A 57,671-nucleotide genomic window follows, 5' to 3' on the forward strand; every position below is an offset into this window, starting at 1 on the left:
TCTGAACCTTATATCATTTCATATCTTACAAGTAATTACACAATATATCAACCAGCTAACCTTACAGGAACTATTACAAGACAATCAACTGTACCAAGTGGTACTAGATATGCTTATTTCATTTCAAGTCAAGGATTTGCTTGTTACACTCCACCAGTTGGAACTGCTAATGATCATTTTTGGCAAGGTGCTTTACAGGTTGGAACACCAGTTAAAAATGCAAATGGTACCAATGCTGTTGCAGATACTTATATTGCAGCTAATGGAAGTTTTATTTATAGCATTAATTCAAGTGGTACAGTAAGTGCATTTTCTTTTTGTCAGCAAGTATAATATTTCAATTATATTAAAAATAAAAAAGGACTCTTATTTGAGTCCTTTTTCTTTTAATAATTCAAAAAGTTTTTTCTTCTTTTTTTCAGTGCATATATACTGAAGTTTTCCATTTTCCATTTCATCAATAAAAGATTCAATTAACTTTATATTTCTGCTTTGTGCAGTTTTTTGAGAATGACAATTTGTTCCACCTTCAAAATCTTCGCATAGTATTTGAATATTATCTACTTCATATTCAAGATCTTCACATATACTTCTTGGTATAATATGATCTGCAATTTTACCTGCATTAACAAAACCATATTGACTACATAGTTCGCAAAGTGGTGTTTCTTCAATTATTTTCTTTCTAAAATTCTTCCATTTTGTAGTTTGGTAGAAAGCACTACTTTCACCAGTCCAACTTTTTTTACTCCATTTACCTGTCATATTATTTAGTTTTATAAGTAGTTAATAGATATATTAATGAAGAAAATACAATAAAGAATGGAATAGCATATTGTGCCATATCAAATAAAGTATTCATTGGATTTTCAAAACCTGCAAGAAATAAGGTTAACATAATTGAACTTGCAATAGTTATAAATAATGTAAGTATTAATATTGATAATAAGATTGTGAATAAAGTTTTCATATTTTTTTGTAGTTAAAGGCAATGTTGTTAGTTTTCATTAATTGACTGTAGTTATAAATAATATAGTCCTTGGTCTGGTATTGATTCAAGAATAAATATTTTACAAATTTTAATTTTGAATTATAATTATATGTACTTGATTGGGTGTATATTTTATCATAATAATATTGATTATTCCAGCCACCATATATATCTTCCAATTCTAAATTTTTTCTTGAATTAAGATCAAATAATAATAAAGTATCACTTGATTCAATATAATTAATATAATATCCTTTCATATTTTGTTCAACAATTCTTGGAATCATATATTGAAGTTTTGATTTTTCAATCATATATCCATTCTGTTGGTGATCTTTTCTACATTTTATCTCCATAATGTATTGTTGGTCTTTATGGACATACTCAATGTCAATAGGTGCAAAAGGTGTTAATGTTGGATGAATGATTGGATTCTTTATTTTGAAATAAGTACAAAATGATTTTGCTAATTCATATTCATTTTTTTCATATTGTGGATTCATAGTATGTTTTCTTATAAATACTAGGTTTTTATGAAAAATCTGATATACAACCAATAAATTATATAAGTAGTTGATAATGAGGGAAATTGTTTTTTGATAGGTATATTATATAGATATGATGATTAGGTGTGATTAAATATCATGATATGAATAACAGTATATATTAATCAAAAATATTAAATAAGTTAAATTAATTAGAAAAAATGGAATGCATACAACAGCCTATTTCAAGAGATCTTTTGTTTTAGGTGTAATTATATCAAAAATAATTGGAAGGCTTAAAACGGCTTAAAAGGAGTTATATAAAATATTATATGTCAAAACCTACGGGTACATTGAAATAGAGTTACACAAAGTAGGGTATATTCTTAATACCTATGGTTAATAGGTGTACTAAGATAAAGCCTTGTATTTTTTTTTTAATAATTAATACATATTGAATAATCAACTGTACTAAGATATAAGGAATAATCAACTGTACTAAGATATAAGGAATAATCAACTGTACTAAGATATAAGGAATAGGTGTACTAAGATAAAGCATTATATATTTTTTTTTTTTAATAATTAATACATATTGAATAATCAACTGTACTAAGATAAAGCCTTGTATTATTTTTTTTTAATATTTAATCAACTGTACTAAGATATAAGGAATAGGTGTACTAAGATAAAGCCTTGTATTTTTTTTTTTTGATTAATACATATTGAATAATCAACTGTACTAAGATAAAGCTTTATGTTTTTTTTTTTACTTATATTAATATTATATCTATTATATAGATATAGAATAATACCTATATATGATCCACATGATATTGACATATACCTATCTCTTATACCTATTTTAAATAATCTATATAGTTTAGATAAATAGTTTAGTTGATAATCAACTACTTACATTTATTTTCAATTATATTTGTATAAATATTGAATTTTCTTAATTATATTTGTATTTATATATGAATCACAAGGATTCATTAAAATTAGATTTGATTAATTAACAGTGGATGTTAGACAGGTAATAGGATTTGCAACCTATTACCCTGTTTTTTAAAAATATATCCATATTTTAATAATCAAATCACAGAGTAAAATATCCACTTTAAATAATGAAAAATAATAATTATGAATTTCTTAGTCCAATCAGCGAGAAAGAATTAACTCAAAGACTTCTTGAAATAGGAGTAAAACAAGAATATATAAATAATCATATTGATAAATATTTTTATTTGATCCACACTATTTTTTGCAATGAAATATATAACAAACAAGATGTTAACATTTGTTTTTTATCTTCAAAAAAATTATCAGAAACATTAGGCAATAGGTATTATTCAATTATAATAGATAATCTTATCCAGATTGGATTAATCACCAAAATATGTAATTATGCAAATTTTGATGATTTAAAAAGATGTAATGGTTATATATTAAATGAAACAGATAATCTTGAAATCTATGAATCAAATACTAATTCAGATTTAATCAATAAATTGAAATTTAAACCATATAATATTGAAAAAAATTCAGTCATAAAAGAAAGATTATTTAGATCAATGAACAGATTAACCATTGATGATAGTGATTTAAATAATTTAACTGTAAAGGAAAAAATATTTCTTTTTTGTTTAAAGAATAGACAATTTCAAAAACAAGGTGAAAAAGGTGGAAGAATTTACAACAATTTTACCAATATTATTTCTTCATTAAGAAAAAAAATAAAGTTAAATAATGAAAAATTATTTTTTGTTGACATTGTAAATTCCCAAATGGTATTTTTCGCTAATACCATTATTAAATATCTTAATGAAAATAATATTCCTGTTGAACAGTCAACCAAGGAATTTGCTACTATTGCTTCAACAGGTACCGTATATGAAATGATAATGAATATTATAGATGTTGATAGAGATAAAGCCAAAAAAAGTATGTTTACTTTAGTATTTGGAAGCAATAAAAGATCATCTAAATTGCTAAATATATTAACAGAAAAATATCCTCAATTAATTGAAACAATGGTATACATTAAAAAAGATGATTATACTCAATTCAGTCATTTAATGCAACAACTTGAAGCAGAGGTTATTTTTGATGCTGTTGGTTATATTCCATTTGCTAAAGATATACTAACTATTCACGATTCTTTGTATTCTTCAATTATAGATAAAGATCTAATTAAAAATGTTTTAATTAGATCATTTAATACTAGAGGAATTCAAGCAACAATAAATATTAATGATGAATACAAAATATTTACTGGTAATCCAGATATAACGCCAAACGAAGCAATACCAGAAGCAACAGCAAACGATATGAAAGAAAACGAACCAATACAGGTTGAAAAAATAGAACCTGTTAAACAAGCTAATATTACACCAGTTGAATTATCATGTGAATTAATCGATATGGAAGAAAAGAATATGATTAATTATTACGAAAAAACAAATGATAAAATATTTGTTGATTTTCTTAAAAATAAATTATTGTTCAAATATATTTTCTTTTTAAAAAATCCGAATACTCCAATAAAAGAAATAAGTGAAAATAATGTTGAAACAGTTAGGAATAGTTTATTTCAACATTTGATAATTCCAGAAAAATCAAGTAAAAAATTTATTAATATCTTCAATAATGTAGAATCAAAAAATGTATTAAATAAGCTATTGGCCTACAAAATGGACAGCAGAAACAGACCAAATTAAAGACATCTCAATTAAAAGGTATAAATGCATCCAAAAGTCTTAAAACTGCTTAGAATGCTTTAAAATGACTTAAATCAAATTAAGATTTTAATTATTATATTTGAAGAAAAAAGTAAAACAGGAATGAAAAATCAATATGTTAAAAGATTTGAATACAAGGATTTGACTAAATCTTTGAAGTGGATCTCAAAAAACAAAGAAATATTGAATATTAGCCAAATTGAAAGAAATTTGGAATTAAGTGATGGAGTAATTAAAAGGGCAATAAATGGAATTCAATTAGTACCAAAAAAATACCATAAAAAGATAGATGAATATATTTCTGAAATCAGATCAATAAAAAAAATAAAATAATTTCAATATTTTCTGATTTTCCTAAAAAAAAAAGTATTTATATTCAAATAGAAAGAAAATGGAAAATACACCTGAAATAGAAATAAAGAAATTGATCCTGCAAGTGCTTTTTGAGCTGCTGGATACTGAAGAATTTGACTAGAAAAATCCTAAAAAGCCTGTTATCATTGGTAGCAGGTTTTTTTCTCTTTAAAGCAAATGAATTTATAATTCTCCAAAGTGTTACACTGAAATTCATAAAACATTGATTTTGAAATTATTAATAAGTTAAAAATAATACCGGAGGAATTTTCGGGGAAAAAATCGTCACCAAAGATGGTTTTGAACTGACCTTTTTGGCCAATCATCTGGGACATTTTCTCCTTACCGAACTACTTTTGCCCATTTTGCTGAAAAGTGGACATTCAAGGATTATCAATGTGAGTTCAGAAGCCCATCGCACAGCCAAAGTCAATTTTGAAGATCTGCAATATCAACAAAAATCCTACAATTCATTTATCGCTTACTCCAATGCCAAGTTGTTCAATATCCTTTTCACAAAATCCCTTGTGGAAAAATATGAAGAAAAGGGATTGAAAAGTTTTTCCCTACACCCAGGCGTTGTCAAGACCAATTTTGCCAAGGAGAATGCCGGAATATTTGGTTTTTTCTGGATTTTGGGATCTCCATTTATGATTACGCCAGCACAGGGTGCGCAAACGTCCATCTTTTTGGCGAAAATAAATTCCAAGGAAATTCCCAATGGTGGCTATTTCAAAAAATCCAAGGCAGTGAAACCTTCTACGGCTGGCAATTCCAAAAGAATGAGAGATATTTTGTGGCAAAAAAGTGAGGAGTTGCTGAAACCTTGGCTGAAAATCTGATCTTGAATCCAGGTCAACTACTTTGCGGTTTCAAGAAAGATAAAAATGCGCCGGAGATCTTGAGGTTCCTCCGGCTTCAATTTCTCCAGCTTTATATATTCCTTTAATTCTTCAAAACGATTCCCCGCAATGGATTTTAATCCAGCATTATTCAGCTTGAGCTCCTCTGATCGAACAGCTTCCATCTTGTAAAATTGAACGTTGTGCCGATAGGTATCGTATTGCGGTCCTGAATAACCATCCCTGACAATTTCATTTTTGACAAGGGTTTTGCTGTGTATGGCGACGATTTTGACCTTGTCCTTTTCATAGATCAGTTCCACTACCCTGGCTTGCCCGCCTACTGTTTCCGTTTTGAAGGTTCTTGGATTATCTTCCAGCGTTTCTATCCAATCCCATTTTTTAACCACCATTGGAGGGTTGTCCTCCCCTCCCATTTGGATGTAAACTTCATTTTTTTCCAACAGGATATTGAAGGGAATCTCTTCATACACTTTTCCTCCCGGCAATGAAATCTTTCCCAATCGGGTGACCTCAAAAAGAAAAGGAGTGCCTTTAACCCCATCGCTTTTTGCATTGAGCCGGAAGGAACCCGGTAAAGAGTATATTTTATTCTGATTTTGAAGATCCTGAGCCATTGACCAATAAAAACTGCCAAAGACAATGGCAAAACAAAGGAGCATTTTATGGATTTTGGATGGCATTTGGGTTTTTATGGGATTCGAAGAGATAATTTACCCAAAAAATACTGATTTATGAAACCTTCCCCTTCAGGATTTATCGGTCCTAAAATTATATGTTTACTTTTGCATCATGAATGAAACGATTTTGTCATTATCCCCACAGCATTGGGAAGATTATGAATTGATTGACACCGGTGGTTTTGAGAAATTGGAACGCTTTGGTGCATTTATTTTGAGCCGACCTGAGCCACAGGCAATCTGGGACAAAAGCATGAGCGACCAGGAATGGAAAGATTTGGCTTCAGCGCATTTCTCCAAAGAAAAAAACAATCCTGAAAAAGGCCAATGGAATGAGTACAAAAAAATCCCACACAATTGGCAGATCAAGTATCAGAATCCAGATGGATTGAAGATGACGCTTAATCTCGCCATGACCTCTTTCAAACACATCGGGCTGTTTCCCGAACAGGCAGTAAATTGGGATTACATCACGGATACGCTGAAAAAGCTTCCGGTCAAAAACCCAAAAGTCTTGAACCTTTTTGCCTATACGGGAGCATCCAGTGTTGCGGCAAAAGCCGCCGGAGCGGAGGTTTCCCATCTTGACTCGGTTAAGCAGGTAGTCACTTGGTCCAAGCACAACATGGAATCTTCGGGCCAGGATGGCATCAGATGGATCGTGGACGATGCCATGAAATTCATCAAGAGAGAAGTAAGAAGAGGCAATAAATACCATGGAATCATCTTGGATCCACCTGCTTACGGAAGAGGTCCTGAAGGCGAAAAATGGATATTGGAAGAACAAATCAATGAAATGTTGAAACTTTGTGCGGAACTATTGGAGCCGGAACATCATTTTCTTATTCTCAATATGTATTCTTTGAGCTTCAGCTCTCTGATTGCTGCCAATCTGATCAATTCCAGTTTCAAGGAAGTAAACAATGCAGAGCATGGTGAGCTTTATCTAATCGATCGGTTCAAGAAGAAATTGCCCTTGGGAATATTCTTTCGATTCAGAAAATTATAAAATTCACCCAAATGTTTTTTCGAAATCAAAAATGAACAACAGACAGATTTTTCTTACCCATCAAGCCCAAACTACCGACTTCCCTTTGATGATTGAAATCGAGCGGGCAGAAGGGGTTTATATGTATGGACCTGAAGGGAAATCTTACATCGATTTGATCTCCGGCATCGGCGTGAGCAATGTGGGCCACAGACATCCCAAAGTAATAGCGGCCATCCAAAATCAGTTGGACAAGTATCTTCATCTGATGGTGTATGGAGAATATATCCAAAGTCCCCAAACCCAATTGGCCAAGGCAATCGTGGAAACCCTCCCTCCCTCTTTGGACAATGTGTATTTCGTCAATAGTGGAAGTGAGGCTGTGGAAGGCGCTTTGAAATTGGCAAAAAGATACACGAACAGAGCCCAAATTATTTCATGTGTCAATGCCTATCATGGCTCTTCCCAAGGAGCACTTTCAGTGGGTGGAAATGAGATTTTCAAAAGAGCCTACCGTCCTCTTCTTCCTGGGATCACCAATGTTGTATATGGAAGTTTCACCCAGCTTTCGCTAATAACTGAAAATACCGCAGCGGTGATCATGGAAACCATTCAGGGCGAAGCGGGCATCATGGTGGCTTGTAAAGAATATTTTAAGGCACTCCGAAACCGCTGTGATGAAACCGGAACCTTGCTCATTTTGGACGAAATTCAAGCGGGTTTTGGTAGGACTGGAAAATTCTGGGCCTTTGAGCATTTTGGAATCGTACCTGATATCCTCGTTTGTGCAAAGGGAATGGGTGGTGGCATGCCAATAGGTGCTTTTATCGCAAACAAAGAAGTGATGAGCGTTTTCAAAGACAATCCACTTTTGGGACATATCACCACTTTTGGTGGACACCCGGTGAGTGCTGTGGCTTCGTTGGCCACCATTCGGGTGATTCAGGAAGAAAATCTCCTTGAAAAAGTGGAACAAAAAGCAGATTTGATCAAAAAACTTTTGGTCCATCCCAAGATCAAGGGTATCCGAAACAAAGGCTTGATGATGGCCGTCCAGTTTGAGTCTTTTGAGGTTCTGAAACCAATCATCGACAAAGCCATTGAATTGGGCGTGATTACCGATTGGTTTTTGTTTTGCGACGATTCCATGCGCATAGCCCCTCCATTGGTTATTTCGGAAGCTGAGATTGAAAAAGCCTGCGAAATTATAATGGAAGCAATCAACTGTTGATTTAACCCGTTTTACGCATTACCATTTCTAGACCATCCTGTAATTGCTTCATTATCAGTCTTTGTTCATTACTTTTGACTTCCCCATATCGAAACGATCTCTTGCCCTTCAAATAGTCTGATTTTCTCACAGTTTCAATCCCAAATAGGTAGCCGAATGCACAATTCGGGTTTAAGGATTGATTTAGGTATATTTTGGATTATTACTTATTTTTCAAGATTCTTTTAATAGAAATTCATTCCAAAATAACCCGAAAAAATCATGAAAAAACTGGTATTGGTTTTACTTTTTATGCTTATCCTTGGAACGGTAGGCTATCAAATCGCCAAATTTAATTTTGGTCCCAAATACAACGGCGAAATCACTTTGGAAGGATTGAATGCTGAGACGGAGGTCTTTTTCGATGATTTTGGTGTACCCCACATCTATGCCTCCTCAGCCGAAGATGCCTACCAAACTTTGGGCTATGTCCACGCCCAAGATCGACTTTTCCAGATGGAAATGATGAGACGGGTGGGGACCGGCACTTTGGCCGAACTCCTCGGAGAAGATCTATTGGACGTGGACAAATTCTTCCGGACTTTGGGAATCCCCCAACATGCGCAAATGAGTACTGCCGCTTGGCATTCCGAAGGCGATTCCGAATGGAAATCAGCTACTGAAGCTTATATAAAAGGCGTCAATCAATTTATCCTTGAGGGCAAAATACCGATTGAATATACCCTACTGGGAAGTAAACCGAGGGATTTCACCATCAATGACGTCCATGCAGTCGTCGGATATATGTCCTTTACTTTTGCCATGGCTGTCAAGACTGATCCCTTGATCACGAAAATGTCCAGACAACTTGGGCCGGACTATATGAAGGCATTGTCTGTCCACACGCTGCCCGAGCACCATATCATCCCAAACAATTACCCAAAAAGAGATTCCGTTTCACTTCAAATTAAAACCAATACCAGTTTGGCTTGCTTGTTGGAAAAACTTCCCGTCCCCCTTTTTATGGGCAGTAATGCCTGGGTAATCGCACCCAGTAGGACTGCATCCGGTGAGGTGATTTTCTGCAACGACACCCATATTGGCTTTTCCCAACCCTCTGTTTGGTACGAAGCCCATTTAGAATATCCCGGATTCAGTTATTATGGCAATCACTTGGCAGGAGTTCCTTTCGGTTTGGTCGGTCACACACGTACGCACAGCATTGGATTGACCATGTTCGAAAATGATGATCAGGATTTTTTTGAAGAAAAACTCAATCCCAACAATCCCAATGAAACCATTTATGGAACCGGTTTCTCTCCGATCAAATCTCGGATGGATACCATAAAAATAAAGGATAAAGATCATGTTCTATTTGAAATCCGGGAAACCAACCATGGACCGATCCTGAATGCTGTTGTCCCGGAAATCGCAGGTATGACCGATAATCCAGTCGCTTCCTGGTGGGTTTATGTACTGGAACCCACGCGTGCAATTGAGGCCACTTGGAAGATGGGGCATGCCAAAAACATACAGGAAGTTGAAGATGGTGCACGACTAATCCATGCGCCTGGCCTGAATATTATGTACGGTGACAAAACCGGCAATATTGCCTGGTGGGCCAGCGCCAAGCTTCCGATCAGGCCTGCACATGTCAATAGCAAGATTTTCCTCGATGGTACCAATCCACTGGATGAGCATACTGGTTGGATTCCCTTTGAGGAAAACCCCATGAGCATCAACCCCGAATCCGGATTTGTGGCAACGTCCAATAACCAACCCGATACCTTGAGCAATGGCATGTACTATCCTGGATATTATTATCCGGGAGACAGATGGGATAGGATCTCCAAAACCATCATGTCCAGAAATGATTGGACACAGGAAAGCATCAAAACTCTTCAGTTGGAATCCATAAACGAAACCCAACCCAAAAATGCAAAACTCCTTTTGAGTGAAATCTCAAAAACCGATTTTCCTGAGGATGAGGCCATTCTAAATGCTTTGGGAGATTGGTCGGGGGAACATGGCTTGGAGGAAATAGCACCAACACTTTACTACAAATGGATTTACCATATCCTTTCTGAAATGATGGTGGATGAGTTGGGTGAAGAGGATTTTCAAAATTACCTTGGAACGTTCATGGCTGTCAGGAGCACACCCCTACTCCTTCAGTCAGAAAATTCCCCTTGGTGGGACAACAAAAACACGCCTAAAATCGAAAACCGGAAAGATATCATCAACAAAGCATTGTCAAAATCCCTCACAGAACTCCATGCCCAACATGGTTCCAACTCCCGCAAATGGCAATGGAGAAAATCGATCCTTTCAGAACATCCCCATCCTTTGGGTGCAAAAAAACCATTGGACAGAATTTTCAACGTATCCACCAATCCTATGGCAGCCAATGAGGAATCCGTCAATAAACTTGCCTTTACGCTCAACGGAGAAGGGATTTACAAAGTGAACAGTGGCCCAGCCATGCGCATCATCTTGGATTTTGCCAATGTGGATGCCTCAGAGAGCATTTTACCAACCGGTCAGAGTGGAAACCTATTCAGCCCTTGGTACAAAGACCAAGCAGCCATGTTTGTGGAAGGACACTATAGGCCGCAATTGATGAAAGAAGAAGTCATCAAAGGAACTTATAGGAAGAAATTGGTTTTCAAGTAAAAAGATTGAATCCGGCTCTTCATTGGGGCAGAAAGAAAAAAACAGAATTGGGAAAAGACAGTTTACTAATCGAGGATATTTTATGAAAATATCTTTCTTTGTTCAACCCCAATTGCAACTTGAATGATTGATTAAAAATTGAAATTATGAAATCCAAAGACGAAAAGGCATACGAAGTACAGAAGAACGAGGAAGAGTGGAAGGAAAAACTCGACGCGGATTCCTACCATGTATTGAGAAAAAAGGGAACTGAGAGACCCTTTACGGGAAAATACAATCTCAATAAAGAAACCGGAATATACGAATGCAAGGCTTGCGGAAATGAAATCTTCCATTCTTCGGCGAAATATGATAGCGGTTGTGGATGGCCGTCCTTCACCGAACCCGTACGACCTGAAGCCATTGACGTCCATATGGACTATTCGGCATTTATGGTCCGAGAAGAAATCCTTTGTGGCAAATGCGGAGGACATCTTGGCCATCGCTTTCCCGATGGTCCAAAAGCAAAGGGCGGCATCCGTTATTGCATCAATTCTGTAAGTATGGATTTTAAAGAGGGATGATATTGAGTTGCTTGGGATAATCTCACGATTTTCTCCCCTAAAATATCCCCAATGAAAAAAGGAAGGTATGACCAAAGCGAACTTGCTTTTCTGTCATTGCCTTCCTTTATTTTTGATAATCCTTTTAGGTTATCCCGTCAGTAATTTTGTTTCATCAATTCCAGATTTTGATACTGCCGCTACTCGCTTTTCCAGTGATCGTATGGGCTGAATTGTTGTCGATATTCAAACTTTTGCTGGAGGAATTCTCCCCTACTTTGACGGAACCGCTGTTCGCGCTGAGGTCGTAGTTGAATGCACTTAAGTCCGAGTTGGTTTGAATATTGATGCTGCCGGAATTGGCCTTAAGCGTTGTCTTGGCACTCAAACCTGAATTTTCTGCCTTGATGCTTCCTGAACTTGCACTCAATTCTCCCAGCTGGGAAACGTTTATGAATTTGAGGGATCCAGAATTCACTTGGGCGTTGACCAAGCCTTCTATGTTTTCAAATTTCAGGCTGCCCGAAGATGCTTTGGCGTTAATATTCCCTTCCACTTCCAGAAAGCTGGCTGAACCTGAGTTTACCTGAGCATTTACCATCCCTGTCAATCCCTCGCCCTTGATGCTTCCCGAAGAAGCTGTCAAATTGATATGATCTGCAATTATTCCCAATGACTTGATACTTCCCGAATTGACTTTTAAGTCTATCACGTCGTGAACAACATGCATCACATCGATGGAACCTGAGCCATTGATCAAATTCAATTTGATGTTTTCTGGCCCTGTCAGGCTAATATAGCCGGTAACCTGATTTCCAAAATTCCAGCCACCAACCAAATCCCCTACTACCTCAATCCGGAGAGTTGAGCCTGATTTGCGGTAAGTGATTTCCATACCTGAACTTTCGGGAGCTTCCAAGAAACCATTGAGGAATACTTCGGTATCCTTTTCATTTCCTTCATAGGAAACCTCCAGGAACTTCCCTTCCAAAACGATCTCCTTGATCCCGGTAAACGTTTCCTCATAGTCCTTGGTGATGGTTTTCTCGGGTGCAAAACAAGAGGCAAAGACAAAACCGCTCCCCAAAAGCAAGGTCATAAGCAAACTGATTTTACGCATTGTCATTGGTGTTGATGGTGGGGAAGAAATTCGAATTGTTGGACATCATGGACAAAGTTTCATGTGCTACCTTGATGTTGTACTCATAGGCCAAGCTTTTGTAATTGACCAGATCCACAATGGTTCCGATAAAACAAAGTCCAAGGGTGAGAACATAAAGGATTCCGAGCCCAATCTGTCCCAGAATAAAACGATGCAGGCCTGCAAATCCGAAGAATCCCAACAGGCAAAGGATCAATACCATTTGATTGTCTTTTCTTCGGGCACGGTACACCTGTGCAAAAAGATTTGCTTGTTCATCATCCATGTTTTTCAAGATTCCCTGAATGTAACCCAATTCCATTCCTTCCAATTCCGGAAGATGTCTCAATACATTAGCCATAGTTTTTGATAGTTTTTATGTTTCGAATCAATTCAACAATACGATAAGCAATCACGGCAAAAGCGAACATGGCCAAAGGATGCATGGACCAAGAAGCCTGAATATCACCTTTGGTCAGAAGGCTCATGGCCCTTCCCAATCCACATCCAGGGCACCAGGTAAACCCAAGATTGTCCAAGGGACAAAGGGTAAAGTGCTGTTGTCCGTAGGGATCGATCAGAAGGATGCCAATCATGGCTCCTATCCAAAATACCAGTTCCAAAGGAATACGTCTGATTTGTGAGATTATCTTATTCATTTGAACGGTAAAGTACGAAAACAATGCCATACACAAAATAGGCTCTAAAACGAGCATAACGGCTATTTTCGGTTTTATACTGACCGCTGACGAAACAAAAAGTGTACGTTTATGGACGTTTTATTGCCGGAATATTTAGGGCTACAGGTGAACCGAATTGGACTTTGTTTTGCTCCAAGAAGATTTGACGGATTTTGGCATAGCTGCTGTTGATTCCGTTTTGTTTCAAAAAATTCAATTTGAGGATCAGTCCAACTGCATTATCTGGCAAAGCTACCGTTTCTTTAATACCCAAAACAACCGCAATTTCTTTCCCCACAAAAAAGGCGACCAATGTTTCCGTAAGCTTGGACATGGAAGGATCCGGAATGACCGATATATAATAATTCAACAAGGACTGTATCAATATTCGTCCAGCCTCTGATGATCTTGCGTGCCGCTTTCTGATCAATTTTTCCAATTCGAATGCTTCTTTTGAAGTATCCGGTAATACATCGGCCTCAATACCCAGGTAATGCCCAACGATTTTCCAATAATGAAGCACTGATTCGTGGATCTCTTTCCCTGGAAATTGATTCATTTTTTCCATGCCTCTCATCACCATAAGACTGAAGGCCAAATTCGTGCCGATCAAATCTTCCTGATTGACTGGGATTCCCCAATCATCATTCCAGTCTTTCGCATATTTCCGCACGAAAAACCTACTGAAAGCATGGATCAACCTCACTTTGGCGATACTGAGCAAGGCCCGATCGTCGGTCAAAAACGTTCCTGGACGATAGGTATCCAAGAGAAAGAGTGCTGTTTCGGAAAGCCTTTTGCCAGCTTCTTCCGTAATCCTTTTGGATCGGACCAGTACCTGGGCACCATCTGCAAATGCATAACTATATGGCAAGGAGTAAAACCCAAGCATGGCCATGTATAGATTCCCTTCCTTCTCGAAATAATCTTGGGAAATCTTGACCCTCTTGTTGTTGATAAAAGAAGGTCTCTGGTGGAAAAAAGAAAAAAATTGTACAAGCGAATCAGGAAAGGATTCTGGCAGTTCCAATGGTATTTCGGACCAAGAATTGATTTGTGTTGTTAGCCCTGGATTTTCAATAAGATCAGCAATCACCCTATCGGCCAAAGGATCACCTTTTTGCCTTAAGGCTTGAAATTGTTCACCGGTATATAAATTTAATTTTCCCACCTATTGCTAACTTGCATTATGTAATTTAGTTTTTGGCTTTCAAATAATAAACATGATCCTTAAGAAAATCATCCTGTTCATTTCCATTTCGATTGTTTCGCATGCGGTAGAATCCCAAACATCTTATGATCTGATTGCTGTCGATATCAAGAAATCCGGCTCCAAGATAGCGATTATCGAAGGCACCGAATTGAAAATCACGGATAGAAAAGAATATGACAACCAACCTGATTTTATCAATGAAAAACAATTGGCATTCTCTGCAGCGGATGAAAATGGAAACCATGACATCATCATTTATAATTTTGAATCGGGAAAATTCACCAACCTGACCAAAACTCCCAACCAAAGCGAATATTCCCCTTCCATTACAGATTGTGGTTTGTTTGTCTCGGCGATCACTGTGGAGCAGGATGGAAAACAACGGCTCTGGCTCTATCCGACCAATTTCGGCGAACCGGAATTGTTGTATGACGATATTTTACCGGTTGGCTATTATGATTGGTATGACAACAAAGCCGCCATGTTTGTCCTAGGCCAACCCAATCAATTTGTCTATCCGTATAGCAAATCAGAGATATTGACTATCAGTCAAAACATTGGCAGATCTATTCAAAAAAGGCCAAAAAGCAGTATTGTGGCCTTCGTGGATAAAAACGACACCAAGGAGATCGCTGGAGAAAAAGCATTTGCAATCAAGGGTTTTGACCTCGAAAAAAGAACCTTCGAAAATTACGGGTATACTTTACCCGGAGCCGAGGACTTTATTTGGTTGGACAAAAATCTGCTGCTTATGGGAAAAGGAAATGCGCTGTTTGTCAGAAAAGCGAACCAAGAGGATTGGGAATCCAGCGGTTTTCTCCAAATCAAGGATTACCAAAATATCAGTCGTATGGCATTTTCCGCAAAACTGAAAAAACTGGTGGTCGTGATGGAAAGGAAATGATAAAACTTAAGGTTTTATCCAATCTTGGTAAACAAGAAATTAAACCCTTTAAATTTTAAAAGATCTGCATTTTCAGAAATGTGGTCTTTTCCCAAAGAAACAATATCTTTGGTCAACTTAGCCCATTGAAAATCATTGAAATTCCATGGTGAATATGGAAATATCATCTTAAATAATCAAAACCCATGAAGAAATCAGTATTCATTGCTTTCATTTTAATCTTTAATTCCACCCTTATGAGCCAGGCACAAATCGTTGATAAAAGAGGGATTGTCGCAAAAAAAGCTACTTTGGAAAAAGTTGCAGACGGTTTTTCCTTCACTGAGGGACCGGCTGTGAACAGGGCCGGGGATGTTTATTTCACGGATCAGCCCAATGATCGTATTATCAAATGGTCTTTTTTCACAGGAGAAACCAGCGTGTTTATGGAGAATGCAGGAAGATCCAATGGAATGTTTTTTGACCGAATGGGAAATCTCATTACCTGTGCAGATATGGAAAATGAGCTTTGGGAAATCGATGCCAAAGGAAACAAAAAAGTTCTGATTGAGAATTATCAAGGAAAAAAACTGAACGGACCTAATGATCTTTGGGTAGCCCCAAACGGCGGGATTTACATCACTGATCCTTTGTACAAAAGAGATTATTGGACAAGAAACCCGGAAATGCTACAGGATGGAGAACATCTATATTACCTCAGCCCGGACAGAGTACAGTTCTTCAGGGTAGATGAAAAACTTGTCAAACCCAATGGGATCATTGGCACACCCGATGGCAAAAAATTATATGTCGCAGACATTGGAGACAATAAAACCTATGTGTATGACATTGAAGAAGACGGATATCTTCGCAACAGGAAACTGTTTGTGGAAATGGGATCAGACGGAATGACACTTGATCACCGCGGAAATCTCTACCTCACCGGAAAAGGAGTGACTGTTTTCAATCAAAAAGGGGAACAAATAGCCCATATCCCAATAGATGCGAATTGGACTGCAAATGTCACTTTTGGAGGTCCCCAACGCAAAACCCTTTTCATCACTGCAATGGATGCTTTTTATTCTCTTGAAATGAATGTAAGGGGAACACATTGATCCTCTTCAATTAAAACAGAAAGACGCTCGCCAAAATCATTGAATTCTTTTGGGAAATTTTATCCAAACAGAAATCTTGATTTCGGCGAGCGTTTATTTTTTGTGTGGTTAAGGAAATTTCAAATTTGATCAATCACAATTTCCATCCACATCGCAAGCGGTACCCTCTTGATTTTTTGCCACCTGAAGAATCGGGTTTTCCATTACAAAACCCTCCCAAGCCTTTTGAATGTTTTGGTCAAACATTGATTTGGGTTGCGCGCCTGAAATCCCGAATTTTCTATCGAGCACAAAAAAGGGCACTCCCCTCACGCCCAGCTGTCTGGATTCTTCTATATCCCGATTAACTTTGTCCATAAATTCGTTGGATTCAAGAGTAGCCAAAACCCGATCTTTCTCAAGACCAACCTCCAATGCCAATTTCAACAATGCAGATGTATCGTCGATGTTGGCGCCTTCCGTGAAGTAGGCTTTCAGCAAACGTTCCTTCATTAGATCTCCCTTGCCCAAGGTTTTTGACAATTGAAGCAATCTGTGGGCATTCTTTGCATTGGCAACCACTGTTTTGTCCATGTGGTAAGTCAATCCTTCTTCTTTTGCCATTTCTTCAACCTGGGAAATCATCTGTTGGGTTTGTTCCATGCTCCAACCCTTGGTTTCGGAAAGGTATTCCACTGTACTCTTGGATGTATCCGTAACCATGTCTGGATTCAGAAGGAAACTCTTCCATTCAATTTGGACACGATCCGAATATTCAAAATCGGCCAAAGCGGATTCTAACCTTCTCTTGCCGATATAACAAAATGGACACATGATGTCCGACCAGATTTCTATTTTCATGATTTTAAATTTAACTTACCACAACAATCAATTTTGACCCTTTTGAGTTCTAAAAAAGCCGTGAAATTAAAAGAATGTCCCTCCTGCGCCATGAATGTGGATGAAAAAGCCGTAAAATGTCCCATTTGTGCCTTTGATTTTCCAAAACGAAACCCAATTTATCAATGGGTCGCCCTCTTGCTGGCAATTGTATTTATTCTGTCTTTCATTCTGTAATTGAAAATCCAAGCCCATGAATAAAAGGAGTTTTCTGAAAAATCTGGCAGTTACGGGAATCGCTGCATCAACCCCCTTTCGCTCAATTTCCGAAATTTTGGCACCTTACCAGCATTTGGCTCCCGAAGAGTTGGCCAGTGAAGATGCATTCTGGAACCAAATTAGAGAAGGGTATCGGCTAAAGCCGGATTACATCAATCTTGAAAATGGGTATTACTGTTTTTTACCCCAGGATACCTTGGAGCAATATATCCAACACATCCGCGAAATCAATTATCAAGGATCCTATTATATGCGCACGGTTCAATGGGAAAACAGAGCCAAAAATGCATCTCGGTTGGCTGATTTTTTTGGAGCAAGGCCCGAAGAATTGGCCATCACCCGAAATACCACTGAATCTTTGGATCTTATCATCGCAGGTTTTCCATGGCAAAAAGGGGACGAAGCCATTATGGCTAAACAGGATTATGGAAGCATGCTCAACATGTTCACATTGGTTGCCAGACGGCATGGCATCGTCAATAAAATTATTTCTGTCCCAAACCATCCCACTTCGGATGAGGAAATCATCAAATTGTATGAGGCTGCGATCACGCCAAAAACCAAACTGATAATGGTCAGCCACATGATAAATATCACAGGCCAAATTCTTCCCATTAAAAAAATATGCCAAATGGCACACCGCCACGGTGTAGAGGTAATGGTAGACGGAGCCCATGCAATCGCCCACTTCAAATTCCGAATTGACGAACTGGAATGTGATTATTATGGATCAAGTTTGCACAAATGGCTCAGCGTCCCTTTGGGAGCAGGTTTGCTTTATGTGAACAAAGATAAAATCAACAAAATCGAACCCCTATTGGCTCCCTATGAATTGGATCTGGGCACGATTGGAAACCTCAGTCATTCAGGAACACATCCTGTTGCAACTGATTTGGCGATTTCAAATGCTTTGGATTTTTATGAAAAAATAGGTGTGGAAAGAAAGGAAGCAAGGTTGCGGTATTTGCAGCGGTATTGGAGCGATGCTGTAAGGAATGTTCCAGGAATACAGATGAATACACCAGAAGCACCCAAGCGCTCCTGTGCCATTGCGAATGTCGGAATCAAAGGGATGGACCCCTCGGTAATGGCAAAGACATTGATGGAAAAATATAAAATCTTTACTGTCGCCATCGATGGTGCAAATGTTCGTGGCTGTCGCATCACTCCGAATGTGTATACCACTACAAATGAATTGAATGTATTTATTGAAGCACTGAAACAAATGGCGAAAGTTTAATTGTTATTATTTCAAAATTCCATATAATTTATTGAATTTAAAATAATTTACCCTTGACTTCTTTTCCATTTGATCTCTAATGTGTTTTTTTATTGCATTTAATGAAACGATTGCTTGGATTTTATTTCAATACTTGTAACCTTTGTGTATAAATTAAAAAATGACAAAGATTATCGACATATCCATGCTTACAACCGAAGCCAAACCAATGGTTTTGGGAGGATTGGCTATGTTTTATTTTTCTTCCTTGAGGAGTTTTAGGAACAGTTTTAGGGCAAAGTCCCTCTACTAATTTTTAGTTTCCTACGTGGACAACTGCCAACAGCCATTCAAAACTCTTGTTCAATCCCCCAAAGCGCTTAATTTCAATTTGTTAAGTGCTTCCAATTTATTTCCCCAATTTGATAATAATGGATAATATTTCATTTATCATTCAGCCAGCCACCGAGCAGCACAGTAAGTTTGCCGAAACCATCACTGATGAAATGGAGCAATCTGCCAAGGCGCGTGGGACCGGTATCGCTAAAAGATCTCCCGAATACATCAAAATGAAAATGATGGAAGGAAAGGCAGTAATCGCCTTGACCAAGGAGGGAGAATGGGCAGGGTTTTGCTATATAGAGGCTTGGGGTCACGGTAAATTTGTCGCAAACTCGGGGCTGATCGTAGCGCCAAAATTCAGAAAATTTGGACTTGCCCGACTGATCAAAAAAGAAATTTTCAAATTGAGCAGAGCCAAATACCCGGATTCCAAAATCTTCGGACTCACCACCGGTGCTGCAGTCATGAAAATCAATTCCGAACTGGGCTATATTCCCGTTTCTTATGGCGACCTCACCGATGATGAGCAATTTTGGAAGGGATGTCAAAGCTGTATCAATTACGAAATCCTGAAAAGCAAAGAAAAACAGAATTGCTTATGTACAGCGATGTTGTATGAACCAAAAGCGATAAAGGACACTCACGAGGATTTGGCTTTGAGAACGGATTTCAAGAAAAATATCAAGCTGTTTGAGCGATGGACGAGACTGAAAAAATTCGTCATGCTCAATCTCAAAAAGACAAAGAACAAAACGTTTGGCTTATTTTAAACTTAAGAACCTAACTGTTAATTAAAACCCATAAAAATGAAAAAAGTAGTATTGGCATATAGCGGAGGATTGGACACCACTTTTTGCGCATTGCATTTATCCAAAGATTTGGGATATGAAGTGCATGCTGTTTTGATCAATACCGGTGGATTTTCCCAAGCCGAACTTGAAGAAACCGAAGAAAGAGCAAATAGCCTTGGAATCGCTTCCTTTACGGTCTTGGAAGTGACAAAAGCGTATTACGAGGAAGTTATCAAATTTTTGGTTTTTGGGAACGTGTTGAAAAATCAGACCTATCCCCTATCCGTGAGTGCTGAGAGGATTCTCCAGGCAAAAACCTTAGCGGAATACGCAAAAAAAATAGGTGCAAAAAGTGTCGCCCATGGCAGTACCGGAGCTGGGAATGACCAGGTTCGATTTGATATGATTTTTCAAACGATTGTTCCGGACATTGAAATCATCACGCCCATCCGTGACCTCAAACTCAGCAGACAGGACGAGATTCTGTACTTACAAAAACATGGGGTATCGATGAATTTCGAAAAAGCCGCCTATTCCATCAACAAAGGAATATGGGGAACATCGGTAGGAGGAAAAGAAACCTTGACTTCAAGTCAAACCCTACCGGAAGAAGCTTGGCCTACTCAGATTAGCAAAGTTGGTTCAGAAGAAATAAGCATCACCTTCGAAAAGGGGGAAATTAAGGCCGTCAACGAAATTGAATATGATAACCCAGTGGACGCCATCCTGAAAATTCAAGAAATTGCTGCCCCTTACGGAATTGGCAGGGATATCCACGTCGGAGATACCATTATAGGAATCAAGGGTAGAGTCGGCTTTGAAGCTGCCGCACCTTTGGTTATCATCAAAAGCCATCAGCTTTTGGAAAAACATACCTTGACCAAATGGCAAACCTTCTGGAAAAACCAATTGTCCGAATTTTATGGCACCCATTTGCATGAAGGTCATTATTTGGATCCCGTGATGCGGAATTTGGAAGCCTTCTTGGCTGACACGCAGGATTTCGTTTCCGGCACGGTAAAAGTAGCTTTGTTTCCGTACCGATTCCAGTTGATAGGCATTGAATCCGAACATGATTTGATGGCTTCCAAATTTGGGAGTTATGGGGAAATAAACAAGGGCTACACGGCAGAAGATGTCAAAGGATTCACCCGAATCCTCGGGAATCAAACTGCCATCTTCCACCAAGTAAACCACGCTGATGAAGAAAATTAAAACCGCCATTATCGGGGCCGCTGGCTATACTGGAGGAGAATTGATCAGGATTTTGGTCAATCATCCCAACTGTGAATTGGTCTATGTGCACAGCAATAGCCAAAAAGGAAAAAAAGTCAGCCAGGTTCACCCCGATTTGATTGGAGATACCGATTTGGTATTTACCGACGTCGTGAGTGGAGAAGGTATTGAAGCAATATTCCTTGGATTGCCACATGGAGAAACGAAAGGCTTCTTGGAAAAACATGATTTTGATACCGATACCGTAATCATTGATTTGAGCACCGATTTTCGGGACGAAAGCAATGGATTCGTGTATGGTTTGCCTGAAGTGAACAGAGAGAGAATACAGCATGCCAAAAAAATTGCAAACCCTGGTTGTTTCGCAACCACCATCCAATTGGCACTTGCCCCGGCCGTCGCAAAAGGTTGGGTCAAAGATGCTGTCCATATTTCTGGGATCACAGGAAGCACAGGTGCAGGTAAAAAGCTAAGTGATACTTCCCATTTCAGTTACAGGACAAATAATCTTTCTGTTTATAAATTATTCACACACCAGCATCTTCAGGAGATCAAAAAGACTTTTGCTGAACTCCAACCAGGATTTGATGAAGCTCTCCATTTTGTACCCTATAGAGGGAATTTTTCAAGGGGTATTTGGGTGACCGCTTATTTCCCATTTGAGGGAAGCATCGAAGAGGCTGTCAAATCCTATCAAGAATTCTATAAAAATGCAGCCTTCACCCATGTTTCGGAAGCAGATATCGACCTGAAGCAAGTTGTCAACACCAATAAATGCATCCTACATCTCCAGAAGGAAATGGGTCAGTTGGTCATTTATTCTGCGATAGACAATCTGGTCAAAGGAGCTTCCGGACAAGCCGTTCAGAACTTTAATCTGGCCTTTGGCTTGGAAGAGACTACAGGATTGAAACTCAAAAGTATTGCCTTTTAACTTCATGAAAATGAACATATTTGATGTATATCCTTTGATCAACGTGACGCCGGTAAAGGCTTTGGGATCAAATCTTTGGGATGATCAAGGTATCGAATACCTAGATCTTTACGGTGGTCATGCAGTGATCTCTGTGGGACACAGTCATCCGCATTTCAACGAAAGGCTAAAAACACAACTGGATCAAATCACCTTTTACTCCAATTCGGTTCAGATTCCGATCCAAAAAGAATTGGCGGAAAAACTGGGAGAAATGTCTGGTTATCCTAATTTCCAATTATTCCTTTGCAACTCCGGCGCAGAAGCGAATGAAAATGCTTTGAAATTGGCCTCTTTTGTCACTGGAAAATCAGGTTTCATTTCCTTTTCAGGTGCTTTTCACGGAAGAACTTCAGGAGCAGTAGTCCTTACCGACAATCCCAAAATCATTGCTCCCTTCAATCAAAGGAATGATGTACATATTCTTCCTTGGGGAAATATCCAAGCTGTGGAGGACAAATTGAAAGAGGGAAACATTGCAGGAATCATTATTGAAGGAATCCAGGGTGTTGGCGGGATTCACGTTCCCGATCCCGAATTTCTAAAAGAGATTTCAAATTTGACAATAAAACACGGATCAAAACTAATCCTTGACGAAGTACAATCGGGCTATGGAAGAACCGGCAGATTCTTTGCCCATCAATGGGTGGAAGGGTTAGTACCCGATCTGATCACCATGGCCAAAGGAATGGGAAATGGATTTCCCATTGGTGGTGTTTTGATTCATCCAGACATCAAAGCCTCCCATGGTTTGTTGGGAACCACTTTTGGAGGAAATCATCTGGCCTGCGCAGCTGGTTTGGCCGTATTGGAAATCCTGGAATTCGAAAACCTCATGAAGCATGCCGAAAAAATGGGCAGGTTTCTTTTGGAGGAATTGCCAAAGATCCAAGGAGTTAAAGAGGTTCGTGGAAAAGGCTTGATGATTGGGTTGGATTTGGATCGTGAAGCAGGTCCCGTTCGTTCTGAATTGGTTGCGAAATACAAAATATTCACAGGCAGTTCAGCAGGAAAACATACCATTCGTTTGCTTCCTCCTTTAAATATTAAAATAAATCAGCTAACTTCGTTTTTGGATAGTTTAAAGAAAATTTTGATTTAAGCCTTACAAAAGAGGATAAATAAGGCTTAAGACCAGATATGCCTTGCTCATAGAAAAAGAATGTGGAGAGAAAAGTCTCCTTATTCATTTTCACAATGGATTCGATACAACTACGAATAAAATTACAGAGAGATCTTAAGATCCACTTTGGAGAAAAACAACATGATGCATTTTACAAATTTCGAAAATAAGGAAATTGCTGACCAGCTTATTCAAAAGGCTTTGTTCTATAAAGCTGACCCAAGGAAAGATCTTTCCAAAGGTTTGGGAAAAAGAGTGGGTTGTATTTTCCTGAATCCGTCCCTAAGAACAAGGGCCAGCACGCAAATTGCGGCCCAGAATCTGGGAATGGAATCCATCGTACTCAACATGGACAAGGAAGGTTGGGCTTTGGAAATGCAAGACGGTGCGGTAATGAACAAAGGCACAGTAGAACACATCAAAGATGCAGCTGCAGTTTTGGGAACGTACTTTGATGTTTTGGCCATTCGGGCATTCCCCTCCCTTTCAAACAAACAAGAAGATACAGAGGATTTTGTTTTCAATCAGTTTGTGAAGTATTCAGGAAAACCAGTTATCAGTCTAGAGAGTGCCATTCGGCATCCCTTGCAAAGTCTAGCCGACATGATTACCATTCAGGAAAATCAAATTGCCGGAAAAAGCCCAAAAATTGTCCTTACTTGGGCGCCACACATCAAAGCCATTCCTCATGCCGTAGCCAATTCTTTTGCAGAATGGGCAATTGGTTGTGGACATGACTTGACGATTGCACACCCGGAAGGATACGAACTGGATGTTGAATTCACCAAAGGGGCAAAAATAGAATATGACCAGAAAACAGCCCTTGAAGGCGCAGATTTTGTTTATGTCAAAAACTGGTCTGGATTCAACGAGTATGGAAAAATCCTGAGTACGGACGATTCATGGATGTTGACAGAAAAGCATTTTGAATTTGCCAATAACGCTAAAGTCATGCATTGCCTCCCTGTCAGAAGAAACGTGGAACTTTCGGATGAAATCCTGGATGGGCCCAGAAGCTTGATTCAACAGCAAGCTGCCAACAGGATATATGCTGCTCAGGCGGTTTTGAGTAAGATTATTGAATAAAGAAATTCAGCCAAATCCATATCACCCATGAATATCAGCATCATTAAAATCGGAGGAAATGTCATTGATTATCCCGAAAAATTGAATGAATTTCTTTATCTTTTTTCAAGGTTTCCTGGGAATAAGATATTGATCCACGGAGGAGGCATCATGGCTTCCAAATTTGGCGAAAGCTTGGGTGTTATGCCCGAAATGGTAGATGGAAGAAGGATCACCGACAAAGATACCCTGGACGTTGTCACCATGGTGTATGCGGGATTGATCAACAAACAGATTGTGGCCAAACTTCAACATCTCAAGCAAAACGCCTTGGGAATGACTGGTGCCGACGGCAATTTGATAAGGTCCATCAAAAGACCCGTGAAGACCATAGACTATGGATTTGTTGGGGATATCAAGGAGATCAACATTGATTTGTTGGAAACTATGTTATCGGGAAACTTGCTCCCCGTTGTGTGTGCGATCACCCATGATAAAAAGGGCCAATTGCTGAATACCAATGCGGATACCATCGCCTCAGTCATGGCTACGTCTTTGGCCACAAAACACAATGTCAACCTTTATTTTTGTTTTGACAAAGCAGGCGTTTTGATCGATGAAAAAAACGACAATTCCATTATTCCTTTGATCAATGAAGAGATTTATTCCGAACTCAAAAAGGAAAATGTAATCCATTCAGGAATGATCCCCAAACTGGACAATGCTTTTTCGGCTCTCAATAAGGGGGTAAACCATGTTTGGATAGGAAAAGCGGAAAACCTATTGCTCGCTGCCAAAGGAAAACTCTCTGGCACGACGATTGAAAAACATAAATACGATCTTTATTAGAAGCAATTCATTGGAAGTATCGCTTCCAATGAATTGTGTGAAATCCGTACGTTTTCATCCGTTCGGAAAAAAAATACAGGTATCCAAAAAATGAATTCATCAAACAATTTAACATTTTCAAATTTGGGTGAAGAAGCCATAGCCTTACTGAAATCATTGATTGAGACTGTTTCTTTCAGTAAGGAAGAAGAAAAATCCGCAGACTTGATACAGGATTTTTTTGAGCAGAGAGGAATCATTACCAAGCGAGAAAACAACAATGTGATCGTTTTCAATAAGTTTTTTGATCCGTTAAAACCCTCCATCCTACTCAATTCCCACCACGACACCGTGAAGCCAAATGCCGGCTATACAAAAGATCCTTTCAAAGCGATTGTTGAAGATGGTAAATTATTCGGTTTGGGTAGCAATGATGCTGGCGGTTGTCTTGTCAGTTTGATAGCCGCATTTTTGGTTTATTATGACCAAGATTTGCCTTACAACTTGGTGATGGCCGCAACAGCGGAGGAAGAAATTTCAGGACAAAATGGAATCGAATCCATCTTGTCCCAACTGCCTGAATTTGAACTTGCCATCGTAGGGGAACCTACTTTGCTACAAATGGCTGTGGCCGAAAAGGGACTTATGGTGATTGATGCCGAAGTAAAGGGCATGGCGGGCCATGCCGCAAGAAATGAAGGTGACAATGCCATATACAAGGCCTTGGATGATTTGAATTTGATCAGATCCTACAAATTCCAAAAGATTTCCCCGTATTTGGGAGAAACCAAAGTCACTGCCACCATCCTTCAGGCAGGTAGCCAACACAATGTTGTTCCGGATATTTGCCGGTATACATTGGATGTTAGGATTACGGACAGCTACACGCTTGAAGAAATATTGGCCGAATTGAAACAAAATCTAAGCGCCACATTGACACCCAGGTCCATGCGGTTAAAATCCTCTCACATTCCTGAGAATCACCCCATTTTAGCCGTTGGGAAATCCATGAACATGGACCAGTATGGAAGCCCTACCCTTTCCGATCAAGCGCTGATCCCTTACCCATCAGTCAAAATTGGACCAGGTGATTCCGCCCGGTCGCATAGTCCGGACGAATTTATTTTTTTGGAGGAAATCCAAAATGGGATCAAAGTCTATGTGGAATTATTGGATAGGTACATGCATACCGAAAAATCATAAATCAAATCACCATTTAGGGTACAGGTTACCTTATTAATATCAAAAAAATGAAACTCTGGCAAAAAGATACCAACAGCAAAAAAGAAGTTGAAGCATTCACCATCGGGCGCGATCCTGAATTTGACATTATTTTGGCACCCTTCGATGTTTTGGGATCGGTTGCCCACGCGGTCATGTTGGAAGAAATCGGCCTGTTGACTTCAGATGAATTGGCCACACTTAAAAAAGGGCTGAAGGAAATTTACCTCGAAATCGAAAAAGGCCAATTCCGAATCGAAGAGGGTGTGGAAGACGTCCATTCACAAGTGGAATTTTTGCTTACTCAGCGCTTCGGAGATGTGGGCAAAAAACTGCACAGTGGCCGATCCAGAAACGATCAGGTTTTGGTGGATCTCAAACTGTATTATAGGGCTGCACTGCGGGAACTGGTAGAAGCGACGGCAGAACTTTTCAGCTTGCTTCAAGACCTTTCGGAAAAACACAATAAGGACTTGATGCCAGGTTACACGCATACACAATTGGCCATGCCCTCCTCCTTCGGGCTTTGGTTTGGCTCATTTGCGGAAAGCTTGACGGAAGACATGGATCTATTGCTAGCCGCTTACCAGTTGTCAAACAAAAATCCTTTGGGATCTGCGGCGGGATACGGCTCTTCCTTTCCTCTGAATCGAAGTTTGACTACCCAATTATTGGGATTTGCTGACCTTCATCACAATGTCATCAATGCCCAGAACAGCCGTGGAAAAACAGAGAAATACATTTCATTTGCCTTGTCTGGTTTGTCTGGTACGCTGAATAAATTGGCAGCAGATATTTGCCTTTTCATGAACCAACATTTTGGATTCATCACTTTTCCCGATGAACTTACCACGGGAAGCAGCATCATGCCGCACAAGAAAAACCCCGATGTATTTGAGCTTATCCGGGCCAAGACCAATCAGATTCAGGCACTTCCACAAACCATTGCCTTGCTGCTGACAAATATGACCACAGGTTACCATCGTGATTTACAGTTGCTGAAAGAATCGATCTTCCCTGGGATGGAATCCACTTTGGATTGCATCAAGATGACCATTTTCATGTTGAAGGAAATCAAGGTGAAAGAAAACATCCTGAAGGATCCATTCTACAAGCACGTATTTAGTGTTGAGGAAGTCAATCATTTGGTCCTGCAGGGAGTTCCTTTTCGGGATGCCTATAAAAAGGTGGGATATGCAATTGAGGCAGATGATTTTAAGCCCGATCAGGAAAAATTAAAACATAGCCATGAGGGAAGCATTGGTAATCTTTGCACAAAAGAAATCAAGACCAAAATGGATCGAAAGCTTGCTGCTTTTGAGTTTGAGAAAATGAATAAGGCCTTAGAGCAATTGATCCTGAATTGACATCAATTGATTTGTTCACAGCATCAGTGAACAAATTAAATTGAAAGCTTATCATCCAAGAGAGGTGCCTTGGTCCTCGGATTTTGGGTATTGAAAAGAGGCCTGAATTTTCAGGCCTCTTTTTGATTAGAATGCAATTTGAAGGATTGCGATGATGGGGATAAACAAGGCACCTTTGAGACAGATGCTTTCTTCTGTCACCGCCCAGATTGTTGTTTCCACCATTGTGGGATTACCCAATTCGTTTACAAAGATAATCTTCACTTTGGTGTGGTCTACATTGCCCAAAACCCGAGCATGATTGAGGTCGGTCAATCGGAGCTTTTGTTGTGCTGCTCCCTGTATAACATCCACCTTGGAAAAATGAAAATCAGAAAGCTGCTCTTTGTTGATGATTTTGACGGTTTCCATATTTTTTGATTTAAACTGCGCTAACCAATTCTTTTATTTTCAAGTTGGACTGAAGAAGGGATTGCCAGTTTCTGATCAATGGCAATTCTCCGTTCATATCCGAGAATTTTTCAGCATCATAAAACTCCAATGTGACCTGCCTCCTTTGGGGATTTCTTGTGTGAAAAGTCAAATCCAGGTTATCAGTGACCTTTCTTTTTTCCTTTTCACCACCAATTTCATGGGTTTTTTCATGAATTTCGATCGATTGAATTTGATCAAGGTCAATTTCTATTACCACGGGAACTTCCTCAAAATGTACATACACCAGCTTTTTAAGCTGGGTATCCAAACCCAACATATAGCGATTCCTCCAGATTTCTTTGTGGGAGAAATGAAGTCCTTTTTCTTTGGCCAGATCGGCAAGAAATTGATTTTCAGTTTCCTCTATTTTTTTGTTTTTTCTGTGATTCAAGTACAGAGGGGTCATAAATGCCACGGATAAAACCACGGCAAAGCCAATTGTGATATAATCTATTTCGAACATTTTGTTTCAGATTGATAAGCAGGCCGCTAATGGAATGAATGGTGACATTCGCATTTTTCAACCCGCGGATTTATATATTGATTTGGTAATGAGGTATATAGCCTCCTTGCATTCTAAAAAATATACGTATTACCAAAAATAGGCAAAGGGAAAAATAAGGGTAGAAATGGTTAAATTGACTGACACCAGTCTGGACAAAGCAAGTATTTTTGATACTTCTCCGTCGTGTTTCCATTGGATTGTAAAGGAACTGAAATAATAAAACAGGGTGTTTTTTACATCAATTCTTATGGTATTGAAATCATTTTTGTCTGCATCCAACAAATAAGCCAATCCATCTGCAAGATCTAAACTCGAATTTTGAAAAGTTGATTTAATCTCCGAATCTGCCTGCTTGTCAATTTTACTCGATTCAAAAAAAGGCAAACCCGTACTGATAAAAGCCATGATGGCTATCAGTAGTATAGAGATTGCTTTTTTAGGACTTTTATTCACAATACAAATCTAGATAGAATACCAGTTCGATTTACAAATTTAACCATCAATATTTTTCCCTTTTCAATGATTTTTTCTGAAATCTATAAAGCCAAAATAAACTTCCATTTGGATCTCAACGTGACCAAATGGATTCGGGTTTTTGGGGAGGCAGTTTAGAGATTTTCATATCTGTCCGGAAACAGATAATTTAATTTATCTGCTCATAGACAGATAATACAATATATCTGGTTATAGCCGGATATTTTTGCATATCTGCTAAAAAACAGATATTTTTGATCAAACATGTTTATTTATGGTCAGCATCATTACAGGTGATATCATCAATTCCAGAAAAATCGAGCCAACCCTTTGGATGGTTCCTCTTAAGGAGATTTTAAATGGACAAGGCAACGAACCCAAAGCCTGGGAGATTTTCAGGGGAGATCATTTCCAATTGGAAGTAAAGCCACCCGAGGAAAGTCTTTTGATTGCCATCAAGATCAAAGCAAATATCAGATCCATCAAAGGAGTCGATGTCCGGATGGCCATTGGAATAGGCGAGAAAACGCATGACGCCCCAAAAATCAGTGAATCCAATGGTAGTGCCTTCATCCACTCTGGAGAATCCTTTGAAAAACTCAAGGACCAAACCCTGTCGCTCAAAACACCATGGTCAGAGATCGATGAGGAAATGAATCTTGCCATCAGCTTGGCATTGATGACCATGGATGGTTGGACCCCTGCAGGTGCCGAAATCGTAAAAATGAGGTTGGAGCATCCAAAAGCCAATCAAAATGAGTTGGCTGAAATCTTGAATATTAGCCAAGGGAGAGTAAGCGAGCGGCTAAAAAGAGCGGGTTGGGAGCAAATTCAAAAATTGGAGACACGTTTCAGACAATTAATCAACAATCAAATAAAGCTTAAATGATACTGTTTTTTAAATTTTTACTGGCGCATTTACTTGGGGATTTTGTATTTCAACCTTATTCTTGGGTTAAAGACAAAGAGAAAAAAGGCTACAAATCCCGAAAGCTATATTTTCATTTGGGGGTTCACGCTTTATTACTTGCCACGGTCTTGTTTTTCGACATTTCTTTTTGGTTGGGATTTTTATTGATCTTGATCAGTCATTATGGAATTGACTTGATCAAAATCTATTGGACCAACAAGAAAAATGAACGTTTGCTGTTTTTTTTGGACCAAATGCTCCATTTGGTTTCATTGGCTTTGATCAGCCAAATGTATGAACCCATGAAGATCGACTGGCAATTTCTAGGTTCGGCAGAACTGGGCTATTTTTTATTGGCATTGGTGATGGTGACCTTTGTCGGAGCCATTTTGATCAAGGTAATCATCTCTCCCTGGAGTCCGAAAACCGAAGAGAAGGATGGGGATTCCTTGGCAAAGGCGGGAAGATACATCGGGATGTTGGAACGTTTGTTCATCTTTGGATTTGTTCTGGTCGACTTTTTGGGTGGAATAGGATTTTTGCTTGCTGCAAAATCAATTTTCAGATTTGGGGACCTGAGGTTGGCAAGGGATAGAAAATTGACAGAATATATATTGATAGGAACTTTGCTGAGCTTTGGGCTCGCGATTCTGATTGGTTTCCTGTTTAAAAAATTGGTACTGGGGCAAGTTTGAAATTGGAGAGATTCTAATATCCCAGTTTGATTTCAAGGGCAAGTGACTCATCAACTTTAATGAGTCCACCCATTTTTTTTGGAGCTTCCAATTCAAGTTGGTCAAAGCTCAAAATTAAATCAGCCTTGAGTTCTCTGTTTTTGTTTTGGAGCGCGAGTGCTTTGAATTCCAATTTTTTTCCTGCTAAGTCAACCGACAAGTCGCAGGTATAATGCATTCCTCTGGATTTTAAGTTACTGACCCTTATTCTTGCATAGGGATAATGCTCTGCTTTGATGGTTTTTCTGAAATCTTTATTCAATATAAAATTGCCACAGGAAAACTCTTTCACCAAAATATCAAAAATCAAATCTCCATTTTTTTGGACACCATTAATGACAAGCGTGTCCCCTATACTTTTGTCGCAATAATCACAAGTGAAGCCACCCAGTGAAGTATTTCCTGTCACAGAGATTGTTTTCTCGTTGACGATCAAATCCTTTTCTTTGGGACCCAAATGGATCATAAGAACGATAAAAGCAAGTAGGACACGCATGTTTTTATGATTTAGAAACCGATTACACCTTCAATCATCAAGCCATTGAATTTACCACCATTTCTGATGTCAGATGCGGCAAAGTCGTTGTAATTTTGACTTACATATTCAATTTTAGCAAGGATGTTTTTGGTTACAAACCATCCCCCACCAATCTGAACCCTATCAATACTTACATCTACTGTATTGGCACCAGCAAGCGGACCTTTTACAGTGTTGTATCTAGCAGCCAGGTAGAATTTTTCCTGTAACCCAAATCTGTAAACTCCATCCAATCCTATTTGATTCCAAGTTCTATCGTCCGTTTCATTTGCGGCTTTACCCTTGGATCTTTCCAGATTACCAAAGAACTCAAATCCATGTATTTTAACGAATGGATTGAGGACCATGGCTGTAATATTATCTGTTTGTCCAGGATTGATTCTTCCTGAAGTGAAAGCGGAAGCAGCTGCAATATTTTCCATAACTGTGTAATATCTTGAACCTGCTCTGTCACCACCATAAAGCGTATTTCTTGAGGAGCCTTCGGTAGTATACACAGACCCGGTTAATCTAACACGGACATCTTCGTTCAGATTTCTATCAAATCCCAATTTACCAATAAAACTTGGTTTTCTTTTAGATGGATTCGTGATACCACCTTGGATTTCACCGCCTGTGACAGAACCCATTGCCAAGAAGCCATTGCTTTGGAAATAAAGCTCACCACCTACTTCGGTTGTAAAAGCATCCATGATGTAATTTCCTATGAAAGGATTGTACATGGCATTTCCATTGTCGGATCTTCTATAGTGTGCGTCACCGTAGTTGATCTCCATGTGTCCGACTCTTAAAGTCACTTTTTCAAATATTTTATCCATAATTGGACTATTTAGGAAAGCGACTCTATCCACTTGAATATATCCACCTTTTACCCAAGACTCGGAGTGGTGTCTGGAAGAAAGATAAGTAACAAGGTTCAATCGAATACCATCCGCCAAAGCGACGTCAATGTTCAGGTTGGCTGTGGCAAGGTTAGTCCCAGCTCCGATTTCAATCAATTGATTCGCATTAGCACCATTTACCAATCTTTCGGTTGCGGTATTGCTGTGGCTGAGGTTTTGCCACTGTTGAGTGAAATGCCCTCCAATTCTGACTTTCATCCCTTCGAACCCGACGGAATCTATTTTCCCGGTTTCGAAAACATTCAAGCCTCTTTGATCATAGGATCTCCAATATTGCATATCGCGTTGGAGACCTTGGGCCATTAGGGACATAGATATGCCTCCCAAGGCAACCATAGTTAAGATGTACTTTTTCATAATGTTAATTTATTTTGTAGGTTGGAATGTTACATTGAAATGGATACTTACTTCATTTCCGGTTTTGACTGTACCAAACAGGGCTGTTGGAGGATCAATATTGAAATCAGTAAGTTTAAAGGGATGTGAGCCTTTGAAATTGATTTTATCTCCGGTTTTGGAAAAGGTAACAGGTAAACTCACTGTTTTTGTCACGCCAGATATCGTGAAATCACCAACAGCTTCGTATCCGTTGCCTTTTTGGACAAAGCTTTTTAACGCAAATTTGACTTGCTTGTGATCCTTGGTTTTCAAAGCAGCATAGGCATTTTTATCCATCGCGCTCTTTCCGCTTTTTATACTTTCTGCGGGCATCTCAATGGTCGCCATTTTAACATCTGATAGTTTTCCGCCTTCAAGAACAAACTCGGCTTTTCCCGAAGCGGTATTCGAGACCATATCCCAATCATGAAGACTCGACGTCCCTGATATTTTCAGTTCTGCTCCAGGAGCCATGGTATAATTTACTTGAGCGAAAGCTGGGAGACTAAGCGCTATCAATCCGATCAGGATTATTTGTAACCTGCAAAATTTTAGAATATTCATAACAATCTGTGATTTGATTATGAATCAAAGGTAGATCGCTAATAATGGGGAAAACATGAGGAAAATCATACAATCGCATGATAGTATTCACTCTTGGGATTGTTGAAAAAAAACCAATCCCCATAAAAAAATGAATCTCTGCATGTTACGTGCAGAGATTCTGATGATCAAATAAATGGCTCTTTTTTCAAGAAAAGATTCTTTCAAGGATTCTATGCGTAATCAGGTAAGTGGGTCTAACGCCATCCATCCCCAGAGCACCTGATGCAAGTGTACCCCCTGTTTCCAAAGGATTGTCTGATGCATAATAAGCATAAAACACCTTGACATTTTTACGGATACTGTGGCGAATTTTACTTGCTGCCTGAATGGCTTTTTGGTAATGGGCACCTTCCATTTCCAATCCTATGGCTTTCCAAGAAGAATCCATGAAGTAGGCCAAAACATCCTTGTTTTGAAGTGAGGTTCCCAAGACCGTGATCATTGGACCTTCATACACTCCCAATCCAAATCCTTCAAAGTCTTCTTTTTTAAATTCATTCTTGAAGGGATAATTGTCCGCAGTTCCTTCAAAAACATGGCTTGTTGGAATCATCAAATCACCTTTGGTTCCTTTGAGGATTCCTGCTTTGCCCATAATAGAAGCAGTGACAATATCCAAAGGGGTGGAAATGGATCCTTTTTCATAAGGCTTGAGCAGCTCATCAAAACATTCATAGGCCTGCTCTCCAAAGGCATAATCCATCACCAATATGACTGGCTTCTTTTTATCTTCTTTAGGAAGCACTATGCCCGGCAAAATCGAATCCTTTGACATCTTGGCAGTGTCAAAAATCTGCACCCCGATGTTCGTTCCCGAAAGATCAGGCAGATCTATAAACCCATTTTTTGAAGCATAGTTATGGATGTCCTTCGCCTTGTTGCTTTTTGAACCCACACTGATATCCAAAGCGATTTGTTCTATTTCCTCAAATGAATTCAAACCAAAAGCTTGGAATCCATAAATGGTATTGAGTACACTATGGAGATTCGCAGAGATCACATGGATCGGCCTTTCCAAAAGCCCTTCTTCATCCAAAACTGCCTTTATCCTATTGGCCCAAAGTTCACCGTAAACGTGATGTCCTACCCTTTCTCTTAAAGTGGCAGAAAATGATATTTCCCTGTCTTTTTCCTCATAAAACTCATCCATTGCCAATTTTCCAAGGTGATAGACGATGGAGAAAAGGCTATTTGAATTGGATGACGCTTTGAATTTATCGACCGACTGTTGTGTCTCATCAAATGTCCTTCCGGTAATGTGGCTGAGATAAGAACAGGCTGCTTGTTGGTCAAACTCCTCACCCAAGGATTCCTTTTTAACTATTTTTGCCAGCATTTCCCAATTCAAGTTGATTTTCCCTTTGTGGTCAGTGCTGTTTAACCTTATTTTCTCAGCTTCCATGTAGAGGAAAGTAAGGTGGGTAAGAATATCATAGATATCAGATTTGCCACGGGTCATTTCCACAAACATTTGGTCTTGGTCCACACGGTAACAATTTCTTTTTCTTCTGTTGGGTACCAAAGTCGGGAAATTGGCACTTTCATACCCTTCCCTACTGATCAATTGGACATATCTGCATTCTTCTATCCCTCTTGGAAGTCTCTCCATTACATAAAGCAAACCCTCCAGTTCAATTTTTTCAGTGTCTGTCACCAAGCCATATATTTCCGGACTCAATACCAAGAGTGAACTCACCAAGGACTCACCAGAAACTCCCATGGGTTTATATGAACCTCTCATAAAGAGGTGACGCATGGTAATATAAAGCCTCTCAATGGCCGCGCGTGATTCCTGTGCTCTTGTTCTTTTCATTTTTATACTATTTTTCTAATGGATAAATTCAACAAATTTACTATTTTTTTCTTAATTTCAATCTAATTTTTTAGTACAATTGGTTTTTTATTTCTTTTTCCATTATAAATTTTTCTGATTCCAAAGGTGGCTTACCCTCTCGACAAAAAACACCCATTTAAAATCAATTCCAAAAGCAGGCTCTTAATTTGATTTTTTTTTAATCTCAATCGGTGAAAAAAAACCATGGTGCTATCCACGTGCATAAAGCGTCTTCAAAATATGCAAATGGTGCTCGGCATGTCCTGGGATAATATTGAACAAAGCGCGAACGCTTACATCGAATCCATTGGCGTTTCCAATGTTGAGCATTGCGTCATTCGGAATGGTTTTCATCAACGCAACCAGAGCATGCCTCGATTTCTCGAAATCATCCAAGAGCTCTACCAAAGGAACGGCATTGAATTTTGCCCGAACCACATATTCATCTTGATCAAAACCTGGCATCAAAGCTTTTTCACCCCTTGCAAAACACAATGCCCTAAAGGTCATGACCCTATCAGTATCTGTGATGTGTCCCAAAACCTCCTTTTGAGACCATTTACCGGATGCGTAAGCAAGCTTGGAATTCTCCTCTCCGACTTTTTCGAAATGTTCTTTTATTGCATTGATTTGTCCAAGCAAAATTTTCGGAAGGTCTTGGCCAATGACCAAAGAAATATATCCGGCATAAAAAGGTGCATATTCACCTTCTTTGGGTCTCATAAGATCGTTCATGTAATTATTATTTGGAAGTAAACTATAGATGGGTAAATTTAATTGTTTAACATTCATCCTATTGCAAAATGAAAAAAATATTAATACTGATCACTTATTTCACCATCCATTTGACCATTGGCCAAACACAAATCATCCATAGGAACGCTGAAATCCAACAGATGGTCTCGGAAATTTCCGCCGAAAGCCTAGAGGGATATGTCAGAGACCTGGCTGCTTTTCGGACAAGGCATACCTTGAGCAAAAATGATCCTAAGGAAGGAATTCTTGCTTCCCAAAAATATGTGTTGGATCATTTTAAATCCTTTGAGGCGGCTTCAGGTGGAAGGTTGACTTCTGAATTAGACATCTTTACCATTCCTGCTGATGGAAGAAGGATTCCTTCGGACAGCCAATTGGGAAATGTAATGGCCACATTAAAAGGTACAGATCCGAACGATGATCGGATTTTTATTATTTCTGCTCATATCGACAGTCGAGCATTGGACATCATGAATACTGAAATAGATGCTCCGGGCGCCAATGATGACGGCTCAGGAGTCGCTGCCATCATAGAATTGACGAAAATCATGTCCAAAAAAGCATTCCAGGCTACAATTGTATTTGTAGTAGTCAGTGGAGAAGAACAAGGACTTAAGGGTGCCGAATACCTCGCCAAAAAAGCAAAAAGTGAGAATTGGAACTTGGTTGCCATGCTCAACAATGACATGATCGGCAACAGCAATTCCTCCCAAACCAATATCAATGACAATACCCGTGTCAGGATTTTTTCTGAAGGTGTGCCAGCTGTGGAAACAGAGCAAATGACCGCCATTCGCCGATATACCAATGCCGAAAACGACAGCAAATCCAGGCAATTGGCCCGTTTTATCAAAGAAACCGGTGAGCGCTATGTAGACCAATTGGAAGTGAAATTGGTGTATAGAAATGACCGATTCCTCCGTGGTGGCGACCATACACCCTTCGCCAAAGAAGGGTTTACTGCCATCCGGGTATGCGAGATGAACGAAAATTATTACCACCAACATGAAAATGTGCGTGTGGAAGACGGTATCCAATACGGGGATCTCCCGGAATTTGTGGATTTTGAATACATGCGAAAAATCACGGGAATCAACCTGGCTTCCTTGGCTGTATTGGCCACTGCACCATCGGAGCCACAAAGCGTGGGAATAGATGTCCGTAAGCTAAGCAATACCTCGACACTCAGATGGGATGCTCCCAAAACCGGTAAGGCAAAGGGCTATTATGTCCTGATGCGTGAAACGGATTCTTCCATGTGGGAAAAGAAGTTTTATACGGAGGAGAATACGTTGACCATCCCCTATTCAAAGGATAATTTTTTCTTTGGCGTTCAGGCCGTTGGTCAAAATGGGCATGAAAGCATGGCTGTCTTTCCCCAGCCGATTACCCGATAATCACGCGATTTTCTAAACGATACATCCAACTTCTGATATAAATTAAAATAAAGGGCAATACGTACAAAATTTGTGCGTATTGCCCTTTATTGTTTTTAAAACTACCTTGTTAAACCCGAATTCCAAGACATTGAGAAAGCAAAGTAAAGCAGCTAACTTGAGGTAAGGTAGATGGAATATTCATCAGGCTTCCTGAAGTAGTTGAAACCATGCGAAAATCATATTACTTTGAGAACAAGGCATATTACAGATAGGGTTAAGTCAAAAATCACATGCAAAGACTGATTATTTTTTGATTTCAGACTGAAATAGAATTCGCAATGTAACATTAGGGACAGTATTCACAGGATCCGTAAGAATCGAGATTCAGTGTTTTGGATGATCGTGAAATATTAATGGCTATAAGAAGTCCGAATATTGATTTTTGGAAAATCAATCAAATCCAATTTACAAATCAGATTTTTCTCCAAAATGAATCGCTATAACGGTTATTTAACTTCCTTCAACTTTTTACCGAAAATTCCCTGAATGACCATGGCAAAAAACATCACCAACAAACATCCAATGGCATTGTACCAGAGAAATCCGATGTTGATGTCTATTTCAAATACAGTCTCCCCATTTTTCCAATGAATCAATAGAATAACGGCCTCTGCCATTAAAGCAGCCAGAAAGACCGCATTTCCCCTGATCCATTTCATGTAAAATCCCACCAGGAAAATCCCCAATATGGTGCCGTAAAAAAGAGATCCCAAAAGATTTACAGCTTGGATCAAATTTTCAAATAGGGTCGCATAAGTGGCAAAGAGAATGGCAAAGACTCCCCAAATGGCCGTAAACCACTTCGAAGAGTACATATAGTGGACTTTACTCGCTTTGGTATTCACTGACCTCTTGTAGAGATCTATCGTTGTCGTGGATCCCAAAGCGTTCAATTCCGAAGCGGTAGAAGACATTGCCGCACTGAAAATTACCGCAAACAACAAGCCTATGATTCCTTGGGGGAGATAGTCCATCACAAATCTCATGAATACATAATCTGTGTCACGGGTTTCTGCATTCGCATTGTTTTTCACAATCAACCCTTTCACTTCTTCACGAATGGATTCTTGTTTGGCATCCTGTTCCTGGATTTTTCCTTTGGCCACAGCAATGCCGTTTTCGTCATCTTTTTCTACTGCGGCCAAAAGTGCGGTGATCTCCACAGATTTTTGTGCAAAGGCAGTAGAAAATTTTTCCTGAAGCAAACCATATTCTTCCTTATAGGCACTGTTTTCCAATTGCTCGGTCTGCACTTTATTGAAGACCACGGGAGGTTGGAAAAACTGATAGAATACAAATACCATTACGCCAATAAAAAGAATGACAAATTGCATCGGTACTTTCAAAAGCCCATTCATAATCAAACCCTTCCTGCTTTGTGCCAATGATTTGCCATTAAGGTAGCGCTGTACTTGTGATTGATCCGTTCCAAAATAAGAAAGAAACAAAAAGACCGCAGCGGTCATTCCTGACCAAAAATTATAACGATCTGCAAAGTCAAATTCAAAGTTGACAATATTCAATTTCTCCATTTTACCGGCAACATGGAGGGCTTCCGTAAACTTTACCGGCAACATATAAATCACCAAGATTCCAGCCAGAATCATCCCCCCCATCATTACGCCCATCTGTTGTTTTTGGGTAATTGACACTGCTTTTGTGCCTCCGGACACGGTGTAAATGATGACCAAAATCCCAATGAAAATACAGGTCCAATTAAGATTCCAACCCAAGAGTGTCGAAAGAATAATTGCCGGGGCGTAAATGGTAATCCCGGCTGCCAATCCCCTTTGGACCAAAAAAAGCAGTGCTGCCAAGGTCCGCGTTTTCATGTCAAAGCGATTTTCCAAATACTCATATGCCGTAAAAACCTTGAGTTTGTAGAAAATTGGAATGAAAGTGACGGAAAGAATAATCATGGCCACGGGTAAACCAAAATAAAACTGGATAAACCGCATTCCATCTTCATAGGCTTGGCCAGGCGTACTCAAAAAGGTAATGGCCGAAGCTTGCGTGGCCATTATGGACAAGCCAATCGTCCACCAATTCATATCGCTGTCTCCCCTTAGATAGCTGTCCATGTCCTTTGGCCCATAGGTTTTATAAACCCCATAGGCCACTATCAAAAACAAGGTACCAAACAGGACAACCCAATCCAGAATACTCATGAGAAATGATTAGAGAGCCAGTAGAACAAGAGAATCAGGATACCCAATACGGCTATCAGTGCAAAATACCATCTATTCCAGTTGATTTTATCTTCCACTTCCCTGTTCGATTAGGTTTACAAATATCTTTACTGCTCCAGGCACCCCTGCCGGCAATTGTCTAAACCAAGAAATTCCCGAATACGTATAGGTTCCTTTTCCATATTGGGTAAAAAGCAAACTTCCTTGGGATGGATCTTCGCCCGGATCCTGTAGGGTAAGTGGTGAACTGTAATTCTTATCCCAATCTGTCAAAAAATAGAGCCCTCTTTCCTGTACCCAACCTTTAAAATCAGAAATTTTGATTTGGTTTGGAGAACTGAATATTGGATGGGTAAAATCTGCTTTTACGGGAGAATCTTCCACGGCGACTCGATCTCGAGAGATGGAAAATGGATAGGGTCCCAAGTCTTTGGTCAACAATGGCGAGTTTGTATTGTATTGAACAATCAAATTCCCACCCTGTTTCACATATTCCATCAAAAGTGAATGATTGTCCGCAAGGGCTTGATTGACATTAAATGCCCTGATCCCAACGATTATCGTTGCAAATTCAGATAACTTACTCTGATTGAAATCACCATTTTCTATTAAGGAAACCTGGTAACCAAGATTTTTCAAAACCCCCGGCACATCATCCCCAGCGCCATTGATATAACCAATTTTCTGACCGGAAATTTTTAAATCCATTTTAACCAAGCCTACTGTAGATGTAGTGAAATAGGTCAAGTTTGGAATGTGCTTATACAGAATGCGTTTCATGTTTTGATTAAAGGTCCTGCCATCTTCCGTGATGTAAGAAATCAAAACAGTTTTCTTTTCCATGTCAGATTTTTCAAAAACCAGATCATAGACTATCCTTTTCCTTAAATCATCTTTTTGCTCCCCAATAATTTTATAATCCCCTGCATTCAAACCTTTTAAACTTAGGTTTCCGGCTAAAATTTGGTTTCTGAATGAAACTTCTACTTTAAGGCTATGGTCAGCTCCCGGCACCAAAAAAACATCATTTTTATCCAAGCTCACATTTACCTCTGGTACAAGGGTGAATGGTTGTTTAATTTCTCCGTCTACTTGGTCATTGTATTTGTACATCAATGGCAGTTCAAGCAATATTTTTTGGCCTGAAATGGAGAGAGACAAATTCCCTTTTATACTGTAACCATTGATGGCAGGGCCGATTTTATGCTGGTCTCTAATATCAAAAAGGCTATTGTCCAATGGGTTTTCAAGCCAAAAGGGTTGCGAAACAGGATAATCTTTCGGAATGCTGATTTCCACGTTTTTGGTGATGGTTTGATTACTTTTTGCCTCTTGATTCAATTCCATATTCATCAAGGGACTTTCAAAAGCCAAAACCTGAATTGGAATTCTACTCGGATTATTGAAAACCAAATCACCGGTAATTTTTTCTCCTGGATAGGCGATTTCCTTCCGGACTGTAAATTCGGATTGGACACCCAAATTTCCTAAAATGATTTTGTCGATAAGCTCCTTTTTTTCTTGGAACCAAACCGCATCGGATTTTTCCTCTGCCATCATTTTTTTGATTTCAATCAGCCTTGGTAGGTTGTTTTCCGTGTTGGTAAAATCAAAATTGTCCATGGCTTTTTGAATCTCCGATTCGATTTGCTTTCCATTCCCTATTTGCTCCCATCTGTTTGGGATATTCTCAAAAGGATTTTTTTCAAATGCTTCTCCCTTGATCAATTCCACAAAATCATTTCCGGAGCCAATCTGGGCAGTAGAGCCAAACCCTTGGGACTTGTGCATGGTTCTGCTATCCGCTGCAATCTTGGAGTAAGTTGCGCCCAAAAGCGGGTTATATTCCCCTACCGAAAATTGGTGATAGACTTTCCCTTCTTCTGGCTCATATTGGCCACCCCAATTGTAGGCATTCCAAAAAATCCGCTTTGCCTGCCAAATCCCAGTATTTTTAAGTTGCTCGGGAAAAGCTTTTTTATCAGCTGCTTTTGAAAAAGCCTCCGTTGAAAGTATCGCAGAAGTGGTATGTTGACCGTGAGTGGTTCCTGGAATGGAATTGAATCGGTTGATGATGATATCAGGTTGGAAGCTTCGAATGATCCAAACCACATCGGAAAGGAGTTTTTCCTTGTCCCAATTATTGAGAGTTTCATCTGGGTCCTTGCTGTACCCAAAATCCAAAGCCCTTGAGAAAAATTGTCTTCCCCCATCTGTTTCTCTAGCCTTAAGCAATTCATGTGTCCTGATAAGGCCAAGTTCTATCCCCAATTCTTTCCCAATGAGATTTTGACCTCCATCCCCTCTTGTTAAGGATAAATAGGCGACTTCTGCGTGTTCTCCATTTGCCAGATAGGAAATCAATCTTGTGTTTTCATCATCTGGATGAGCCGCTACAAAGAGAATCCTCTTGGTTTCCTTTAACTTAAGAAGCTCGTGGTATAGCTTTGAAGAAGGCTGGTTTTGGGCAAAGTTGGGATGAACGATTAAAATGAAAAGGCAAATCAATATCCAATTGGATCTTGTCATATTTTTTTGGGCTTTAATCCGAAAATTTAGCTGAACCTTTCATTAAATAAAAACAGTTTTTTATCAAAGGCCCCAGCAGTATGTTAAAATTACTTAATTCCTGATTTTTGAAGTTAAAAAACCAAAAGTAGTTTACCGAAAGTCCTTTGGAAGCCTTTGGGTTTTTCCAAATCAGATAAATCTTAAGAAATAAACTGAAATAGGAAGAAGCGGACGGGAGTCCCTAGTTCCACTTCTAAACCTACACCGATCAAAATTTTGAAAAATCCATTTGAATTTTTCTGAAAAAAATGTTTAAAAATCGTTTTGATCCAAAGCCCAACCGATTTGTTGAAACTTTCTTGCTTTCAAATCCACCCAATTGTTTTTCAACAAGACATAAAAAGGAAAAAGGCAACCAGATGGCTGCCTTTTTCCTTTTTATTTAGAAAATGAATTTAGTGCTAAGGAAATTCGATTGTTGACCGTTGATGATTTCATTGAGCAGATACTTGTTTTGGTCAGTGAGTTTGGCTGCTACCAATGACCGAATGCTAAAGGAACGAAGTGCATCCGATACGGACAAAGTCCCCTCTGCGCTGTCTTTTCTTCCCGTGAAAGGGAAAACATCCGGGCCTCTTTGACACTGTGAGTTGACATTCACCCTGCTGACCTCATTGACCAAGGGATCTATCAATCTCGCCAATTCTTCAGGATCGTTACTGAAAAGACTTACTTGTTGTCCATGTGGGGAATCGATCAAATACTGGATAGGTTCTTCGATGTCTTTGAAGGACAAGACTGGCACAACGGGTCCAAATTGCTCTTCCCTATAAAGCTTCATATTTGCATCTACCGGAAACACAATTGCTGGAAAGAAAAAGGATTCATTGATTTGACCCGCATTTTCATTGATGATTTTGGCGCCGTGAAGGACCGCATCTTCCAAACACTCCCTAAGATAATCAGGCTTATCCGGCTCGGGAAGTGGGGTGATATTGACACCAGTTTCCCATGGCATTCCCAATTTCAATTTGCCTACTGCCTCAGAAAGTTTTTCCAAAAACTGCTCCGACAAACTTTCATGGACAAACACAATTTTGATTGCAGTGCATCTTTGACCGTTGAATGACAAAGCTCCGGCGATAGTCTCTTTTACGGCAAGGTCCAAATCGGCATTTGCCGTAATGATGGCTGCATTTTTTGCATCCAATCCCAGAATCGCCCTTAGACGGTTGATCTTTGGATGGAGTTTTTTGAGTTTATCGGCAACCTTGCTTGATCCGATCAGCGTCAACACATTGATTCTACCGGATTGCATCAGTGGCGGAATGATATCCGCGCCCCTGCCGTATATGGTATTGACAACACCTTTAGGAAAGCAGGTTGAAAATGCCTCCAACAAAGGGTAATGCAACAAAGAACCGTGTTTCGGCGGTTTGAAAAGTATGGTATTCCCCATGATCAATGCAGGAATCAAGGTGGTGAAGGTCTCATTCAAGGGGTAATTGAAAGGCCCCATACAAAGCACCACGCCGAGTGGCGATCGTCTGATTTGGGCTGCAATACCATCTACGATTTGGAATCCAGAGGATTGACGATCAAGATCCTTCAAGGCATCAACCGTGGCACTGATATATTCGACTGTTCTGTCAAATTCCTTAACGGATTCGGTGTACGCTTTTCCGATTTCCCACATAATGAGCTTGGTCACCAGATCTTTTTTGGCTAACATTTCGTGTACAAATTTCTCCACACACTTGATTCTGTCAGCGACACTCATGGTTGGCCATTCGCCTCTTCCATTGTCATAGGCAATTTCTGCTGCATTGAGTGCATCAAAGGCTTCCTTTTCGGTGCATACCGGATAGGATCCTATATACACTCTTTTTGGTCCATCCTCAGTCTCAATGCAAACCGGAGAATAGACATCATGTGATTTTCCATTCCAAGGAAGCATTTGCCCGTCACAGAGAAATTCTTTCTGATGGATTTCCTTTTTTAACTTAAAGTTTTCTGGAATTTCTGCCTCCCGAGGAAATTTCATGGAAGCTAATGTTTCTACTTTCATTTAAATTGGCGTTAATAGGTTTTCAAAGTATTTTATTTTACTTATTAAACGCCAAAATTATGATTAATTCTTACAAAAGCCATTTATTAAATGGATTCATGTTCCAAAATAAAGAAATAAAAAATGGGATTTCCTTAAAAGCAAAAAGCTACCCTTTTGGGGTAGCTTTTTTATCAAATCGACAAAACTTCAATTTTTATCTTTCTCTTTCCATCCAGTTTTCACCAAGAAGAGCGGTTAGTTTTTGGTTGTAATTTTCAGCGTCAGCTGTATTTTTCAATCTTGAATGAATCTGAAAAAGAATTTCCATTATGTCTGTGTTTTCAGGTTTCAATTCAGATGCCTTGGTGAAGTAAGGGATTGCTTCTTTGTACAAACCATCTGCTTCTTTTGCCATGGATTCAGATTTTTTCTCCCACTCATCATCAGAGAGGTTGTTTACATCGGCAAGGATTGCTCTTGCTCTATCCAAATATATGGCTCCTGTGTAATAATTTCCTTCATAAAATTCAGGATCAGCTTCCACAGATTTTCTATATTGAACCAAAGCTCCATCTATATCACCTGATTGCTCTTTCAAATAACCATATCTTAAAAGAATACCAGCATTATTCGGATCACTTTTCAGCGCTTCTTCAATCGAAGCCATTGCTTCATCCATCTTGTTCAATTGTAGCAACAATTGAATTTCGAATTCCGCCAAGGTTTTATCATCAGCATAATCTTTTCTTGCCTTATTGACAATTTCGTAAGCTGCTTCAGGATCCTGATCAACACCACTTGCAATTTGAATCAAGAAATAATAAGTGTTTAGCTTGTCATAACCATCAATTTCCAATAACCTATTGAAATACATTTTCGCTTCCTCTGTCTTACCCAAGTCATTGGCCAAGAAACCAGCATTAAAGTTTAATGTGGTATCTTTTGGATCGATGTCTGAGGCTAGAGCAAAGAATTGATAAGCCATCTCAAAATCATCTTCTTCATAGGTTGTGATCGCCTTGTTAAAAGCTGAACCTTTTAAAGCCATTAAGGAATATGGTTTTAGATTTTCAGGCATACCTGGAAGATCTTCTTTATAAATTTCCTTCCCAATTTTGCTGTTCGCATCATTGCCAACCATTTCCAAGGTTTTGGTAAATGTGCCAAAAGCTTGGCGTCCTTTTTCAACTGTTGAAGCAGCAAAGTCTTCATCCAAGTCAAACATTTTGGTTTGAATTTGTGCCTTCAGCAAATAAGTCGCAGGATCCTCCATTGTTTCAGGATCCGAAGTAGCGCCTTCAACCTCAGTAAGCGCTATCTCAAGGTCTCCTTTTTTGAAGTTTTTCTCCGCAGATTTTACAACTTTTTTTTGTGCAAAAGCCATGGTCGTAAAACCGACTAAAGCTAATGATAAGATCAACTTTTTCATTTGTTTTCGTTTGTTTTCTTAAGGGTTTGGTTCTTCAGTATTTGTATTTTCTGAGTCTTCATCTGGAATTGAATTGTCTGTTCCAAGATCTAGATCGTCAGTTGCCTCAATTTCAAGAACGATTGATTCTTCATTTTTGATTTTCTCAACAGAGGATATTTCATCGTTCTCTCCAAGTTTGATCAATCTCACTCCTTGTGTTGCACGTCCCATAATCCTCAATTCCGAAACTGGAGTCCTTATGGTAATGCCGGATTTGTTGATGATCATCAGATCGTCTGAATCCATCACTTGTTTGATTGCAACAAGACTTCCTGTTTTTTCAGTAACGTTCATGGCTTTGACACCTTTTCCTCCCCGGTTGGTAATTCTATATTCTCCGAGCGGCGATCTTTTGCCATAACCTTTTTCAGAAACGACCAAAAGGCTTGTTTCATGGCTATCAGCACATACCATGCCAATTACATAATCATTAACATCACTTAATTTTATTGCTTTTACGCCTGTCGCGGTACGACCCATTGGTCTTACTTTGGATTCATGAAAATGGATGGCACGACCAGATTTGGCGGCAATCAATATGTGTGAATCGCCGTTGGTCATCTCTACTTGGATCAGTTGATCATCCTCTCTGATATTGAGTGCAATAATGCCATTTGATCTAGGTCTTGAGTATTGCTCAAGCGTGGTTTTTTTGATAATCCCTTGTTTGGTGACCATCACCAAGAAATTATTATTGATATAATCCGCATCATTTAGATTCCCGACCTGTATGATAGAACGGATTTTATCGTTCGATTCAATTTGTATCAGGTTTTGGATTGGTCTTCCCCTAGATGCCTTGGCTCCTTCAGGAATAGCATAGGTTTTTAACCAGAATAATTTCCCAAGATCCGTGAAGATCAACAGATAATTGTGGGTAGATGCAGTAAAAAGATACTCAGTCCAATCATCAAGTTTGGTTGTAGCTCCTTTTGAACCAACGCCTCCCCTGCCCTGGGTTTTGTATTCTGTCAAGGCAGTTCTCTTCACATAACCTTCATGCGAAACGGTGATGACGACTTCCTCATTTGGAATCATGTCTTCATAATTAAAATCTTCTGCATTGTGCTCGATTTCCGTTCTACGGGCATCTGCATAACGCGTCCTGATTTCAGTCAATTCATCCTTGATGATCTGCATTCTTTTTTCTTCACTGGCGAGAATGGCGTTATACTCCTCGATCATGGACATGATCTCGTTGTATTCGTCCTGGATTTTATCCCTCTCCATTCCAGTCAATCGCTGCAACCTCATGTCGAGGATCGCACGAGCCTGAATTTCGCTCAATTTAAAACGCTCCATCAAGCCATTCCTGGCAGTTTCTGGATCTTTTGAACTTCTGATCAAGGAAATCACTTCATCCAAATGATCCAACGCGATAAGATATCCTTCAAGGATATGCGCCCTTTTTTGGGCTTCCCTGAGTTCGTATTCGGTTCTTCTGATGACTACCTCATGTCTGTGATTGACATAATGGAAGATCATGTCCTTCAGGTTGAGTGTGTATGGTCTTCCCTTTACCAGAGCGACGTTGTTGACACTGAAGGAGGTTTGAAGTTGTGTTTGCCTGTAAAGATTATTCAGGATTACACTTGGCATTGCATCTTTTTTCAATTCGTAAACGATGCGCATTCCCGTCCTATCGGATTCATCCCGAATCGCGGATATTCCGTCAATTTTCTTTTCAGTGATAAGTTGGGCGGTCTTCTCGATCATATTGGCCTTATTGACCAAATAAGGAATTTCGGTGATGATAATCATCTCCCTGCCATTCTCTTTCACTTCGATATTGGACTTTCCTCTTATGATCACACGGCCTCGGCCGGTTTCGAAAGCAGCCTTGACCCCATTGTAACCATAGATGGTACCGCCTGTTGGGAAATCAGGAGCAATTATAAATTGCATCAGTTCTTCTACAGTGATATCTCTGTTGTCAATGAAGGCATGAATCCCGTCCACGATCTCTCCTAGATTATGGGGAGCCATGTTTGTCGCCATTCCCACAGCAATACCAGAGGCACCGTTAAGCAACAAGGCTGGGATTTTTGCAGGTAAGACTATGGGCTCCTTGAGGGAGTCATCAAAGTTCAACTGAAAATCAACAGTTTCTTTGTTGATATCAATCAACAATTCCTCTGCTATTCTTTTAAGTCTTGCTTCGGTATAACGCATCGCAGCTGGATTATCTCCATCCACAGATCCAAAGTTACCTTGTCCGTCAACCAATGGGTATCTCAGGGACCAGGGTTGGGCCATTCTAACCATCGTCTCATAGACGGCAGAATCACCATGGGGATGGTACTTACCCAAGACTTCACCGACGATTCTGGCAGATTTCTTGTGGGATTTGTTGTGCAGTACCCCCAGTTCTTGCATTCCAAAAAGGATTCTTCTGTGAACTGGTTTTAGTCCATCTCGGACATCTGGAAGTGCTCTGGAAACAATAACCGACATCGAATAATCGATGTAGGCGCCACGCATTTCGTCCTCAATGTTAATCGGTATGATATTCTCGTTTTCTCCTTGAGCCATAATTGTAATTTCTCAATCAAGCTTGCAAGATAGTAAAAAGATAACGGTTTTAAAATTTAATAAACTTGACAAAACACGATATTTGGGCTTGGTTTAGTACCATTGGCCGACTTTCCTGTTTTGGAAATTGAAGATGGAACTCCCTCTATGTTCAACACCATTGTGTAAGTGCTTCATTACCACGCCGCAGCCTTGGATTCTACATCTTTTGGTCCCGGGAAGCCTAAGTGCAAATCCGATTTGAGCTCCAAACAGCGTTTGTTTAATGTTTTGAAAATCTGTGATTTCAGAAGATTGATAGATAAAACTCCTGACTTCCGCCCCTGTTTTGATAAAAAGCTTGGTGTATTCCGACAAATCCCTTTCCATTCTTAGAGCGATTCCATAATAAGGATCTTGACTTACCAATAAATTGGAGTCGTAGGATTTCCTTATTTTCATTGTTCCATACTCTCCTTCCAAAATAAACCTCCAAGGATATTGTTGCCTGATTCTTTGATTTTTTTCGGATTGCATATAGATATTTTGCGATCCATATTTTCGGTATTTCCAAGAAAGAAACTTTGCCCTTTTCTTCGCATCATACAACACAATCCCTACCGTTCCATAGAATTTGTCAAAGGTATATTTACCGCTTTCAAAACTGAGTTCTTGGTCTTCACCTCTCATGCTGGACATGTTCCCAAATTCTCTTCCATATCCGCCCCCAATAGTAAGTAGGCTAAATAAATTGATCCGAACACCCAAATTGACTGGATAAGCATAGTTGTTCCCCTTCAAACTCAAAGTATCTTCTAGACTGAGTTCCCGAGGGTTTTCAAAATTTTGAAATTGTGCAATGGGATATCGAGAAGGCATTTGGGAAGAAAAGTCTGTTTCATTCAAATGGTAATTTCCCCCGGCAGAAAACTCAAAACTGAAGTTGCTCACTGCATTTCGAAAAGCATTTCCCACAGCACTTTCACTTTTTTGGGATTTGGATTTGGTGGAGAGACCGAAAATATCTTCCTGTGCAATTGCAGCATGAAAAGTAAAGAAGACAAGCAGTAAGATTGGAATAAGTTTTTTCATATTGTCATTAACGAATTCAAATTTAAAAAATATACAGCATTAAAAATAAAAAGACCTCCAACTAGGAGGCCTTTTTATCATTAAGAAACAAAAACAATTTTTTATTCTGTCACATCACCATCGCCAGACTTCCTTTTTTCTTTCAAGTCAGCAATAAGTGTATCGATTTTCTCTTTTACTGAAGGATCCGCATCCATGGCTTTTTTCACTTTATTGTACGTGGCAGCACCAAGTAGTTCAGCATCCATAATGATTTCGGTTTTATACTTCACTACCTCTTTTCCCAAGGAATCAACAAAGTCCTGGATTTTCTGAAAGGCTGCAGTTTCTTCTTCTGTAATATTGATAGCTGCTAACTTTTCTGCGTCACCCCAGGCCCCTTTGATTTCGTTGTATCTTGCGGCACCACCAAGGGCTTCATCCGTTTTGATCATTTCCACCAAATTGTCCTGTTTTTCCTGAAGAAAAGCCGCTGTGGACTCTTCCATCACTGCGTATTTCATCAACTCTTCTTCCGTTATCTCCTCTTTTGCAGCATCTCCTACCTCTTGGGCACTCAATTGAATACCAAATAACCCTAACATCAAGAAAGTTGAAAACAATATTTTCTTTACCATTGTAATAATATTTTAAATGAACATTCAATAACAATTAATTCCCAATAAAAAGGTTTAAAGCCGATTTCCCAAGAAACACCCCTAAAAATTGGTCTTAAAAATTGTTAAATGGCAAATGCTCCTTATCAAAGGAAAAACCAAAAAGGCCTAATTTTTTAAGGATTTAAGCCTTTTGATGGTTTCAATTGGGTCATTGGAAGAAAAAACAAAATTTCCCGCAACCAATACGTCCGCTCCCGCTGCGATTAACAATGGGGCATTGTTTTCATTCACACCCCCATCAATTTCTATCATGGTAGAAGTTCCTTTTCGTTCGATAAGCGCTTTAAGTTGCCGCACCTTGGAATAGGTGTTCTCGATAAACTTCTGACCCCCAAAACCGGGATTCACCGACATTAGGCATACCAAATCAATGTCTTGAATGACATCCTCAAGTAAGGAAACCGATGTATGTGGGTTTAGGGCTACCCCTGTTTTGCATCCTAAATTTCTGATGGCCTGAAGTGTTCTGTGAAGATGATCACAAGCTTCATAATGTACAGAAATAATTTCAGCCCCTGCTTTATGGAAGGCTTCCAGGTACTGGTCGGGATTCACAATCATCAGATGGACATCCAATGGCTTCTTTGCGTGCCGATTTACCGCTTCAGTCACTGGGATTCCGAAGGAAATATTCGGTACAAAAACACCATCCATAATGTCCACATGGATATAATCTGCCTCTGAGGCATTGAGCATCTCTATTTCTGATTGGAGATTTGCGAAATCGGAAGCTAAAATGGAAGGCGCTATTTTTACGGACATGGGATTAAATTTTTTGGTTTTTTTTGCAAAGGAATAAAAAAACAACAAAATCCTTTACCTTTTGATCAACTTTGTGTTTTTTAAATCTCTTCCCGATTGCATTTCCACAACATAAATGCCTGAAATCAATCCTGGTAAATTGACCTGAAAGGCTTCCCGGTTACTCAACCTCTGAACTTGACGCTTATATATGTTTCTTCCACTCAGATCATACAAAGCAAACTCTCCGACCAATTGATCACCAAATAGAATCGACAGATCATGTCCTTCTAAAGGATTTGGGTAAACTTTCCATTCCAATTCCTTTTCCACGTTGACGATCTCTAAGATTTCCCCATAGTACGATTTGGTGAAATTGGGAATTCCATAACCAACAAAATTATCGGGTTGATCAGACATGGTGGCACCCTTGATAAGATTATCGATCAATTCGTCCTTGGACCACTCAGGACGGGCTCCCCATAAACCTGCCGCCAAAGCTGCTATCTGTGGCGCGGAAAAAGAAGTCCCATTGGACCTACTTAAAGATCCATCCGGTCTTAATAAATAAACCCCAACACCATATGTGGAAAGTTCCGGTTTTATCCTTCCGTCTGCGGTTGGACCCTGTGAGCTAAAACCTGCCATTTGAAGATTATCTTGTACCGCTCCTATGGACAAAACCCCTTTGGCGTCTGCCGGAGCAGTAAGAGATGACATCCCTTTTGAGCCATAATTTCCTGCACTCGTAATTACCAGAATTCCTTTGTTGGCAGCGATCGTAGCCCCTTTTGTGATGATGGCGGTTTCACCATCCAGACTGTCTGCGGTGTAGTCCATTGTTTTGTCATCGAAATCTAGGTAACCCAATGAACTATTGATGATATCCACTCCAAGACTGTCAGCGTATTCTGCGGCTTTGACCCAGTTGTATTCTTCTATTCGGTATTCAGTAGAAACTTCTTCCGTAATACAAAGAATATAATTTGCCTCTGGGGCTCCGGCAAGTAACAATTGGGGATCGTCCGAAGCAATCAAAGAAAGTACATTGGTTCCATGCTGGTTTTTGGTGAATACATTGTCATTCCAAGTATGCACAAAATCCTTTGAGCCTATGATTTGATTGTTGGTGAAAAGATGGCTTAATGCAGGGATATTGTCCACCCCTGGGAATCCTGCATCGAAAACGGCCACAGTGATACCTTTTCCCTTGAAGCCCATTTCATGCATGTTTTGAATACCCAAAAGTTCATTTTGAAAATCAAAAGGGGTATTCACTTTTTTTGACCTGAATTTCAAACTCAGCTTTAATCCCGTTCTATCATTTGATCGATTGTCCATTCTCCCGCTTGGATTAAAACCGGGTGCCGCAAGTACAACTTTATCGACAAACGGTAGCGATTGAATATTTCCCACTTCAATTTCATTGGCCACAACGATGGCCGCATTCATCCATTGACTTTTAAAGAGGATTTCCTGGGTGAATGGCTTTATTCCATCAATATATTTTTGGGAAACGGGAAGGTCTAGGCTATCAATGGGAATGTTTTGATTTGTCCTTCTGTCTATCGCGCCAGCTGTGAGGTATTCAAAGGGATTGGAGAGGGTGAAACTCTCCTGTGGTTTGAATTTGAAATGTACTGCATACCGGTTCTGTCCAAAAGCTGTTTGAGACAATAAGATCAACACGAAAAAGAATAAGACAACTTTAATTTTTCCCATATTCAATAATTTTTAAATGTGTAAAACGGCCGGATTCAATAATTTGTTGGCCAAGGCAGTCGTTTCTTGAACAATAAGTGAAAACCTCATCGTATTGTTCTATCATGCCAATTCCTTTTGAAAAGACCTCATAGCGGTTGTCTATATAGGTGATTTTATCGTCTCCCTCTTCTTTCAAAACCCTAACAGAGTTTGAAAAACCCTGACCTTCAAGTTCGTACTTCCCCAATAGATTAATCGTAAACAAGTCTTCTTGCTGAGTACCGTAAATATTGGCATCCCAGCTCAATCCAATTTTTGGAGGAAAAACCAAATTGACTGTTCTCTTGTTTTCCATTGTTCTTACAAGCGCATTGTTTCGAATTTCTAGAGCAAAGTTGCCTTGAAGGTTCCAAAAAATTCCATCACTTGATTTTTCGCGGGTGAGCACAAAGACCTCTTTATTCTCTGCATTCTGATACCTGTAATCAATTCGATCCCGATAAAAAAAATTTTCTGTTTCTGTATCGTCTTGTCCAAAAACACGGGTTTCCAGCACCTTGTATTTCCAATATGAACCTACTACAAGAGGTTGATAATCCAATCCAAAATCAGTTTGGGGTTGTTCATTTTCAGAACAGGCAGTAAAAGCCATGGATACAATTATTATACCTATTAGTAAGGGATTTCGCATAAGCAAAGCTATCAGTCGCTAAAAATACGTTTTTCGACCGAAAACTTTTACCTTAGCGCCTGCAATAATAAGAATATCCAACAATGTCTTTAAAAACTTTCGTCAAAATCAGTTCGGTCAATAACCTCAGCGATGCCAGATACTGCGCCGGGATGTATGTTAACCTTTTGGGATTCAGTCTTGAAAACACAAGTGATAATTTCGTTTCTCCCGAAAAATACAAGGAAATTACAGACTGGCTTTCAGGATTGGAATATGTGGCCGAATTCCATTCTTCCCATCCCGAAAGCATGCTCGCCCAAATACAGCACTATCCTGGGATTCGATACATAGAATTTACTGAAGAAATTCACTTGGGAATGTTGGCGAATACTGAATACGGGCTTATTTTGAGAAAACAAGTCAATCACTTGGAGGAATTGGAGGAGTTGATTTCCAAAGCGGCAACCTACAAGGAACATGATATCACACTCCTCTTGGTATCGGATTCTCTTCAACTGGATCCAAACATGCTTTCCAAAGTCAAATCCTTGGCCCAAGAATGTCAGGTCTTGTTGGGATTTGGGCTGGAGGCTTCCTCCGTTGAGAAAACAGTTGAATTGACAGGCGTAAAAGGAATTGCCCTTCAGGGTGGAGTCGAGATCAAACCCGGTCTCAAGGATTTTGATGAACTTGCAGATATTTTGGAAGTCCTTGAAGAAGAAGACTAATCCCAATTGACGTTTTCCCAAAGTGACCTCATAAATCATTTTCAAATTGAGCTGACATTGCCCAAATCAAAACCTCTCGAACCCCAATGAACAAAGAATCAATATCGCAGGAATTCAAAAAAATCCAAGATCATATTTGTATGGAATTGGAAATGGCAGATGGAAAGGCTGTTTTTAAAGAAGACATTTGGACAAGGGCTGAGGGCGGCGGTGGAAGAACACGGATCTTGCAAAATGGTAATGTGATCGAGAAAGGTGGTGTTGCCTTTTCTGCGGTTCAGGGGCCTACTCCAGAAAAGATCCTAAAAAAACTAGGCTTGGAAAAATCCGATTTTTTTGCAACCGGAGTATCTATCGTGATCCATCCAGAAAGCCCGATGGTCCCCATCATCCATATGAATATTCGGTATTTTGAAATGGATAACGGCGTGAAATGGTTTGGAGGCGGAATTGACCTGACCCCGCATTATGTTGACTTGACAGATGCAAAATACTTCCACGACCAAGTAAAGGAAACCTGCGATCGTTTCAGTCCTGGATACTATCCGAAATTCAAAAATTGGGCAGACGATTACTTTTTCATCAAACACCGAAACGAAACCCGTGGCATTGGTGGGATTTTCTTTGACAGATTAGTAGATGACGATCCCGATTCAATGCAATCCATCTTTGAATTCGTGAAATCGATTGGCTACCTTTTCCCAAAGGTTTACACCCACTTCATGAACAAAAACAAAAATCTTCCTTTTGGACCTGAAGAGAAAAAATGGCAAGCCTTGCGCAGGGGAAGATATGTTGAATTCAATTTGGTTTGGGATGCCGGCACCAAATTCGGCTTAGACACAAATGGCAGGACCGAAAGTATCTTGATGAGCATGCCTCCTCAGGCAAATTGGGAATACATGCACGAAATCCTCCCTGGATCCAAAGAGGCATTGACACAGGAGTATCTTAAGAAAGGAATTGACTGGGTGGGAATGGATAGACTTTAATCAATATGCGCGCAACCCTTCAGGCTTGGGATGAAAGTTTATTTCTGTTCTTGAACAGTTTGCATTCGGACTTTTGGGATCCATTTATTTTTCAAGCCACACAAACAATTACTTGGATTCCTTTTTATGCTTTTTTGGCATTCCTGATTGTAAGGAAATTCAAAGTGGAAAGCCTATGGATTTTTGCAGCAATAGGATTGTCGATTCTTTTTGCGGATCAGTTCACATCTGCATTCATGAAACCCTTTTTTGAAAGACTCAGGCCCTGCCATGATCCTCGTTGGGAAGGAATTGTCCATAATTTCGGGAAATGTGGGGGACTATATGGCTTTGCTTCCTCCCACGCTTCCAACAGCTTCGCAATTGCCATGCTGATAAATCTTGCCCTTAAGGGCAAATACAAATTCCTTCCCTGGCTTTTCCTCTGGGCTACGCTGTTTTCGTATACCAGAATTTATTTAGGCGTCCATTATCCTGCCGATGTATTTATCGGCGCTTTGGTTGGAATAATTTCCGCTTGTCTGGCATTCTGGATTGTAATTGGATTTCGTTTGGTTTTAATCCAATGGCTTCATTCAAAAGCTCAAAAATCAAAAAATCATTCCGAATAACCCCTTATAATTCGATTGATGTATTTCCCAATGATGTCAAATTCAAGATTTACCTCATCACCCACTTTCAGGTCATGGAAGTTTGTATATTCATAGGTATAGGGAATAATGGCAACTGAAAACCTGCCTTTTTTCGAATTGAAACAGGTGAGGCTGGTTCCGTTGACAGTAATGGAACCCTTTTCAACAGTGAGGTTTCCCAAAGAAGAATCGAAGGAAAAATCAAATAGCCAAGAACCATCCTTTTCCTCTATCCGCTCCACATGCCCGATTTGATCTACATGTCCTTGGACAATGTGACCATCAAATCTTCCATTGGCCGGCATGCATCGTTCCAAATTGATGTGCTTTCCGACGCTCCAGGATTTCAGATTGGTTTTTTGCAGGGTTTCATCAATGGCGGTTACCTTGTAAGAATCGTTTTCTATGGCCACCACTGTAAGACAAGTTCCATTGTGTGCCACCGATTGGTCTATTTTCAATTCATGGGCAATCGGTGCGCTGATTTCAAAATGAACATTGGTTCCTTCTTTTTCTATGCCTTTGACGACTCCTAAGGTCTCTATAATCCCTGTAAACATTTTTCTTCGGTATTTAACTTTCAATTATTCAGACAATAAGCTTTATTGGCGAAATGAAGTTCAAATTAAGCCATTTTATCACTTAACTTTGCCCTTCACTTAAAGTTTTCAATTAAAATATTATTTGCTTTCATGTTACAATTAGAGGATACTTATCGGCACAAGGGCCAGCGCAAAGCATTGGTAAAACTCCTAAAACAGAAAGGTATTCAGGATGATGCCATTTTAAATGCCATCAACACACTCCCACGTCATTTTTTCTTTGATTCAGCACTGGATTCACATGCGTATGAAGACAAGGCCTTTCCGATAGGAGAAGGACAGACGATCTCCCAACCCTACACCGTTGCATTTCAAACCGAGCTATTGCAGCTCAAACCAGGGGACAAGGTCTTGGAAATCGGGACGGGGTCTGGTTACCAAGGAGCAATTTTACACATTTTGGGAGCAGATGTCCATTCGATTGAATATCAAAAAAAATTATTTACCCACACTAAAAAATTCTTGACAAAATTGGGTATTCACCTTCATTTTTATTTTGGAGATGGCTCAAAAGGGATCGTAGAGCAAGCGCCTTTCGATAAGATTTTGGTGACGGCAGGTGCACCAGTGGTCCCCAATTCCCTTTTGAAACAACTTAAAATCGGCGGGGTTTTGGTTATTCCCGTTGGTGATCGGGTCACCCAGAAAATGCTCCGGCTCACAAAGAAATCAGCTACCAAAATCGTAAAAGAGGAGTTCGATAATTTTGCATTTGTTCCGCTACTTGGAGAGGAAGGCTGGAAATAACGGAATATAATTTTGATTTTAGACTGAATTTTCCTTCCTAAAAAATATTAATTCTGTATTTTTACAAAAAAACATCAATTATATGCCAAAAAAGAAACTTGTAAAAGAATCGGAAGTTATCATGACCGAGATGGTTCTTCCGAATGACACCAATACGTTGAACAACTTAATGGGTGGAAAACTCATGCATTGGATGGATGTGGTATCCGCAATATCTGCACAGCGGCATTGCAACCGGATCGTCGTGACTGCATCAGCGGACAATATTTCTTTTCAACATCCCATCGCTTTGGGAAATGTAGTTACCCTTAAGGCCCATGTAACCAGGGCATTTAATTCCTCCATGGAGGTTTTCATTGAAGTCTGGGCAGAAGACATTCCAGCCAACAAAAAAATCAAGACCCACCGTGCATTTTTCACTTTTGTGGCCGTGGATCAAAACGGAAAACCTATCGAAATCCCTGAGGTGGAACCACAAACTCCGGAAGAAATCGAGTTATATGAAGGCGCTTTAAGAAGAAGACAGCTCAGACTGGTCCTGGCCAAAAGAATGGATCCCAAAGATGCAGTAGAGCTAAAGTCAATCTTTGGATTTGAGGAAGAAAAAAACAACAAATAATTTTATACTGAATCCCCAAAATCCCGTTTCCTAAGACTGGATTCAGGAATGCATTCAATATTTATAAATTCAAAATTCATTTCAAATGCATTTTGTTCCATCATTTCAGAACCTTATCAAAAGTAAATTTAAGGTGGAAAGTTTCAACTTGGATTGCTTTAAAAATTTGCCCAATTTAGGCCTATGGAAGAGTTGAGTTTATTTGAATTGGGCTTGTTTTTGGACAATGAAATTGTTGTTTTGAAAGAAGAAGGAACGTTCTCAAAATCCAAAGGTCACCCCGCTTCCGACTCCTCATTAAAAGGAACAAATGTGGCTCATGCATCTCAACCGGAAGAGGTGGAAATAGAAATGGAAATGGAACTTGTCCATGAG

General features: G+C 39.5%; 56 protein-coding genes (2 of these 56 cut by a window edge). 29 read left to right on the forward strand and 27 right to left on the reverse strand.

The features are described 5' to 3' along the window. Nucleotides 1–333 carry the end of a hypothetical protein gene (locus tag F824_RS0115170; RefSeq protein ID WP_019598769.1) on the forward strand. 474 nt of this gene lie to the left of the window's left edge, so 333 of the gene's 807 nt are visible here — the last part of the coding sequence; the start codon falls outside the window, past its left edge; its stop codon occupies nucleotides 331–333. A gap of 33 nt (nucleotides 334–366) precedes the next feature. On the opposite strand, the gene F824_RS26010 is transcribed toward F824_RS0115170, so the two are convergent. Both F824_RS26010 and F824_RS0115180 read right to left on the reverse strand, forming a co-directional pair. Next, nucleotides 367–765: an HNH endonuclease signature motif containing protein gene (locus tag F824_RS26010; RefSeq protein ID WP_019598770.1), complete on the reverse strand. Its 399-nt coding sequence runs from the start codon at nucleotides 763–765 to the stop codon at nucleotides 367–369. A gap of 201 nt (nucleotides 766–966) precedes the next feature. Beyond that, the gene (locus F824_RS0115180; protein WP_019598771.1) at nucleotides 967–1,494 is read right to left on the reverse strand and encodes a hypothetical protein; all 528 of its coding nucleotides are present in this window, start codon (nucleotides 1,492–1,494) and stop codon (nucleotides 967–969) included. Nucleotides 1,495–2,606: 1,112 nt separating this feature from the next. Between F824_RS0115180 and F824_RS0115185 the strand changes: the two genes are divergently transcribed. The 3 genes from F824_RS0115185 to F824_RS26020 all read left to right on the forward strand — a co-directional run bounded on the left by F824_RS0115185 (nucleotide 2,607) and on the right by F824_RS26020 (nucleotide 5,416). Then, nucleotides 2,607–4,199, forward strand: coding sequence for a hypothetical protein (locus tag F824_RS0115185; RefSeq protein ID WP_019598772.1), 1,593 nt, complete (start codon nucleotides 2,607–2,609; stop codon nucleotides 4,197–4,199). A 123-nt stretch (nucleotides 4,200–4,322) separates the two neighbouring features. Then, nucleotides 4,323–4,553 carry a hypothetical protein gene (locus F824_RS0115190; RefSeq protein WP_019598773.1) on the forward strand — a complete coding sequence of 77 codons (231 nt, stop codon included), beginning with the start codon at nucleotides 4,323–4,325 and terminating at the stop codon, nucleotides 4,551–4,553. A gap of 302 nt (nucleotides 4,554–4,855) precedes the next feature. Beyond that, the gene (locus tag F824_RS26020) at nucleotides 4,856–5,416 is read left to right on the forward strand and encodes an SDR family NAD(P)-dependent oxidoreductase (protein ID WP_262500771.1); all 561 of its coding nucleotides are present in this window, start codon (nucleotides 4,856–4,858) and stop codon (nucleotides 5,414–5,416) included. 17 nt (nucleotides 5,417–5,433) lie between these two features. Here the strand turns inward: F824_RS26020 and F824_RS0115205 are convergent, their stop codons facing one another. Next, nucleotides 5,434–6,099, reverse strand: coding sequence for a hypothetical protein (locus F824_RS0115205; RefSeq protein WP_139189860.1), 666 nt, complete (start codon nucleotides 6,097–6,099; stop codon nucleotides 5,434–5,436). Nucleotides 6,100–6,229: 130 nt separating this feature from the next. Here F824_RS0115205 and F824_RS0115210 point away from each other — a divergent pair, with 130 nt between their 5' ends. The 4 genes from F824_RS0115210 to msrB all read left to right on the forward strand — a co-directional run bounded on the left by F824_RS0115210 (nucleotide 6,230) and on the right by msrB (nucleotide 11,551). Beyond that, complete coding sequence (locus F824_RS0115210) at nucleotides 6,230–7,126, forward strand: class I SAM-dependent methyltransferase (RefSeq protein WP_019598777.1); 897 nt, start codon at nucleotides 6,230–6,232, stop codon at nucleotides 7,124–7,126. Between the two features lie 31 nt (nucleotides 7,127–7,157). Further along, nucleotides 7,158–8,336 carry an aspartate aminotransferase family protein gene (locus tag F824_RS0115215; protein ID WP_019598778.1) on the forward strand — a complete coding sequence of 393 codons (1,179 nt, stop codon included), beginning with the start codon at nucleotides 7,158–7,160 and terminating at the stop codon, nucleotides 8,334–8,336. Nucleotides 8,337–8,597: 261 nt separating this feature from the next. After that, entirely contained in the window at nucleotides 8,598–10,988 is a 2,391-nt protein-coding gene (locus F824_RS0115220) for a penicillin acylase family protein (protein WP_019598779.1), read from the forward strand. A gap of 146 nt (nucleotides 10,989–11,134) precedes the next feature. Beyond that, nucleotides 11,135–11,551 (forward strand): peptide-methionine (R)-S-oxide reductase MsrB, encoded by a 417-nt coding sequence (gene msrB, locus F824_RS0115225; protein WP_019598780.1) that lies wholly within the window; start codon nucleotides 11,135–11,137, stop codon nucleotides 11,549–11,551. Nucleotides 11,552–11,705: 154 nt separating this feature from the next. On the opposite strand, the gene F824_RS0115230 is transcribed toward msrB, so the two are convergent. The 4 genes from F824_RS0115230 to F824_RS0115245 are packed head-to-tail and all read right to left on the reverse strand — an operon-like array spanning nucleotide 11,706 to nucleotide 14,522. Beyond that, on the reverse strand, nucleotides 11,706–12,650 hold the full coding sequence (locus F824_RS0115230; RefSeq protein WP_019598781.1) for a DUF4097 family beta strand repeat-containing protein: 945 nt from the start codon (nucleotides 12,648–12,650) through the stop codon (nucleotides 11,706–11,708). Then, on the reverse strand, nucleotides 12,643–13,032 hold the full coding sequence (locus F824_RS0115235; RefSeq protein ID WP_019598782.1) for a TM2 domain-containing protein: 390 nt from the start codon (nucleotides 13,030–13,032) through the stop codon (nucleotides 12,643–12,645). The genes F824_RS0115230 and F824_RS0115235 overlap by 8 nt, the downstream gene beginning before the upstream one ends. Further along, nucleotides 13,025–13,387: a DUF2752 domain-containing protein gene (locus tag F824_RS0115240; RefSeq protein WP_236613192.1), complete on the reverse strand. Its 363-nt coding sequence runs from the start codon at nucleotides 13,385–13,387 to the stop codon at nucleotides 13,025–13,027. The genes F824_RS0115235 and F824_RS0115240 overlap by 8 nt, the downstream gene beginning before the upstream one ends. 52 nt (nucleotides 13,388–13,439) lie before the next feature. After that, nucleotides 13,440–14,522, reverse strand: coding sequence for an oxygenase MpaB family protein (locus F824_RS0115245; RefSeq protein WP_019598784.1), 1,083 nt, complete (start codon nucleotides 14,520–14,522; stop codon nucleotides 13,440–13,442). A 52-nt stretch (nucleotides 14,523–14,574) separates the two neighbouring features. On the opposite strand from F824_RS0115245, the gene F824_RS0115250 reads away from it, so the two are divergent. Together F824_RS0115250 and F824_RS0115260 are read left to right on the forward strand one after the other, a co-directional pair. After that, the gene (locus tag F824_RS0115250; protein ID WP_019598785.1) at nucleotides 14,575–15,468 is read left to right on the forward strand and encodes a TolB-like translocation protein; all 894 of its coding nucleotides are present in this window, start codon (nucleotides 14,575–14,577) and stop codon (nucleotides 15,466–15,468) included. 236 nt (nucleotides 15,469–15,704) lie between these two features. Further along, nucleotides 15,705–16,562, forward strand: coding sequence for an SMP-30/gluconolactonase/LRE family protein (locus F824_RS0115260; protein WP_019598787.1), 858 nt, complete (start codon nucleotides 15,705–15,707; stop codon nucleotides 16,560–16,562). Nucleotides 16,563–16,691: 129 nt separating this feature from the next. Here F824_RS0115260 and F824_RS0115265 read toward each other — a convergent pair whose 3' ends face one another. Then, nucleotides 16,692–17,402 (reverse strand): DsbA family oxidoreductase, encoded by a 711-nt coding sequence (locus tag F824_RS0115265; protein WP_019598788.1) that lies wholly within the window; start codon nucleotides 17,400–17,402, stop codon nucleotides 16,692–16,694. 232 nt (nucleotides 17,403–17,634) lie between these two features. On the opposite strand from F824_RS0115265, the gene F824_RS0115275 reads away from it, so the two are divergent. The 10 genes from F824_RS0115275 (at nucleotide 17,635) to argH (ending at nucleotide 27,825) form a co-directional block, all read left to right on the forward strand. Next, entirely contained in the window at nucleotides 17,635–18,900 is a 1,266-nt protein-coding gene (locus tag F824_RS0115275; RefSeq protein ID WP_019598790.1) for an aminotransferase class V-fold PLP-dependent enzyme, read from the forward strand. Nucleotides 18,901–19,060: 160 nt separating this feature from the next. Beyond that, complete coding sequence (locus F824_RS28090) at nucleotides 19,061–19,192, forward strand: hypothetical protein (RefSeq protein ID WP_019598791.1); 132 nt, start codon at nucleotides 19,061–19,063, stop codon at nucleotides 19,190–19,192. A gap of 118 nt (nucleotides 19,193–19,310) precedes the next feature. Continuing rightward, nucleotides 19,311–19,991, forward strand: a complete 681-nt coding sequence (locus tag F824_RS0115285; protein ID WP_019598792.1) for an N-acetyltransferase — start codon at nucleotides 19,311–19,313, stop codon at nucleotides 19,989–19,991. A gap of 36 nt (nucleotides 19,992–20,027) precedes the next feature. Continuing rightward, a complete protein-coding gene (locus F824_RS0115290) occupies nucleotides 20,028–21,227 on the forward strand; it encodes an argininosuccinate synthase (RefSeq protein ID WP_019598793.1) in 1,200 nt (399 codons plus the stop codon). Next, a complete protein-coding gene (gene argC, locus F824_RS0115295) occupies nucleotides 21,214–22,182 on the forward strand; it encodes an N-acetyl-gamma-glutamyl-phosphate reductase (protein WP_019598794.1) in 969 nt (322 codons plus the stop codon). The genes F824_RS0115290 and argC overlap by 14 nt, the downstream gene beginning before the upstream one ends. Before the next feature lie 10 nt (nucleotides 22,183–22,192). Continuing rightward, nucleotides 22,193–23,323, forward strand: coding sequence for an aspartate aminotransferase family protein (locus tag F824_RS0115300; RefSeq protein WP_026333736.1), 1,131 nt, complete (start codon nucleotides 22,193–22,195; stop codon nucleotides 23,321–23,323). Between the two features lie 162 nt (nucleotides 23,324–23,485). Beyond that, on the forward strand, nucleotides 23,486–24,430 hold the full coding sequence (locus F824_RS0115305; protein ID WP_022582221.1) for a Rossmann-fold NAD(P)-binding domain-containing protein: 945 nt from the start codon (nucleotides 23,486–23,488) through the stop codon (nucleotides 24,428–24,430). 27 nt (nucleotides 24,431–24,457) lie between these two features. Beyond that, the gene (gene argB, locus F824_RS0115310) at nucleotides 24,458–25,258 is read left to right on the forward strand and encodes an acetylglutamate kinase (protein ID WP_019598797.1); all 801 of its coding nucleotides are present in this window, start codon (nucleotides 24,458–24,460) and stop codon (nucleotides 25,256–25,258) included. Between the two features lie 90 nt (nucleotides 25,259–25,348). After that, nucleotides 25,349–26,440 carry a M20 family metallo-hydrolase gene (locus F824_RS0115315; RefSeq protein WP_026333737.1) on the forward strand — a complete coding sequence of 364 codons (1,092 nt, stop codon included), beginning with the start codon at nucleotides 25,349–25,351 and terminating at the stop codon, nucleotides 26,438–26,440. 47 nt (nucleotides 26,441–26,487) lie between these two features. Next, nucleotides 26,488–27,825, forward strand: coding sequence for an argininosuccinate lyase (gene argH / locus F824_RS0115320; protein ID WP_019598800.1), 1,338 nt, complete (start codon nucleotides 26,488–26,490; stop codon nucleotides 27,823–27,825). Between the two features lie 126 nt (nucleotides 27,826–27,951). On the opposite strand, the gene F824_RS0115325 is transcribed toward argH, so the two are convergent. From F824_RS0115325 to F824_RS0115335, 3 genes are all read right to left on the reverse strand, one after another. After that, complete coding sequence (locus tag F824_RS0115325; RefSeq protein WP_019598801.1) at nucleotides 27,952–28,236, reverse strand: hypothetical protein; 285 nt, start codon at nucleotides 28,234–28,236, stop codon at nucleotides 27,952–27,954. A 10-nt stretch (nucleotides 28,237–28,246) separates the two neighbouring features. Then, complete coding sequence (locus tag F824_RS0115330) at nucleotides 28,247–28,762, reverse strand: hypothetical protein (RefSeq protein WP_019598802.1); 516 nt, start codon at nucleotides 28,760–28,762, stop codon at nucleotides 28,247–28,249. 129 nt (nucleotides 28,763–28,891) lie between these two features. Beyond that, nucleotides 28,892–29,257: a hypothetical protein gene (locus F824_RS0115335; RefSeq protein ID WP_019598803.1), complete on the reverse strand. Its 366-nt coding sequence runs from the start codon at nucleotides 29,255–29,257 to the stop codon at nucleotides 28,892–28,894. Between the two features lie 295 nt (nucleotides 29,258–29,552). Here F824_RS0115335 and F824_RS0115345 point away from each other — a divergent pair, with 295 nt between their 5' ends. Further along, nucleotides 29,553–30,167 (forward strand): sigma factor-like helix-turn-helix DNA-binding protein, encoded by a 615-nt coding sequence (locus F824_RS0115345; RefSeq protein ID WP_019598805.1) that lies wholly within the window; start codon nucleotides 29,553–29,555, stop codon nucleotides 30,165–30,167. Then, complete coding sequence (locus F824_RS0115350; protein ID WP_019598806.1) at nucleotides 30,164–30,883, forward strand: DUF3307 domain-containing protein; 720 nt, start codon at nucleotides 30,164–30,166, stop codon at nucleotides 30,881–30,883. Before F824_RS0115345 ends, F824_RS0115350 begins: the two co-directional genes overlap by 4 nt. A 13-nt stretch (nucleotides 30,884–30,896) precedes the next feature. On the opposite strand, the gene F824_RS0115355 is transcribed toward F824_RS0115350, so the two are convergent. From F824_RS0115355 to F824_RS0115385, 5 genes are all read right to left on the reverse strand, one after another. Then, nucleotides 30,897–31,418 carry a hypothetical protein gene (locus F824_RS0115355; protein ID WP_026333738.1) on the reverse strand — a complete coding sequence of 174 codons (522 nt, stop codon included), beginning with the start codon at nucleotides 31,416–31,418 and terminating at the stop codon, nucleotides 30,897–30,899. A gap of 11 nt (nucleotides 31,419–31,429) precedes the next feature. After that, nucleotides 31,430–32,719, reverse strand: coding sequence for a hypothetical protein (locus tag F824_RS0115360; RefSeq protein ID WP_026333739.1), 1,290 nt, complete (start codon nucleotides 32,717–32,719; stop codon nucleotides 31,430–31,432). 9 nt (nucleotides 32,720–32,728) lie between these two features. Beyond that, nucleotides 32,729–33,304, reverse strand: coding sequence for a YceI family protein (locus F824_RS0115365; protein ID WP_019598809.1), 576 nt, complete (start codon nucleotides 33,302–33,304; stop codon nucleotides 32,729–32,731). 187 nt (nucleotides 33,305–33,491) lie between these two features. Continuing rightward, entirely contained in the window at nucleotides 33,492–35,159 is a 1,668-nt protein-coding gene (locus F824_RS0115375; protein ID WP_019598811.1) for a DUF6909 family protein, read from the reverse strand. Nucleotides 35,160–35,390: 231 nt separating this feature from the next. After that, nucleotides 35,391–35,915, reverse strand: a complete 525-nt coding sequence (locus tag F824_RS0115385) for a DinB family protein (protein WP_019598812.1) — start codon at nucleotides 35,913–35,915, stop codon at nucleotides 35,391–35,393. 68 nt (nucleotides 35,916–35,983) lie between these two features. On the opposite strand from F824_RS0115385, the gene F824_RS0115390 reads away from it, so the two are divergent. After that, nucleotides 35,984–37,333, forward strand: a complete 1,350-nt coding sequence (locus tag F824_RS0115390) for a M28 family metallopeptidase (protein WP_019598813.1) — start codon at nucleotides 35,984–35,986, stop codon at nucleotides 37,331–37,333. A 488-nt stretch (nucleotides 37,334–37,821) separates the two neighbouring features. Here the strand turns inward: F824_RS0115390 and F824_RS0115395 are convergent, their stop codons facing one another. From F824_RS0115395 to F824_RS0115445, 10 genes are all read right to left on the reverse strand, one after another. After that, the gene (locus F824_RS0115395) at nucleotides 37,822–39,543 is read right to left on the reverse strand and encodes a sodium:solute symporter (protein ID WP_019598814.1); all 1,722 of its coding nucleotides are present in this window, start codon (nucleotides 39,541–39,543) and stop codon (nucleotides 37,822–37,824) included. Between the two features lie 87 nt (nucleotides 39,544–39,630). Continuing rightward, complete coding sequence (locus F824_RS0115400) at nucleotides 39,631–42,093, reverse strand: PIG-L family deacetylase (protein ID WP_019598815.1); 2,463 nt, start codon at nucleotides 42,091–42,093, stop codon at nucleotides 39,631–39,633. A gap of 424 nt (nucleotides 42,094–42,517) precedes the next feature. Further along, nucleotides 42,518–44,143, reverse strand: a complete 1,626-nt coding sequence (locus F824_RS0115410) for an NADP-dependent glyceraldehyde-3-phosphate dehydrogenase (RefSeq protein WP_019598817.1) — start codon at nucleotides 44,141–44,143, stop codon at nucleotides 42,518–42,520. A gap of 196 nt (nucleotides 44,144–44,339) precedes the next feature. Continuing rightward, entirely contained in the window at nucleotides 44,340–45,554 is a 1,215-nt protein-coding gene (locus tag F824_RS0115415; protein WP_026333741.1) for a tetratricopeptide repeat protein, read from the reverse strand. Nucleotides 45,555–45,572: 18 nt separating this feature from the next. Then, nucleotides 45,573–48,128 (reverse strand): DNA gyrase subunit A, encoded by a 2,556-nt coding sequence (gyrA, locus tag F824_RS0115420; protein WP_019598819.1) that lies wholly within the window; start codon nucleotides 48,126–48,128, stop codon nucleotides 45,573–45,575. Nucleotides 48,129–48,221: 93 nt separating this feature from the next. Then, nucleotides 48,222–49,199: a hypothetical protein gene (locus tag F824_RS0115425; RefSeq protein ID WP_019598820.1), complete on the reverse strand. Its 978-nt coding sequence runs from the start codon at nucleotides 49,197–49,199 to the stop codon at nucleotides 48,222–48,224. Nucleotides 49,200–49,300: 101 nt separating this feature from the next. Further along, nucleotides 49,301–49,816 carry a hypothetical protein gene (locus F824_RS0115430; protein ID WP_019598821.1) on the reverse strand — a complete coding sequence of 172 codons (516 nt, stop codon included), beginning with the start codon at nucleotides 49,814–49,816 and terminating at the stop codon, nucleotides 49,301–49,303. A 147-nt stretch (nucleotides 49,817–49,963) separates the two neighbouring features. Beyond that, nucleotides 49,964–50,620: a ribulose-phosphate 3-epimerase gene (rpe, locus tag F824_RS0115435; RefSeq protein ID WP_026333742.1), complete on the reverse strand. Its 657-nt coding sequence runs from the start codon at nucleotides 50,618–50,620 to the stop codon at nucleotides 49,964–49,966. Nucleotides 50,621–50,674: 54 nt separating this feature from the next. Further along, complete coding sequence (locus tag F824_RS0115440; protein ID WP_019598823.1) at nucleotides 50,675–52,321, reverse strand: S8 family serine peptidase; 1,647 nt, start codon at nucleotides 52,319–52,321, stop codon at nucleotides 50,675–50,677. Further along, nucleotides 52,308–52,955 (reverse strand): hypothetical protein, encoded by a 648-nt coding sequence (locus F824_RS0115445; RefSeq protein ID WP_019598824.1) that lies wholly within the window; start codon nucleotides 52,953–52,955, stop codon nucleotides 52,308–52,310. Before F824_RS0115445 ends, F824_RS0115440 begins: the two co-directional genes overlap by 14 nt. A gap of 122 nt (nucleotides 52,956–53,077) precedes the next feature. On the opposite strand from F824_RS0115445, the gene trpF reads away from it, so the two are divergent. The 3 genes from trpF to F824_RS0115460 all read left to right on the forward strand — a co-directional run bounded on the left by trpF (nucleotide 53,078) and on the right by F824_RS0115460 (nucleotide 55,307). Continuing rightward, nucleotides 53,078–53,704, forward strand: coding sequence for a phosphoribosylanthranilate isomerase (gene trpF / locus F824_RS0115450; RefSeq protein WP_019598825.1), 627 nt, complete (start codon nucleotides 53,078–53,080; stop codon nucleotides 53,702–53,704). Nucleotides 53,705–53,790: 86 nt separating this feature from the next. After that, nucleotides 53,791–54,696, forward strand: coding sequence for an oxygen-dependent coproporphyrinogen oxidase (gene hemF, locus F824_RS0115455; RefSeq protein ID WP_019598826.1), 906 nt, complete (start codon nucleotides 53,791–53,793; stop codon nucleotides 54,694–54,696). A 5-nt stretch (nucleotides 54,697–54,701) separates the two neighbouring features. Further along, nucleotides 54,702–55,307, forward strand: a complete 606-nt coding sequence (locus F824_RS0115460; RefSeq protein WP_019598827.1) for a phosphatase PAP2 family protein — start codon at nucleotides 54,702–54,704, stop codon at nucleotides 55,305–55,307. Here the strand turns inward: F824_RS0115460 and F824_RS0115465 are convergent. After that, nucleotides 55,295–55,888: a riboflavin synthase gene (locus F824_RS0115465; protein ID WP_019598828.1), complete on the reverse strand. Its 594-nt coding sequence runs from the start codon at nucleotides 55,886–55,888 to the stop codon at nucleotides 55,295–55,297. The genes F824_RS0115460 and F824_RS0115465 overlap by 13 nt on opposite strands. Nucleotides 55,889–56,020: 132 nt before the next feature. On the opposite strand from F824_RS0115465, the gene F824_RS0115470 reads away from it, so the two are divergent. The 3 genes from F824_RS0115470 to F824_RS0115485 all read left to right on the forward strand — a co-directional run. Next, a complete protein-coding gene (locus tag F824_RS0115470) occupies nucleotides 56,021–56,677 on the forward strand; it encodes a protein-L-isoaspartate(D-aspartate) O-methyltransferase (protein ID WP_019598829.1) in 657 nt (218 codons plus the stop codon). Between the two features lie 82 nt (nucleotides 56,678–56,759). Then, entirely contained in the window at nucleotides 56,760–57,296 is a 537-nt protein-coding gene (locus tag F824_RS0115475; protein WP_019598830.1) for an acyl-CoA thioesterase, read from the forward strand. Between the two features lie 183 nt (nucleotides 57,297–57,479). Further along, nucleotides 57,480–57,671, forward strand: the start of a protein-coding gene (locus F824_RS0115485) for a hypothetical protein (RefSeq protein ID WP_019598832.1). 366 nt of this gene lie beyond the right edge of the window; 192 of the gene's 558 nt are visible here — the first part of the coding sequence; the start codon lies at nucleotides 57,480–57,482; the stop codon falls past the right edge of the window.

Source organism: Rhodonellum psychrophilum GCM71 = DSM 17998, from assembly GCF_000381545.1.
Lineage (GTDB): Bacteria > Bacteroidota > Bacteroidia > Cytophagales > Cyclobacteriaceae > Rhodonellum > Rhodonellum psychrophilum.

Bases quoted from the DNA above. Each gene is read 5' to 3' on its own strand.
- F824_RS0115285 (WP_019598792.1), top strand. From the start codon at position 19,311: ATGGATAATATTTCATTTATCATTCAGCCAGCCACCGAGCAGCACAGT.
- argC (WP_019598794.1), top strand. From the start codon at position 21,214: ATGAAGAAAATTAAAACCGCCATTATCGGGGCCGCTGGCTATACTGGA.
- argB (WP_019598797.1), top strand. From the start codon at position 24,458: ATGAATATCAGCATCATTAAAATCGGAGGAAATGTCATTGATTATCCC.
- F824_RS0115465 (WP_019598828.1), bottom strand. From the start codon at position 55,888: ATGTTTACAGGGATTATAGAGACCTTAGGAGTCGTCAAAGGCATAGAA.
- F824_RS0115265 (WP_019598788.1), bottom strand. From the start codon at position 17,402: ATGAAAATAGAAATCTGGTCGGACATCATGTGTCCATTTTGTTATATC.
- F824_RS0115365 (WP_019598809.1), bottom strand. From the start codon at position 33,304: ATGAATATTCTAAAATTTTGCAGGTTACAAATAATCCTGATCGGATTG.
- F824_RS0115290 (WP_019598793.1), top strand. From the start codon at position 20,028: ATGAAAAAAGTAGTATTGGCATATAGCGGAGGATTGGACACCACTTTT.
- F824_RS0115400 (WP_019598815.1), bottom strand. From the start codon at position 42,093: ATGACAAGATCCAATTGGATATTGATTTGCCTTTTCATTTTAATCGTT.
- F824_RS0115230 (WP_019598781.1), bottom strand. From the start codon at position 12,650: ATGCGTAAAATCAGTTTGCTTATGACCTTGCTTTTGGGGAGCGGTTTT.
- F824_RS0115240 (WP_236613192.1), bottom strand. From the start codon at position 13,387: ATGCTCGTTTTAGAGCCTATTTTGTGTATGGCATTGTTTTCGTACTTT.
- F824_RS0115220 (WP_019598779.1), top strand. From the start codon at position 8,598: ATGAAAAAACTGGTATTGGTTTTACTTTTTATGCTTATCCTTGGAACG.
- F824_RS0115235 (WP_019598782.1), bottom strand. From the start codon at position 13,032: ATGGCTAATGTATTGAGACATCTTCCGGAATTGGAAGGAATGGAATTG.
- F824_RS0115185 (WP_019598772.1), top strand. From the start codon at position 2,607: ATGAAAAATAATAATTATGAATTTCTTAGTCCAATCAGCGAGAAAGAA.
- F824_RS0115190 (WP_019598773.1), top strand. From the start codon at position 4,323: ATGAAAAATCAATATGTTAAAAGATTTGAATACAAGGATTTGACTAAA.
- F824_RS0115315 (WP_026333737.1), top strand. From the start codon at position 25,349: ATGAATTCATCAAACAATTTAACATTTTCAAATTTGGGTGAAGAAGCC.
- F824_RS0115440 (WP_019598823.1), bottom strand. From the start codon at position 52,321: ATGGGAAAAATTAAAGTTGTCTTATTCTTTTTCGTGTTGATCTTATTG.
- F824_RS0115205 (WP_139189860.1), bottom strand. From the start codon at position 6,099: ATGCTCCTTTGTTTTGCCATTGTCTTTGGCAGTTTTTATTGGTCAATG.
- trpF (WP_019598825.1), top strand. From the start codon at position 53,078: ATGTCTTTAAAAACTTTCGTCAAAATCAGTTCGGTCAATAACCTCAGC.
- F824_RS0115445 (WP_019598824.1), bottom strand. From the start codon at position 52,955: ATGGCTTTTACTGCCTGTTCTGAAAATGAACAACCCCAAACTGATTTT.
- argH (WP_019598800.1), top strand. From the start codon at position 26,488: ATGAAACTCTGGCAAAAAGATACCAACAGCAAAAAAGAAGTTGAAGCA.
- F824_RS0115410 (WP_019598817.1), bottom strand. From the start codon at position 44,143: ATGAAAGTAGAAACATTAGCTTCCATGAAATTTCCTCGGGAGGCAGAA.
- msrB (WP_019598780.1), top strand. From the start codon at position 11,135: ATGAAATCCAAAGACGAAAAGGCATACGAAGTACAGAAGAACGAGGAA.
- F824_RS0115300 (WP_026333736.1), top strand. From the start codon at position 22,193: ATGAACATATTTGATGTATATCCTTTGATCAACGTGACGCCGGTAAAG.
- F824_RS0115180 (WP_019598771.1), bottom strand. From the start codon at position 1,494: ATGAATCCACAATATGAAAAAAATGAATATGAATTAGCAAAATCATTT.
- F824_RS0115345 (WP_019598805.1), top strand. From the start codon at position 29,553: ATGGTCAGCATCATTACAGGTGATATCATCAATTCCAGAAAAATCGAG.
- F824_RS0115425 (WP_019598820.1), bottom strand. From the start codon at position 49,199: ATGAAAAAACTTATTCCAATCTTACTGCTTGTCTTCTTTACTTTTCAT.
- F824_RS0115470 (WP_019598829.1), top strand. From the start codon at position 56,021: ATGTTACAATTAGAGGATACTTATCGGCACAAGGGCCAGCGCAAAGCA.
- rpe (WP_026333742.1), bottom strand. From the start codon at position 50,620: ATGTCCGTAAAAATAGCGCCTTCCATTTTAGCTTCCGATTTCGCAAAT.
- F824_RS0115325 (WP_019598801.1), bottom strand. From the start codon at position 28,236: ATGGAAACCGTCAAAATCATCAACAAAGAGCAGCTTTCTGATTTTCAT.
- F824_RS0115350 (WP_019598806.1), top strand. From the start codon at position 30,164: ATGATACTGTTTTTTAAATTTTTACTGGCGCATTTACTTGGGGATTTT.
- F824_RS0115415 (WP_026333741.1), bottom strand. From the start codon at position 45,554: ATGAAAAAGTTGATCTTATCATTAGCTTTAGTCGGTTTTACGACCATG.
- F824_RS0115355 (WP_026333738.1), bottom strand. From the start codon at position 31,418: ATGCGTGTCCTACTTGCTTTTATCGTTCTTATGATCCATTTGGGTCCC.
- F824_RS0115260 (WP_019598787.1), top strand. From the start codon at position 15,705: ATGAGCCAGGCACAAATCGTTGATAAAAGAGGGATTGTCGCAAAAAAA.
- F824_RS0115250 (WP_019598785.1), top strand. From the start codon at position 14,575: ATGATCCTTAAGAAAATCATCCTGTTCATTTCCATTTCGATTGTTTCG.
- F824_RS0115385 (WP_019598812.1), bottom strand. From the start codon at position 35,915: ATGAACGATCTTATGAGACCCAAAGAAGGTGAATATGCACCTTTTTAT.
- F824_RS0115360 (WP_026333739.1), bottom strand. From the start codon at position 32,719: ATGAAAAAGTACATCTTAACTATGGTTGCCTTGGGAGGCATATCTATG.
- F824_RS0115460 (WP_019598827.1), top strand. From the start codon at position 54,702: ATGCGCGCAACCCTTCAGGCTTGGGATGAAAGTTTATTTCTGTTCTTG.
- gyrA (WP_019598819.1), bottom strand. From the start codon at position 48,128: ATGGCTCAAGGAGAAAACGAGAATATCATACCGATTAACATTGAGGAC.
- F824_RS0115210 (WP_019598777.1), top strand. From the start codon at position 6,230: ATGAATGAAACGATTTTGTCATTATCCCCACAGCATTGGGAAGATTAT.
- F824_RS0115215 (WP_019598778.1), top strand. From the start codon at position 7,158: ATGAACAACAGACAGATTTTTCTTACCCATCAAGCCCAAACTACCGAC.
- F824_RS26010 (WP_019598770.1), bottom strand. From the start codon at position 765: ATGACAGGTAAATGGAGTAAAAAAAGTTGGACTGGTGAAAGTAGTGCT.
- F824_RS28090 (WP_019598791.1), top strand. From the start codon at position 19,061: ATGACAAAGATTATCGACATATCCATGCTTACAACCGAAGCCAAACCA.
- F824_RS0115330 (WP_019598802.1), bottom strand. From the start codon at position 28,762: ATGTTCGAAATAGATTATATCACAATTGGCTTTGCCGTGGTTTTATCC.
- F824_RS0115430 (WP_019598821.1), bottom strand. From the start codon at position 49,816: ATGGTAAAGAAAATATTGTTTTCAACTTTCTTGATGTTAGGGTTATTT.
- F824_RS0115305 (WP_022582221.1), top strand. From the start codon at position 23,486: ATGATGCATTTTACAAATTTCGAAAATAAGGAAATTGCTGACCAGCTT.
- hemF (WP_019598826.1), top strand. From the start codon at position 53,791: ATGAACAAAGAATCAATATCGCAGGAATTCAAAAAAATCCAAGATCAT.
- F824_RS0115475 (WP_019598830.1), top strand. From the start codon at position 56,760: ATGCCAAAAAAGAAACTTGTAAAAGAATCGGAAGTTATCATGACCGAG.
- F824_RS0115375 (WP_019598811.1), bottom strand. From the start codon at position 35,159: ATGAAAAGAACAAGAGCACAGGAATCACGCGCGGCCATTGAGAGGCTT.
- F824_RS0115390 (WP_019598813.1), top strand. From the start codon at position 35,984: ATGAAAAAAATATTAATACTGATCACTTATTTCACCATCCATTTGACC.
- F824_RS0115395 (WP_019598814.1), bottom strand. From the start codon at position 39,543: ATGAGTATTCTGGATTGGGTTGTCCTGTTTGGTACCTTGTTTTTGATA.
- F824_RS0115275 (WP_019598790.1), top strand. From the start codon at position 17,635: ATGAATAAAAGGAGTTTTCTGAAAAATCTGGCAGTTACGGGAATCGCT.